General features: G+C 49.7%; 39 protein-coding genes, 2 tRNA genes and 1 pseudogene. 34 read left to right on the forward strand and 8 right to left on the reverse strand.

What is annotated here, in order from left to right; genetic code table 11:
• Positions 1-150: 150 nt before the first annotated feature.
• Positions 151-1713 (reverse strand): oligosaccharide flippase family protein, encoded by a 1563-nt coding sequence (locus tag DW757_RS14405; protein ID WP_118752067.1) that lies wholly within the window; start codon positions 1711-1713, stop codon positions 151-153.
• 151 nt (positions 1714-1864) lie between these two features.
• Between DW757_RS14405 and nifS the strand changes: the two genes are divergently transcribed.
• The 5 genes from nifS to DW757_RS14430 all read left to right on the forward strand — a co-directional run bounded on the left by nifS (position 1865) and on the right by DW757_RS14430 (position 6481).
• Positions 1865-3046 (forward strand): cysteine desulfurase NifS, encoded by a 1182-nt coding sequence (gene nifS, locus DW757_RS14410; protein WP_015545017.1) that lies wholly within the window; start codon positions 1865-1867, stop codon positions 3044-3046.
• A 186-nt stretch (positions 3047-3232) separates the two neighbouring features.
• Positions 3233-3670, forward strand: a complete 438-nt coding sequence (nifU, locus tag DW757_RS14415) for a Fe-S cluster assembly scaffold protein NifU (RefSeq protein ID WP_008395429.1) — start codon at positions 3233-3235, stop codon at positions 3668-3670.
• A 5-nt stretch (positions 3671-3675) separates the two neighbouring features.
• Positions 3676-4755, forward strand: coding sequence for a tRNA 2-thiouridine(34) synthase MnmA (mnmA, locus tag DW757_RS14420; RefSeq protein ID WP_118752068.1), 1080 nt, complete (start codon positions 3676-3678; stop codon positions 4753-4755).
• Positions 4752-6287 carry an N-acetylmuramoyl-L-alanine amidase gene (locus DW757_RS14425; protein WP_118752069.1) on the forward strand — a complete coding sequence of 512 codons (1536 nt, stop codon included), beginning with the start codon at positions 4752-4754 and terminating at the stop codon, positions 6285-6287. Before mnmA ends, DW757_RS14425 begins: the two co-directional genes overlap by 4 nt.
• 104 nt (positions 6288-6391) lie before the next feature.
• Positions 6392-6481 (forward strand) — tRNA-Ser (locus DW757_RS14430).
• 298 nt (positions 6482-6779) lie between these two features.
• On the opposite strand, the gene DW757_RS17455 is transcribed toward DW757_RS14430, so the two are convergent.
• Entirely contained in the window at positions 6780-6953 is a 174-nt protein-coding gene (locus DW757_RS17455) for a hypothetical protein (RefSeq protein WP_021966503.1), read from the reverse strand.
• 502 nt (positions 6954-7455) lie between these two features.
• Here DW757_RS17455 and DW757_RS14435 point away from each other — a divergent pair.
• The 13 genes and pseudogenes from DW757_RS14435 to DW757_RS14505 all read left to right on the forward strand — a co-directional run bounded on the left by DW757_RS14435 (position 7456) and on the right by DW757_RS14505 (position 20813).
• Positions 7456-7917 (forward strand): VanZ family protein, encoded by a 462-nt coding sequence (locus tag DW757_RS14435; protein WP_118752070.1) that lies wholly within the window; start codon positions 7456-7458, stop codon positions 7915-7917.
• 87 nt (positions 7918-8004) lie between these two features.
• On the forward strand, positions 8005-8832 hold the full coding sequence (gene truA, locus DW757_RS14440) for a tRNA pseudouridine(38-40) synthase TruA (RefSeq protein ID WP_008395421.1): 828 nt from the start codon (positions 8005-8007) through the stop codon (positions 8830-8832).
• A gap of 45 nt (positions 8833-8877) precedes the next feature.
• Positions 8878-9462: an RNA polymerase sigma factor gene (locus tag DW757_RS14445; RefSeq protein ID WP_008395420.1), complete on the forward strand. Its 585-nt coding sequence runs from the start codon at positions 8878-8880 to the stop codon at positions 9460-9462.
• A gap of 2 nt (positions 9463-9464) precedes the next feature.
• Positions 9465-10955 carry a hypothetical protein gene (locus DW757_RS14450; protein WP_118752071.1) on the forward strand — a complete coding sequence of 497 codons (1491 nt, stop codon included), beginning with the start codon at positions 9465-9467 and terminating at the stop codon, positions 10953-10955.
• Positions 10956-11514: 559 nt separating this feature from the next.
• On the forward strand, positions 11515-11787 hold the full coding sequence (locus tag DW757_RS14455) for a type II toxin-antitoxin system HicB family antitoxin (RefSeq protein WP_021966506.1): 273 nt from the start codon (positions 11515-11517) through the stop codon (positions 11785-11787).
• A gap of 93 nt (positions 11788-11880) precedes the next feature.
• A tRNA-Gln gene (locus tag DW757_RS14460) sits at positions 11881-11952 on the forward strand.
• A gap of 582 nt (positions 11953-12534) precedes the next feature.
• Positions 12535-13644, forward strand: a complete 1110-nt coding sequence (locus DW757_RS14470; protein ID WP_008395415.1) for an ABC transporter ATP-binding protein — start codon at positions 12535-12537, stop codon at positions 13642-13644.
• Between the two features lie 296 nt (positions 13645-13940).
• Complete coding sequence (locus DW757_RS14475) at positions 13941-15029, forward strand: helix-turn-helix domain-containing protein (protein ID WP_015573612.1); 1089 nt, start codon at positions 13941-13943, stop codon at positions 15027-15029.
• A 318-nt stretch (positions 15030-15347) separates the two neighbouring features.
• A pseudogene (ftsE, locus tag DW757_RS14485) lies at positions 15348-16004 on the forward strand (cell division ATP-binding protein FtsE); the annotation flags it as partial.
• 311 nt (positions 16005-16315) lie between these two features.
• Positions 16316-17224, forward strand: a complete 909-nt coding sequence (gene ftsX / locus DW757_RS14490) for a permease-like cell division protein FtsX (protein ID WP_015544147.1) — start codon at positions 16316-16318, stop codon at positions 17222-17224.
• Positions 17225-17236: 12 nt separating this feature from the next.
• A complete protein-coding gene (locus DW757_RS14495; RefSeq protein WP_015573614.1) occupies positions 17237-18436 on the forward strand; it encodes a M23 family metallopeptidase in 1200 nt (399 codons plus the stop codon).
• Positions 18437-18546: 110 nt separating this feature from the next.
• Positions 18547-19857, forward strand: coding sequence for a S41 family peptidase (locus DW757_RS14500; RefSeq protein WP_008395408.1), 1311 nt, complete (start codon positions 18547-18549; stop codon positions 19855-19857).
• Positions 19858-20336: 479 nt separating this feature from the next.
• Positions 20337-20813 carry a hypothetical protein gene (locus DW757_RS14505; protein ID WP_118752074.1) on the forward strand — a complete coding sequence of 159 codons (477 nt, stop codon included), beginning with the start codon at positions 20337-20339 and terminating at the stop codon, positions 20811-20813.
• Positions 20814-21004: 191 nt separating this feature from the next.
• Here DW757_RS14505 and DW757_RS14510 read toward each other — a convergent pair whose 3' ends face one another.
• Entirely contained in the window at positions 21005-22072 is a 1068-nt protein-coding gene (locus tag DW757_RS14510; protein WP_118752075.1) for an aminotransferase class I/II-fold pyridoxal phosphate-dependent enzyme, read from the reverse strand.
• Between the two features lie 157 nt (positions 22073-22229).
• On the opposite strand from DW757_RS14510, the gene DW757_RS14515 reads away from it, so the two are divergent.
• The 9 genes from DW757_RS14515 to DW757_RS14555 all read left to right on the forward strand — a co-directional run bounded on the left by DW757_RS14515 (position 22230) and on the right by DW757_RS14555 (position 30487).
• Positions 22230-22457 carry a hypothetical protein gene (locus tag DW757_RS14515; protein WP_118752076.1) on the forward strand — a complete coding sequence of 76 codons (228 nt, stop codon included), beginning with the start codon at positions 22230-22232 and terminating at the stop codon, positions 22455-22457.
• A gap of 693 nt (positions 22458-23150) precedes the next feature.
• On the forward strand, positions 23151-23810 hold the full coding sequence (locus DW757_RS14520; RefSeq protein WP_243033722.1) for a DUF3990 domain-containing protein: 660 nt from the start codon (positions 23151-23153) through the stop codon (positions 23808-23810).
• 10 nt (positions 23811-23820) lie between these two features.
• Positions 23821-24267 (forward strand): hypothetical protein, encoded by a 447-nt coding sequence (locus tag DW757_RS14525; RefSeq protein ID WP_008395399.1) that lies wholly within the window; start codon positions 23821-23823, stop codon positions 24265-24267.
• Between the two features lie 18 nt (positions 24268-24285).
• The gene (locus DW757_RS14530; RefSeq protein WP_118752078.1) at positions 24286-24780 is read left to right on the forward strand and encodes an NADAR family protein; all 495 of its coding nucleotides are present in this window, start codon (positions 24286-24288) and stop codon (positions 24778-24780) included.
• A 26-nt stretch (positions 24781-24806) separates the two neighbouring features.
• Positions 24807-26798 (forward strand): excinuclease ABC subunit UvrB, encoded by a 1992-nt coding sequence (gene uvrB / locus DW757_RS14535; protein WP_118752079.1) that lies wholly within the window; start codon positions 24807-24809, stop codon positions 26796-26798.
• Between the two features lie 146 nt (positions 26799-26944).
• Positions 26945-27190 (forward strand): FeoA family protein, encoded by a 246-nt coding sequence (locus tag DW757_RS14540; RefSeq protein ID WP_118752088.1) that lies wholly within the window; start codon positions 26945-26947, stop codon positions 27188-27190.
• On the forward strand, positions 27187-29190 hold the full coding sequence (gene feoB / locus DW757_RS14545) for a ferrous iron transport protein B (protein WP_087384773.1): 2004 nt from the start codon (positions 27187-27189) through the stop codon (positions 29188-29190). The genes DW757_RS14540 and feoB overlap by 4 nt, the downstream gene beginning before the upstream one ends.
• A 107-nt stretch (positions 29191-29297) precedes the next feature.
• Positions 29298-30068 carry a threonine/serine exporter family protein gene (locus tag DW757_RS14550; protein WP_008395392.1) on the forward strand — a complete coding sequence of 257 codons (771 nt, stop codon included), beginning with the start codon at positions 29298-29300 and terminating at the stop codon, positions 30066-30068.
• The gene (locus DW757_RS14555) at positions 30068-30487 is read left to right on the forward strand and encodes a threonine/serine exporter family protein (protein WP_008395389.1); all 420 of its coding nucleotides are present in this window, start codon (positions 30068-30070) and stop codon (positions 30485-30487) included. Before DW757_RS14550 ends, DW757_RS14555 begins: the two co-directional genes overlap by 1 nt.
• Here the strand turns inward: DW757_RS14555 and DW757_RS14560 are convergent.
• Positions 30447-31406 carry a DUF5688 family protein gene (locus tag DW757_RS14560; protein ID WP_008395388.1) on the reverse strand — a complete coding sequence of 320 codons (960 nt, stop codon included), beginning with the start codon at positions 31404-31406 and terminating at the stop codon, positions 30447-30449. The genes DW757_RS14555 and DW757_RS14560 overlap by 41 nt on opposite strands.
• Before the next feature lie 1139 nt (positions 31407-32545).
• Positions 32546-33511 carry a radical SAM protein gene (locus DW757_RS14570; protein ID WP_118752081.1) on the reverse strand — a complete coding sequence of 322 codons (966 nt, stop codon included), beginning with the start codon at positions 33509-33511 and terminating at the stop codon, positions 32546-32548.
• Positions 33512-33659: 148 nt separating this feature from the next.
• On the opposite strand from DW757_RS14570, the gene DW757_RS14575 reads away from it, so the two are divergent.
• Positions 33660-34409 carry an AzlC family ABC transporter permease gene (locus tag DW757_RS14575; protein ID WP_118752089.1) on the forward strand — a complete coding sequence of 250 codons (750 nt, stop codon included), beginning with the start codon at positions 33660-33662 and terminating at the stop codon, positions 34407-34409.
• The gene (locus tag DW757_RS14580; protein ID WP_118752082.1) at positions 34399-34725 is read left to right on the forward strand and encodes a branched-chain amino acid transporter permease; all 327 of its coding nucleotides are present in this window, start codon (positions 34399-34401) and stop codon (positions 34723-34725) included. Before DW757_RS14575 ends, DW757_RS14580 begins: the two co-directional genes overlap by 11 nt.
• A gap of 100 nt (positions 34726-34825) precedes the next feature.
• Here the strand turns inward: DW757_RS14580 and DW757_RS14585 are convergent, their stop codons facing one another.
• Positions 34826-35131, reverse strand: coding sequence for a Fis family transcriptional regulator (locus tag DW757_RS14585; RefSeq protein WP_118752083.1), 306 nt, complete (start codon positions 35129-35131; stop codon positions 34826-34828).
• 54 nt (positions 35132-35185) lie between these two features.
• Positions 35186-35683 carry a DNA-deoxyinosine glycosylase gene (locus tag DW757_RS14590; protein WP_015573624.1) on the reverse strand — a complete coding sequence of 166 codons (498 nt, stop codon included), beginning with the start codon at positions 35681-35683 and terminating at the stop codon, positions 35186-35188.
• Between the two features lie 193 nt (positions 35684-35876).
• Here DW757_RS14590 and ftsH point away from each other — a divergent pair, with 193 nt between their 5' ends.
• Entirely contained in the window at positions 35877-37976 is a 2100-nt protein-coding gene (gene ftsH, locus DW757_RS14595; RefSeq protein ID WP_118752084.1) for an ATP-dependent zinc metalloprotease FtsH, read from the forward strand.
• Between the two features lie 162 nt (positions 37977-38138).
• Here ftsH and DW757_RS14600 read toward each other — a convergent pair whose 3' ends face one another.
• Positions 38139-39620 carry a DUF1846 domain-containing protein gene (locus DW757_RS14600; protein WP_015545120.1) on the reverse strand — a complete coding sequence of 494 codons (1482 nt, stop codon included), beginning with the start codon at positions 39618-39620 and terminating at the stop codon, positions 38139-38141.
• Positions 39621-39890: 270 nt separating this feature from the next.
• On the opposite strand from DW757_RS14600, the gene DW757_RS14605 reads away from it, so the two are divergent.
• The 4 genes from DW757_RS14605 (at position 39891) to hprK (ending at position 45059) form a co-directional block, all read left to right on the forward strand.
• Positions 39891-41201: a putative glycoside hydrolase gene (locus DW757_RS14605; protein WP_118752085.1), complete on the forward strand. Its 1311-nt coding sequence runs from the start codon at positions 39891-39893 to the stop codon at positions 41199-41201.
• 15 nt (positions 41202-41216) lie between these two features.
• Positions 41217-42056 (forward strand): DUF1653 domain-containing protein, encoded by an 840-nt coding sequence (locus DW757_RS18065; protein WP_347559999.1) that lies wholly within the window; start codon positions 41217-41219, stop codon positions 42054-42056.
• Between the two features lie 86 nt (positions 42057-42142).
• Complete coding sequence (gene uvrC / locus DW757_RS14615) at positions 42143-44008, forward strand: excinuclease ABC subunit UvrC (RefSeq protein ID WP_118752087.1); 1866 nt, start codon at positions 42143-42145, stop codon at positions 44006-44008.
• A gap of 121 nt (positions 44009-44129) precedes the next feature.
• On the forward strand, positions 44130-45059 hold the full coding sequence (gene hprK / locus DW757_RS14620; RefSeq protein WP_021966411.1) for an HPr(Ser) kinase/phosphatase: 930 nt from the start codon (positions 44130-44132) through the stop codon (positions 45057-45059).
• Positions 45060-45205 lie beyond the last annotated feature (146 nt).

Raw genomic sequence — 45205 nt, forward strand, 5'->3', positions numbered from 1 at the left:
CATGGTTTTATAGCCTCCTTTGATAGATTTGGTTGTGGTGACTTAATTTTACCAAACGGTTATAGACCATGTCTATTTTTATGAAATTGATTTTGAGAAATTAATTATACGTCATCCGCGGGGATCGCACTGCGGCGAAAAGGACTCCTTTTACCCTTTCTCTCTTTTTCCCTCATGCACCACCCAGAGCATCCCTCCGTATGCTGCACAGATCACGCCTCCCTTTGCTGCCAGCTGCACGAACCCGTTCATCTCCGAGGCTTTCATCCAGGCAGTCACAGGCTCCAGAGCATACAAAATTCCCACCGCCACGGCCAGGCACAGGCAGGGCTTTACAATCATCTCGCCGGCTCTCATGGGAACTCTCACCTCGCCGTTCAGGCACACAATGTGCAGAAGGGCCAGCAGAAGCTCGCTGAGCAGGAGTCCATAGAAGTAAGCCCTCATTCCCATATGGGGAATTCCAAACACCACGAAGGACAGGTTGAGAAGCATGGAAACTGCGTTGTGAACGAAGACGGAGGAGGTTTTTCCGAGGCCGTTTAAGATACTGCCCATGGTGGTGGAGATGTACATGAACGGGCAGAGCCAGGCCAGAATGCGGATATAGTCCCCGGCAGCGGTGTTCTGGAATACGGTCATTCCAAGCTCCGGCCCGAAGAGGACGAAAAGTCCTACACAGAGAATTCCCATGTACAGGCTGTAGCGCAGAGCCATATAAATTGTTTTTTCAATCCGGGCCGTGTTTTCCTGAGCCTGGGCTTCGGCTACAGTGGGGAGCAGGACGACGGAAAGAGAGTTGGTGATGGCAGAGGGAAAATAAATAAAGGGGAGAGCCATTCCTGTCAGAACGCCGTACATACTCAGGGCATCTGAGTGGTTCAGCCCAAATTCAATCAGTCTGTTTGGGACAAAGATTGCTTCCAGGCTCTGAAGGCAGTTTAAAATCAGCCGGTTTCCCATGAGAGGCACTGCCATGGCCATGAGGGGGACCGCTGTGGCGAGAAAACCGGCTGAGGGGACAAAAGAGGAAGATTCGCTTTTATGGCGCCTTCTCTTTGCATGTTTCTGAGCCTGCGGCCGTCTGCCGTTATTCCTGTCTTTCACTGCATAAACCAGATAGCTGTACACAGCCGATCCAGCTTCGCCGATAAACATGCCCCAGACCGCCACAGACACCGTTACAGGCTCTCCGTTTGCCGTCAGGACCTGTACCATCAGAAAGACGGCGCTCATGCGGATGACCTGCTCGAACATCTGGGAGAGTGCCGGAACGGCAGTGCGCTTCATACCATAATAGTAGCCGCAGATGCAGGCGTGGATGGAGGAAAAGGGAATGGACAGGGCCATGACCGGCAAAAGCGGCTCGCAGGCCGGCTCTAAGAGGACAAAGCGGGCGATAAACGGAGCGAACTGCCAGATAAGTCCCGCAAGAAGCCCTGATAAAGACAGGGAAATGATAAGTCCTGTCCGGAGAGAAGCCTTTCCGGAGCCGGCATCCCTGGCCACCAGACGGGAGATTGAGGTCTGGATAGCCCCGCAGCACAGGGCAAATGCAACCGAATGGACAGGAAATACCATCTGATAAATGCCGAGTCCCTCGGCCCCTACGGCCCGTGAGAGAAAGATCCGGTAGAAAAAGCCGAGAATCCGGCTTAAAAAGCCGGCAGCCGTCAGCAGGAGAGTGCCGGCAATCAGTGGATTTTTTTTCATAAAAGCTCCGAACCTGGGGAATTAATAGTATTATATTTTTATAAACAAGAATTATTACTACTTGTGTTTCGCAAAATTTCCTTTATAATAGTAAACGTAGATGAAGCTTTTACCTTTATTCCTACAAAATAAGACGAAAGGCGGATTTAAAATGAAACAGTTGATTTATCTCGACAATGCGGCCACCACAAAGACCAGGCCGGAGGTAGTGGAGGCTATGCTTCCCTATTTTACAGAGCAGTATGGAAATCCATCCTCTGTCTATGATTTTTCCTCGGGCCCTAAGAAGGCGATTGCCCACGCAAGGGAGACTATCGCGAAGGCTCTGGGCGCAAAGACGAACGAGATTTATTTTACAGCAGGGGGAACCGAGTCCGACAACTGGGCGTTAGTGGCTACGGCCGAGGCCTACCGGGCGAAGGGAAACCACATTATTACTTCAAAGATTGAGCATCACGCCATTCTCCACACCTGTGAGTACCTGGAAAAGCGCGGCTTTGAGGTGACATACCTGGACGTGGATGAGAACGGCGTTGTAAAGTTAGAGGAGCTTAAAAAGGCAATTCGGCCGGAAACTATTTTAATCTCCATCATGTTTGCGAACAATGAGATCGGAACCATTGAGCCTGTCCGCCAGATAGGCGCCATTGCCAAGGAACACGGAATTCTGTTCCACACAGATGCTGTCCAGGCTTTCGGCCATGTTCCGATTGATGTGGACGAGTGCGGCATAGATATGCTGAGCGCCAGCGGACACAAATTTAACGGGCCGAAGGGAATCGGATTTTTATATATCAGAACCGGCGTGAAATCGCGCTCTTTCATTCACGGAGGAGCACAGGAGAGAAAGCGCCGCGGAGGCACAGAGAACACACCCGGAATTGTGGGACTGGGAAAGGCCTGCGAGCTTGCCATGGCTTCCATGGAAGAGCGCACCAAAAAGGAGAAGGAGATGAGGGACTACCTGATCGCCAGAGTGATGAAGGAAATCCCCTACACAAGGCTTAACGGGCATCCTACAGAGCGCCTCTCCAACAATGCGAATTTTGCCTTCCAGTTTATTGAGGGAGAATCTCTTCTGATTATGCTGGATATGGATGGGATCTGCGGCTCCAGCGGCTCCGCCTGCACCTCAGGCTCCCTGGATCCGTCTCACGTGCTTCTCGCCATCGGCCTGCCTCACGAGATTGCCCACGGCTCTCTGAGGCTCACCTTAAACGACGAGATCACAAAGGACCAGATTGACTATACCGTGGAGAGCATCAAAAAGATTGTGGAGAGACTGCGCTCCATGTCCCCGCTCTACGAGGACTTTGTCAAGCATCAGAGATAGCGGCGGTAGAAACAGGCAGCCGGGAAACCGGCCTGTCAGGCACGGTCTGGCCAAGCTGCTTTGGCCTTAGAAAAATTTCAGCCTGCTGCAGCACAGCCTGACAGAGAAGGACGGCAGACTGCAGCAGGAACGTGAGCGTATGCAGAAACACGAAAACAGTATGACAGAAAAGACAGGAGAAATACTATGTATTCAGAGAAAGTTATGGACCACTTTCAGAATCCCAGAAATGTGGGAGAGATAGAGAACCCCAGCGGAATGGGAACCGTTGGAAACGCCAAGTGCGGAGACATTATGAGAATTTACCTGGACATTGACGAGAACCAGATTATCCGGGATGTGAAGTTTAAGACCTTCGGCTGCGGAGCAGCCGTTGCCACCAGCAGTATGGCCACAGAGCTTGTGAAGGGCAAGAGTATTAAAGAGGCCATGCAGGTGACAAACAAGGCCGTTATGGAGGCGCTTGACGGGCTTCCGCCGGTGAAGGTTCACTGCTCCCTGCTGGCAGAGGAGGCTATTCACGCTGCACTCTGGGACTATGCTGAGAAGAACGGAATCAAGATCGAAGGCCTTGAGAAGCCAAAGTCTGATATCGGTGAAGAAGAAGAGGAAGAAGAGTACTAATCACCATGGAGAAAAAGAAGGTAGTGGTAGGCATGTCAGGAGGAGTTGACTCCTCCGTGGCTGCCTGGCTTTTGAAAAAACAGGGGTATGACGTGATCGGCGTGACCATGCAGATCTGGCAGGATGAGGAACCGGAAGCTGTGGAAGAGAACGGCGGCTGCTGCGGACTCAGCGCGGTGGACGACGCCAGAAGGGTGGCGGAGGATCTCGCCATCCCCTATTATGTGATGAACTTTAAAAAAGAGTTCAGGGAGAACGTCATGGATTACTTTGTGGCTGAGTACTTAAGAGGCCGCACTCCAAATCCCTGCATTGCCTGCAACCGGTTTGTGAAATGGGAGTCCCTCTTAAAACGGAGTCTGGAAATAGGAGCGGACTACATTGCCACAGGCCACTATGCCAGGATTGAGAAGCTGCCAAATGGCCGCTATGCCCTGAAAAAATCTGCCACAGCAGCCAAGGATCAGACCTACGCCCTCTATAATCTCACCCAGGAGCAGCTCGCCCACACACTCATGCCTGTGGGCGAGTACACGAAGGACGAGATTCGGAAGATGGCGCAGGAGCTGAACCTGAGAGTGGCCCACAAACCCGACAGCCAGGAGATCTGTTTTATCCCTGACAATGATTATGCCAAATTTATCATGGAGGACATAGGAAAGGAGCTTCCGGAAGGAAATTTTGTGGATCTGCAGGGAAATGTTTTAGGACGCCACAAAGGGATCACTCACTACACGGTGGGCCAGAGAAAGGGCTTAAACCTTTCCATGGGCCATCCTGTTTTCGTGGTCGAAATCCGTCCGGAGACCAACGAGGTGGTGATCGGGGAGAACAGTGATGTATTTTCCAGAACGCTGCGGTTTAACCGGATCAACTGGATGGCAGTGGACGGGCTTCACGGAGAGGAGCACCGCTTCATCGCCAAAATCCGTTATGGCCACAAGGGAGCACCCTGCACAGTGAGGGAAATAGGCAGTGACCTGGCGGAATGTGTATTTGACGAGCCTCAGAGAGCCATCACGCCGGGACAGGCCGTTGTGCTGTACGACGGGGAATATGTGGCTGGAGGAGGTACCATCCTATGATTCAGAATCAGAGTGAAAAGCAGAGAGGAAGATCCCGCCGCAATGTAAAAAATGCAGAGAGGAAAAAAGGAGGCGCCAGATTCCCTGTACAGAAGCTGGAAGCCCTCCGCAGCCTTATTTCTGACAGGAAGTCAGGACTGGGAAGCAGGCCTTCAAAGAGTCTGAGCCTTGGCCGGTCGGCCGCTGCAGGGCGGACGGCGAACCAGGGGCGTAAGGTTAAAATTATGCAGGGGGCAAGGCCCGGACGAGGCAAAAGACCCAAAAGAGATTTGGCATATGGCCTGGCAGCAGCAGCTCTGCTTGCTGTCTGTCTCTGCGCCGGAGGGTTTTATTTGGGAGAGGGCTTCAGGATTTTTTCAGATAAGACGGCGGTACTGAAGGAGGCACAGGCAGAGACTACTGCAGAACTTATGGCAGCCGAGGCTGCAGAAGGGCAGGAAAAAGAAGGAGAGAAGCAGGAGCTTTATCTGAGCGACGCAGTTGCGGGCGGAGCCGGCAGCCAGGCAGAGGGTCAGGCTGTTTCCGGGGATGGCAAGCCGCAGATTGATCAGCTGGACAGCGCCCTGACTACCTCCAATGGTTTTGCGGATACAGAGGATCTGGTGACCGTTCAGGAAAACGGAGTTAATCTGAGGGCGGAAAGCCAGACGGGAAGCCGTATCATTACGCAGCTTCAGGCAGGAGAGGTGCTTGAAAGGACCGGAAAAAATGAAGAGTGGAGCCGTGTACTCTATGACGGAAGAACCTGCTATGTGGCGTCCCAGTATGTGAAGGTTCAGGAGCCGGAAAAAATCGTACAGGAGCCTGTGCCGGAGGCTGATGCGCCGCAGGGAAGAGCTGTGCCGGCCGACGCGGCAGTTATGGCGGCCTCTGACGGGACGGTGATCCCAGTCTCCAATGGGCGGATTGTTGTGCTGGACGCAGGCCATCAGGGAAAGGAAAATACCTCAAAGGAGCCGGCAGGGCCGGATTCTTTCTCCCAGAGGCAGAAAATGCCGGCCGGAGCTGTGGGAAATTCTCTGGGACTCAGAGAGTGTGATGTGACGCTGTCGATCGCCAGGAAGGCGAAGCAGATTCTCACAGAGAGAGGTTATACAGTCATTATGACCAGAGAGAGCAATGACATCAACCTGAGCTGCGCGGAGAGGGCGGAGATAGCCAACCGAAGCGGTGCAGGAGCCCTTGTCCACATCCATACTCACAGCCAGGAGAGTACATCCGTATCAGGTATCCTTGCCACCTGTCAGTCATCGGGAAATCCCTACAACAGCGGCATATACGGCAGAAGCTACGCTCTTTCCAGAAGCATCTCGGGCAGCGTCAGCCAGGCTACAGGAGCCAGAAACCGCGGTGTACAGCAGACAGATACACTCAGCGAAATAAACTGGAGCCAGGTTCCGGTTACGGTTCTGGAGGTTGGATTTCTGAGCAACCAGCAGGAGGAGCTGCTTTTATCTCAGGAGGAGTACCAGGACAGAATCGCTCTGGGAATTGCCGACGGCCTTGATCAGTTTTTCAGCTCCGGAGAGTAGAGAAGACAGAAGAAAAAGGCAAAAAAGCTGTAAAACCAGGTGACAAACCGGGAAAAATTTTGTATAATACAAAAGATGCCGCTGGAAGGCCAGCGGTACAGACTGGAGATGTAGCGAAGAGGCCGTAACGCGGCGCACTCGAAATGCGTTTGTCGGTTCATCCCGGCACGTGGGTTCGAATCCCACCGTCTCCGCTTGAAACCCTTGATTTTTCAGGGGTTTTTCTTGTATTATAGGAAATTCCTCCGAATTTCCTATAATACAAAAAGCCCTGCCGGGCGGGATGCGCACGCCGCGCAGAGGAAAAGGCTGCTTAAAGCAGCCGCGCGGTTCTATTATTGTATTCCCAATAAGCAGAACTGGCGGCGGGAAGATAGAACCGGGAGAAAAGAAAATACCGCAGCCAGAACCAGGCTGCATGCAGGCCCGGTACTGGCTGCGGTATTCTGAGCGGAAACAGTTTAAAACAGGAAGCGGTTTCACGCCTGTCTTTTATTTATTTTCCAGGTTGTAGAGCAGGGAGATGTCTGTCAGTTCTCTCTCTAAGGTATCCTCAGCCGGGTGTGCGTGTGCATCCTCTTCCTTTTTTGTATCTGTATTAAAGCTGTAAAGAGAAGCAGCTACGTTTACCTCATGAACTAAATCCTTTTTCTCATTGTTGGACATGATAATCATCCTTTCGCTTTTAATATTATGCTGTTTTTGCAGAGGGAACCCCTCAGCTTTTCTAAGTTTTATCAAAGGCACGTTCCCTTTGATTGCCCTCAGTATAGCACCCTAAAATAAATTGTCAATAACGGAAATCGTATTTTTTGTACCTTTTCAAAAACAATTTTTCGTCTATAAACAGGGGATAATACGATGTTTCATCGGGTGTTTATGAGCTCCGTCAAAAGGACGAAATGAGGCTGAAAAAAGAAAAGAAATTTGTGAGAGAAGACGATTTGACATTTTTGAGCAAATAAACGGAATTTGATCAAAAGATAAGAACGGCTGAAGAATAGAATATCCAGAAAATGGGGCATATAGTAAAATAAAATTAAGAGGAAGCGGGAAGGAGCAGCTCCACAGATTCTTTACAATCGAAAGTGCCTGTACTATAATGAAATTTTAAGATAAGAGTATCCGCACAGCCAGAAGCAGGCGGAGAGAAGGGAAGAACGATGACATGAAGAAAACTCGTATCTGGCACATAGTCCTTGTATGCTATGTGCTGTTTATATATTCCAATTCCATGACCCCGGCTGCTATTTCATCTCAGGAGAGCGGTTTTGTCCTGGAGCTGGTTCACGGCCTGCTGGACAGTGCGGGGATCAGCGCTTTGTGGCTGACAGACCATATTATCAGAAAATGTGCTCATTTCTGTGAGTACACAGTCCTGGGAGTTCTTTTGACACAGAGCCTGAACCAGGTGCAGAGCTTTGGAAGATGCCGGGTTCTGCTTCAGCTTTTCCTCAGCGTGTTTCTGCCGTTTGTGGACGAGACAATCCAGCTTTTCACACCGGGGCGCTCCGGCCAGATCAGCGATGTGTGGCTGGATATGAGCGGTGTGCTGTTTGGAACTGCCGCCGCCGTCTGCTTTTTCAGGGCAGCGGCATATCTCATGAAAAAGGGAGAAAGAGAAGGCTGAGGATAATTTGGAAAATACAGGGAAACATAACAACAGGCGTCAGGCAGCCTTAAAAGAGGGCTCCGGCGCAGGCAGGGAGAAACGGCAGTGTACAGAAATATAAAAATCGTTCTTCAGTATGACGGAAGCCGATATGACGGCTGGCAGAAGCAGGGCAATACAAAAAATACCATCCAGGGAAAGCTGGAAGCAGTTCTGGAGAAACTGGCAGGCGAACCTGTGGAGATTCACGGTTCAGGGCGCACAGACGCAGGCGTTCATGCTCTGGGACAGGTAGCCAACTTCCGGTTAGAGGAACGCTGTCTGGAAGAACTTGTGGATAAAACACCGGAAAAGAAAGAAAATGGAGGAAAAGCATCAAGCGTATCCGCCGCAGTGATGGACTATCTGAACCGTTATCTGCCGGAGGATATTGCAGTCATCAGTGCCATGGAGGTTCCGGAGCGGTTTCACAGCCGCCTGAACGCAGTGGAAAAGACGTATCTCTACCAGATCGAAACGGCCGGCCGGAAAAATGTGTTTGAGAGAAAGTATATCTATGGCCTGGGAGAGGAGCTTGATCTTTTGGCAATGAAAGAGGCAGCGAAGCTCCTTCTGGGAAGCCATGATTTCAGGGCGTTCAGTTCGGCAAAGAGGATGAAGAAGTCCACAGTCCGGGAACTTCGAAAAATCGAGATTCACAGGGACGGAAGCCGTGTGCTTCTGGAGTTTACGGGAAACGGCTTTCTCTATAATATGGTGAGGATTCTGACGGGAACGCTGATAGAGATCGGACTTCACAGGAGAACTGTCGATTCCGTGAGGAAGGCGCTTGAATCGCAAGACAGGGAAAACGCCGGTTTTACGGCTCCGGCGGAGGGACTGCTGTTAAAAAGCGTGAGATATGATGAAAAAAGTTTACAGCTCATGCAATAATAAACGGTTCTGGTGCATTAAACTAATAGAAAGGAAACAAAATCCATGTTTTTGATGGGGATGTTTGCCGCCCTGGAGGGGCCTGACGATTATGGGAGGCTGAGTGACGAGAAGCTTCTTTTAAAGATTGCCGGAGGCGATCAGGAGGCATTCCGCCAGTTATATCAGAATACGGATAAGTCCATGTACAGCTTTATTCTTTCTGTTGTGAGAAATCCTCAGGACGCGGAGGAGATCATGCAGGAAGCCTATCTGAAGGTGTGGACCTCAGCGGGCAGCTACCAGTCCCAGGGAAAACCCCTGGCCTGGATGTTTACGATAGCCAGAAATCTCTGCTATATGAGATTCAGGGATCAGAAGCATGAGTCGGACATGGGGCTTTCTGATCTTTCAGAGATGGAGACAGGTGAATTCTGTCCTCAGATAGAAGATGCCGCCGATAAGCTGGTGCTCTACGGGGCCCTGAAAATCCTGAAGGAAGAGGAGCGGCAGATTGTACTGCTACATACGACAGCAGGATTGAAGCACAGGGAGATCGCGGCAGATTTGGGTATGCCGTTAGCCACTGTGCTGTCAAAGTACAGCCGCGCCATGAAGAAATTGAAAAATTATTTGAGAGAGGAGGGATAACATTGGCCGATGCACATGAAAAATGGAATAATGATGAGATTGCCAGCCATTTGAAATCGGCGGTGGAAGCCCTGACTCCCAATGTATTAGACAGGATCGATCTGGACACCCCGCAGCTTCGGTATATAGAGCAGCCAAAACGTCTGAAGATATACAGGAAGATGAGAAGAGCGGTTACGGCGGCTGCAGCCTGTCTCTGTGTGGCAGCCCTGTACGGCGGCGTGATGCATTATCAGAATACACGGGTGGATTCGGTTATCGGGCTGGATGTAAATCCAAGCATTGAAATTTCAGTAAACCGTAAGGACAAGATACTCGAGACAGAGGCACTGAATGAGGATGCCGTCACAGTTCTGGCGGACATGGACTTGGAAGGGGTTGACCTGAATATAGGAGTCAATGCCATTATCGGTTCGATGGTTCGATGCGGCTACCTGGACGAGCTGGACAACGCGATTCTGGTTACCGTTACCAATGAGGATACGGAGAAGGCCTCCGTGCTCAGGAAGGATGTGGTGACTGACATTGAGACCTCCCTGGAGGCCCATAAGGTCAATGCGGTGGTCTATGATCAGCAGGCGACGGATACCCAGGAGATTGGCGAGATTGCAGATCAGTACAATATTTCCTATGGAAAGGCATGCTTCCTGTATGAGCTGGTAGAAGAAAACGGATTGTCTGAAGCGGAGCTGGAGGCTTTTGCAGGAATGACCATGGAGGAGATTGCCAGGGAAATTGCGGAGCGTTCCTATCAGATAGGCGGCACTGCAGAAACGGAGGAAGCATCTTCACAGAACACAACCTCTGCAGCCGAGACAGAAACTTCACAGATACAGACAGAAAGCTCTGAGGAGAGTCAGAGTACAGAAAGTGTGAGCACCTCTCAGCCAACTGCGACGGCTCCCCCTGTCTCTACAGCCGGAACTCCTGAAACAGAGGAGCAGGAGGAAGAGGCAGAAAGCGGAAAGAAGGCCAGAATCGACTATGTAGATTACTACGAGGGCATTTTAGATGTGACCTTTAAAGAACGGGTGAGATGGAAAAATCCGACTATTTCTGTGCAGGACTCAAACGGCGGAAGCTATTCAGCCAAGATCACAGATACGGGTCCTGACTCCTGCGCCATCGAGATAGAAGGCCTGGAAGGAGGAGAATCCTATGTCTTTATCTTAAGCGGCGTAAAGCCCAGAGAGGGAGGCTCCTACGGAACGGTGAAGGGCTATTTTGATACTCCTGACATCAGCGACGGCGCCATGGGCAATGGAGACGAAGAAAGCCCGGATGACCCGGACGAAGATGACGGAGATACAGAGGAGGAGACTGAGGAGAGCGAAGGAGAGCAGGGCAGCCAGGAAAACGAAGGATCAAAGGGTGAAAGCCAGGAGGGCACAGAAACCTCGGATGCAGCCGCAGCAGAACTGCCTGCGCTGACTGAGCCTGCAGAATCCAGGTCTGTTCCGCCTAAGGAGCAGGGAACGGAAATACAGGTCTGATGTTAAGTGCGCGTGTGACTTTTCGGACAGTGCGAAAGAGGCGAGCGGCATGCCAGTCACTCTGCCCGCCCCAAGCGGAGAGTGGAGACCGGGTGAGGAGACAGAATACTGCATGGACAAAAGCGGGCGGGACGGAAGCTGTTGATAAAGACACAGAAAACAGACAGAGATTAAAACAAACGGAATTTTAATAAAAGAAAACCAGACAAAGCGAATCTGCACAGAAAAGAGGAGAGAAATCTTTGGGAGGCAGATCCGCTTTGTCTGTTTTACGAAACGGCGTTTCCTGTTTGCCACGCAGCTGTTTTTATGATATAATAGCGAGAAAAATGCATGCCATGCTTGCATGAGCATGCATTTGACTAACGTCCCGATGGGACCCGAAGGGAGCCAAAACACCACTGCGGCGAGTGCGCATCCCCCGGAGAGAGTAGCATATCCAGAGGATATGGCATTATGTTTGGGCTGGCAGTGATGCCTGCATTCCCGGATCATGCTGGAGCTGAAGCACCGACATGCCATCGGGAAGGGAAACTAACTAAAGGCAGGAGGAATGATCATGAAATTTGCATATCCGGCAATTTTTATTCTGGATGAGAATGGAAGATATAAAGTTGTATTCCCTGATTTGGAGGGATGCGTGGCTGAGGGAGATAACTTTGAAGAGGCCCTTGAGAGAGCCAAGGAGGCTGAGGAGGCATGGATTCGTGTGGAGCTGGAGGACAGCTGGGAGCTTCCTGGAATCAGCCATGAGGCAGATTTGGAACTTCCGGAGGGCGGTTTTATCAACACAGTGGCTGTCCGCATTAAGCTGGTAGATGACTATGATTGATACTGAAGAAAAAGCTGATTTGGCAGAAAAATAAAAAAAATTAAAAAAACTATTGACGGACACGAAACCATATAGTATAATGACATTCGTTGTTGGGGTATCGCCAAATGGTAAGGCAACGGACTCTGACTCCGTCATTTCAAGGTTCGAATCCTTGTACCCCAGTTATAAACTGGAGAGAGCATCAGTTATCTGCGAGAGCAGAAGCTGGTGCTTTTTTTCTGCAGAATTTTTCTGTTTTCAGAAAAAGACGTGTTACATAGACTTACATTCTGTTTGCCTCCTCTGCTTAGAATTCTCTGACATTTATGCAAAACACTCTCACATTACCCGAAAAGAGGCGGTACCTATTGTGAACTTTTCACAGAAATATTCGGCACTTTCGAAGCAACATGGGATTCGTAATGATTTTATATGGAATTGGGAGAAAAGAGAGTGTAATATTTGGCAAATTGAACAGTTTTTTTCCGACTTATTACAACATATACAAAAAATAAGGCTTTTTTTGGCAGTTGAGACGATAGTTCAGCGTGGATGTTTCAAGGTATAATGACTGCAAAGCGGTCATTATACCTGCGCATGCCGGTTTCAGCATGCACTGCTGAAAGCCGGGCGCTAAATTCCGCCGGAGGCTGCCGTATCCGGAGGATATGGTATAATGACTGCAAAGGCTGGCGATGAAATTTGTCTGGTTCCGTATCAAGATATGATACATATAAACGAAAGGGTTATCTAGGAGGAGAAGAAATGGCTGGATTGTCACTGAAGAACATCACAAAATACTATCAGAACGGACATGTAGTTGTAAAGGATTTCAATCTTGAGATAGAAGATCATGATTTTGTTGTGCTTGTGGGGCCGGAAGGCTGCGGACGATCCACTGTGCTGCGTATGATAGCAGGACTGGAGGATATTTCTTCGGGGGAGCTTCTGATAGACGGACAGAGGGCAAATGAGGCAGGACCCAGAGAGCGGGAGATTGCCATGATTTTTCAAAACTGTACTCTCTATCCCCAGATGTCTGTCTATGAAAATATGGCTTTCGGACTTAAACTGAAACATCTTCCGCAGAAGGAGATTGACTGCCTGGTGAGAGAGACAGCAGAGATTCTGGATCTGGCAGAGGTGCTTGACTGTATGCCGGAAAAGCTGACAGAGGCCCAGAGACAGCTGGTGGCAGTGGGGCGTGCCATTGCCAGGAGGCCCGGAATTTTTCTGATGGACAAACCCTTTTCCAGTCGGGATGAAAAGACCAGGGAGGATATGCAGAACGAGCTGCTGAAGCTGTATGAGAGAATGCAGACCACGGCGATCTATGCGACAGGCGATCCCATGGAGGCTCTCAAGATGGGAAAAACGGTCGTTGTAATGAAGGATGGCACCATTCAGCAGGCAGATTCGCCGAGAAATATCTACTGCTGTCCGGTCAACCGCTTTGTGGCGGAATTTGTGGGTAATCCTGGCATGAACATGATGGACGGCACTGCAGTCAGCGAAGGCCCTCAGGTATATGTGGAATTAGAGAAAGGCCGCATCCTGCTTCCAAAGGAGCTGGGAAGAAAGATAAAGGAGCTGGGGTACGACGGAAAGGAAATCACCGTAGGAATCCGTCCGGAGGATGCCTGTCTCGGGGCAGACCGGGAGCATCCTGAGAATGAGGTGTTCACGGTTCCGGCAGAGGCGTGTGAACTGTCCGGGGACGGGAAGCTGTTGTCCATGAACAGGGAGGAGGGGGCCTTTGTGCTCCGCCTTGCAGAGCCTCTGGGAGAACTTTCGAAGGAAACAGTATCCTTCCATGTGAAAAAGGAGAATATGTGTGTGTTTGACAAGGAGAGCGGACGCAATATCCTCAGATAGCTTTCAGATAAGCATTCAGATGGTCTTCAGAGCGGAGGTCTTAAGACCTTTGTCTGCAGCTTAAAAAGTTTCCCGATTGGCAGGCTGTTTTCGCACAGTCTGCCTTTTTTGCGCTGCAGGAAAGACCTTGCTGCCTTGGCAGTGACTGGGAATTTTTAACAGCTTCCTGTCGGAATCGAATCAGAATCGAAAAAAATTTGCGTTTTTTTGTGAAGAATTAATAATTACTCTTTCATTTTTCGGCGTTTTGCATTAATATAGTAATCAGGGAAAATTTTTGAAAAGGAGAGAAGGCTATGATATCAAATCAGATACTCCAGACAAATATTGAGGGGTTAAAAGGGATTACAAGAGTTGATCTGTGTATCTGCGATACAGAGGGAAAGATTCTGGCCTCCACTTTTTCCGGTGCGGAAGAGTACGAAAATGCAATTCTGGCATTTGTGGAGTCACCGGCTGACAGCCAGGTGCTTCAGGGGCATCAGTTCTTTAAGGTATTCGATGAGCATCAGCTGGAGTACGTTCTGCTGGCAAGAGGCGGAAGCGATGATGTATATATGGTTGGCAAGATGGCGGCGTTTCAGATGCAGAATCTGTTGGTTGCCTATAAGGAGAGGTTTGACAAGGACAACTTTATCAAGAATCTTCTGCTCGACAACCTGCTTTTAGTAGATATATACAACCGCGCAAAGAAGCTCCACATTGAGACCAATGTGAAGCGTGTGGTATTCATTATCGAGACACAGATGGAGAAGGACGGAAACGCCCTGGAAACTGTGAGAAGCCTGTTTTCCACAAAGACGAAGGACTTCATTACGGCAGTAGACGAGAAAAATATTATTCTTGTCAAGGAGGTAAAGCCGGGTGAGACCTACAGCGATCTGGAAAAGACGGCGAACATGATTCTCGACATGCTGAACACGGAGGCTCTGTCGAAGGTCAATGTGGCATTCGGAACCATTGTCAATGAGATCAAGGATGTATCCCGCTCCTACAAGGAGGCCAGGATGGCCCTGGATGTGGGAAAGATTTTCTACAGCACAAAGAACGTAGTGGCCTACAGCAACCTGGGAATCGGACGTCTGATCTACCAGCTTCCGCTGCCCCTGTGCCGTATGTTTATCAAGGAAATCTTCGATGGAAAGTCACCGGATGACTTTGACGAGGAGACCCTGACCACGATCAACAAGTTCTTTGAGAACAGTTTAAACGTATCAGAAACGTCCAGACAGCTCTATATTCACAGAAACACTCTGGTTTACCGCCTGGATAAGCTCCAGAAGAGCACAGGTCTCGATCTGCGGGTGTTTGAGGACGCGATTACCTTTAAGATTGCGCTCATGGTTGTAAAATATATGAAGTATATGGAAAATCTTGACTATTAATCCCGATGGCAGGGCGATAAATTTTCTGGCGGCTTCGCAGCCGATTCAGAGAAAAGCGGGGAGCGCTGCCCGGGGAAGGTTTTTGAGGAATACTGTCCGGGGAGTTTTGGGGAATGCTGCCCGGGAAAGCTTTAAGAAATCAGAACTGGTGTGCACGGCTGAAAATAGTGAGTGCCTGCGGCGGTACTATTCAGGACCGCCGGGCCAGTGTGAAAAGAAATATAAGCAGAAAGCGGACTGCTGCAATATGTGGGGGAGCAATTGTGCAGAAATGGGGCCCATGTGTTGCAGCAGTTTACATAATCTGAGGAGAAGAGCATGATAGAGATCATCAATCTCAATAAGACATATGACAATAAGAATAAGGCTCTGAAAAATATTAACATACGCATCGAGGAGGGAGAGTTTGTTTTTATCATGGGACGCAGCGGTTCCGGCAAATCTACCCTGATGAAGATTCTTTTAAAGGAAGTGGAGCCGACATCCGGAAAAGTCATTGTAAATGACATGGAGCTGGGAAAGATGCCCCGGCGCTATGTGCCGAAATACAGAAAAATGCTGGGAGTCGTGTTTCAGGATTTTCGTCTGCTGAAAGACATGACCGTATACGAGAATGTGGCCTTTGCCCAGCGGGTTCTCGGAATACCCACAAGGAAGATAAAGGAAAATGTTCCCGCCATCCTGCGGCAGGTGGGACTTTCCTCAAAATATAAGTCCTATCCGAACCAGCTCTCAGGAGGAGAACAGCAGAGAGTGGCCATCGCAAGGGCGCTGATCAACAATCCGGCGGTTCTTCTGGCCGATGAGCCCACAGGAAACCTGGACGCTCATAATTCCATGGAGATCATGGGACTTCTGGAGCAGATCAACCGGCGGGGGACTACGGTGGTGGTCGTTACCCACAGCCATGAGATTGTGGAAAAAATGGGAAAACGGGTGATTACCATTGACAGAGGCTGTGTCGTCAGTGATGAGGTTATGGAGCCGTGGGATTACGGGGAGCTGCAGGTGGAAGAGATTCATTCCAGGCGGGGACCTGTCGTAAAAGAGTCGGAGAGCACAAAAAGAGCAGTCAGGGATGAAAGAGAAAAGTATGAGAGAAGCGTCCGCAGTCAGGCAGAGAGCCGGAGCGGCCGCGGCTTGGGCCGTGAGGAATATGGTTCTGGCGCAAAGAGTTATGGAGGAGCCATGGAAGTGCCTGTGGACAGCCAGTCTGCGGACAAAACTGTATCCTTCAGCCAGGTAAGAGAGCAGAGAGGACGGGACAGAGGAAGAGGAAAACAGATATGAGAGTAGGCACATTTTGGTACTGCCTGAAGGAAGGCATAAAAAATATAGGAAAAAATATTTGGTTTTCGCTGGCCTCTGTGGCTGTTGTTTCCGCCTGTATCTTTTTGTTCTGCATTTTTTTCTCCCTTGTGGCGAATGTGCGCTACATGGTGAAAAATGTGGAAACTACGGTGGGAATCACAGTTTTCTTTGATGAAAACCTGACACAGGAGGAGATTCAGGCTATTGGAGCTGAGATAGTAAAACAGCCGAATGTGAAGGAATGCGTCTACACCTCGCCGGAGGAGGCCTGGGAATCGTTTAAGGCGGACTATTTTGCGGGTATGGAGGATTTGGCAGAGGGGTTTGAACAGGATAATCCCCTGGCAGACTCTGCTTCTTATGAAATTTTCCTGACGGATCTGACGAGCCAGGAACATATGGTGTCGTGGCTTCAGTCCCTTGACGGAGTGCGGAGAGTCAACTACTCCAAGGATGTAGCTGCAGGGATGACGGATTTTAACAAAATACTGGGGCTTGTGTCCCTCGGGATCATTATTCTTCTGCTGGCCGTGTCTATTTTCCTGATCAGCAATACCATCAGGACAGCGGCTGCCTTCAGGAAGAATGAGAACAGAATTATGAGGCTGATCGGCGCCACAAATTTTATGATCCGATCCCCGTTCGTGGTGGAGGGAATTATTATCGGTCTGGTGGGAGCTGCCATTCCTCTGGGGCTGATCTATATGGTTTACAGACAGGTGATATCCTATCTGGGAGAGCATTTTGAGATGCTTTCCAATATTGTTGTGTTCATTCCGCTCCACGTTATTTTCCCGTATATGGTGGGAGTGGCCATGTTGCTGGGAGTAGGGATTGGCTTTGTGGGAAGCTTTTTTACAATCCGCAGGCACCTTAAGGTTTAGGAGATGAGGCACATGGGAAAACGCAGTATAAAAACTGGATTGATTGCGCTGGCTGCGGTTCTGGCCGTTATACCGGTTCAGGCGGCGGGAAAGGGTGATATTGACAGCGCAAAGGACAAAATATCTTCTCTGGAGGAGGAGAAGAAAAAGACGGAGGAAACGATACAGGAGCTGGAGAAGCTGAAGGCAGATACGGAGAGTTATGTGAAGGAGCTGGACGGGGAACTGGCCCGGTTAGATGACGAGCTCTCTTCCCTGGACAGCCGGATTACAGACAAGGAAGCCGACATTGAGGAGACGAAGGCTCAGCTTGAGGAGGCTAAAAAGACGGAGGAAGAGCAGTATGCCTCCATGAAGCTGAGGATAAAATATATGTATGAAAAAGGGGATACGAGCTATCTCGATCTGCTTTTGGAATCCGGCTCTATGTCTGAGATGCTGAACAGGGCAGAGTATATCCAGCAGATTTCATCCTATGACAGAAAAAAGCTCACCGAATACGGAGAGATAAAGGAGAAGATAGCTGACGATGAAGAGAAGCTGGAAGCAGAACATGAAGAGCTTCTGACCCTGCAGGAGCAGACAAAGGCCAAGCAGGACTCTGTGGAGAAGTTGGTGGGAGAAAAGTCGAGGGAGCTGCAGAAATACCAGAATCAGATTGCAGCCAATGAATCGCAGCTTGCCTCCTATCAGGCAGATATAGAGGCCCAGGAAAACAGAATTCAGCAGATAGAGGCAGAGCTGAAACGCCAGGAAGAGGAGGCAAGGAAGAAGGCCCAGGAGAAGGGAGAGGAGTATAAAACGGTAAGTATTGGGAATATTAGCTTTATATGGCCGTGCCCTTCCAGCAGCCGTATCACCTCCGGGTTTGGCGGGAGAAGCTCACCGACGGAGGGAGCTTCCAGCAACCACAAGGGAATCGATATAGGGGCATCGTCGGGAAGTGATATTGTCGCAGCTGCCGACGGAACAGTCACTATCTCTACATACAGCTACTCGGCCGGAAACTACATTATGATAAACCATGGAGGCGGGGTATCCACTGTATACATGCACTGTTCCAAGCTTCTGGTATCTGTGGGTGAGACAGTTAAGAAGGGGCAGGTTATAGCCAAGGTTGGCTCTACCGGATATTCAACGGGGCCGCACCTTCATTTCGGAGTCAGAGTGAATGGGGCATACGTCAACCCTTCACAGTATGTGAGCCCATAGAAGGCTGAAGTAAAAACTGGCATAAAATACCGCATAATAGAGAGTTCGGCTCCATTTTCTGCAAACAGGCAGGGGGCAGATTTGCTCTGCGGCTGGTGAGGAGGCTAATTATGGACAATAAAAATAAATTTTGGAAGGGTGTTATGGTGGGCGTGTTCGCCACAGCATTTGTCTGCCTGGTGACGGTGGGGGCTTCCATTGGAATCTATATGTTCGGACGTCAGATTCTGCTGAGAGCAGGAAGCGGCCAGGGCGGCTCCGGGCAGGAGGCAAGCTCGGACGAAGCAGCTTCCCTTGATATGAACCAGGTCACCGGGAAACTGGGAGTCATTCTGGATTTGATTAATGAGGTCTACCTGTTTGACACGGATCCGGCCATTGAGGAGGCGGGAATCTACAAGGGGCTTATGTACAGCCTGGGAGATCTCTACGCCGACTACTATACCCCGGAGGAGATGACCGCCATGATGGAGGAAACAAACGGGGAATACTGCGGAATCGGTGCCATGATCTCCCAGGACAGGATGACAAATGTTTCCACAATTATCAAGGTTTACAAGGATTCGCCGGCTGAGGAGGGAGGACTTCTTCCGGGCGATATTCTCTACAAGGTAGACGGGCTTGATGTGAGCGGCATGGATCTCGACACCGTTGTTAGCCAGTATGTGAGGGGAGAAGAGAATACTTCTGTAACGCTCACGGTTTACCGCGACGGGGAAGAAGTAGAGGTTACTATGAACCGCCGTAAGCTGGAGGTTCAGACAGTAGAGTACCAGATGATGGACGATGGTAAGACAGGATACCTGCTGGTGACAGAATTTGACACCGTGACGGCAGAGCAGTTTAAGTCCGGAATCGACGGGCTTCTCAGTCAGGGAATGGAACAGCTCATTCTGGATTTCAGAAATAATCCGGGAGGTGAGCTGAACGCCGCTGTGTCCATGGTTGACTACCTGCTCCCGGACGGACAGACAATTGTTTCCATTGCAGATCGAAATGGAGTGGGGGAAACCTACACATCAGAGGATGGACATGAGCTGGATATTCCCACAGCAATTCTCGTAAACGGAAATTCCGCCAGCGCTTCCGAGGTATTTACAGGAGCCATGAAGGATCATGACAGGGCAACGATCGTCGGAACTACCACATTCGGAAAGGGAATTGTGCAGTCTCTGTACACTCTGCAGGACGGAAGCGGAGTCAAGCTCACAACGGAGCATTACTATACGCCGGACGGAACAGATCTCCACGGAACGGGAATAGAGCCGGATGTGACGGTGGAGCTGAACGAAGATCTGGCGACGATGATAGAAATACCCAAGGATCAGGACAATCAGCTCACCGCTGCTCTCAATGTGCTGAATGGGGAAGAGGCCAATACCCAGGAAGACAGTACTGAGGCAGGAGATGAGGCAGCCTGATAAGAGAACCTGAAATAAAAAATACGTCTTGCTGAAGAGTTTTTCTCTAATGCAAGGCGTATTTTTGTGCAGTTTTTCAGCAGGCGGTTTCAGAAGCCCCAGAAAAGTACCCTGGCGAGACAGAATTTGAATATCCTGAATGTATTTTATCGCTTTCTGCTATGCTCCAAAGGCTGTCTCCCAGAAACAAAGAGTTTAAACAGCAAATAAAGGGTGTGGATAGAAAACAAAGAGTTTGGATAGCAAATGAAGGGTGTGAATAGAAAATGAAGAATGTGAATAGAAAATAGAGAGTTTGAATATAAAATAGAAAGTTTGAACAGAAAATAGCGAGATGAATAAAAAGACAGAAATAAAAATATAAGGATGCGATAAAAACTAAAAAAACAAATGAAATATTGAAATACACTGATTTAATTGGTAGAATAAAAGATAACAGGAATTTCACTGGTTCAAAAGAGAAAGGAAAGGGTATGGGTATGGAAGAAATGAAAAAAGTCAAAACAGGTTCGATTATTGTGCTTGTCCTCAGCATTATCACCATTGTTGTGATGCTTATAGGCATGGCTGCCGTCGGTCTGGTCGTAAGCGGTATGGCAGGAGCAGCGGGGGCAAGCGGAGCGGTAATTGGCGGGGTGATGGCTGCGGCCACGGTTATTGCTCTGGTGATGAACGGAGGGATTCAATTCCTGTTTAGTCTTCTGATTCTGATCAAGAGCAAAAATCAGGAAAAAGCGGGTCTGTGCTTTGGATTTGGGATTGTGATCCTGATCATTTCCGGCTTCTGGTGCCTGACCAGCCTTACATCCTTTAATTTTATGACAGTAGTAATGGCCGGAGAGGTAATTGCCGCTGTGTTTATCATTGTCAATGCCAATAAGGCCAGGAAGGAACTGGCCGTGCAGAGAGGGGACAGCGGAACAGAGGATGATGGAGCGGAGAAGATGGACAGCTAATAATGAACAGCTAAAAACGAACAGATGAAAACAGATTATCACCCCCTGGCAGGTCTGCATTTCTGCGCCCTGTCAGGGGGTGTTTTATGCCAGATATGCCGGACAGAATAAAAGCAGAGCAGAAGCTCCAGCCAGAAGCTCAGGCCGAAATGTTCAAGACGGCTGGGCAGTGCTGCATGGGCATACGGAAGCTATACCATCGCTTTCAGCTCCCGGACAAACTCCTGGGCAGCTTCCCGGGGAGTTGCCCAGGATGTGACAAAACGGATGGCCGTATGCGTGTCATCTGTCTTTTTCTCTGCGTTGGCTCCGTACAGTCTCATCAGCTTTTCAGCCAGGCTGTCATCGACGATGGGGAAGAGCTGGTTTGAGGCAGAAGAAGATAAGAAGGGAATCTGGCAGTCCTCAAATCCCTTTCTCATGATTTGTGCAAGTTCATTGGCGTGGGCAGCCATTTCATAGAAAAGTCCGTCTGTAAAGAGTGTTTCAAACTGGATTCCCAAAAGCCATCCCTTTGCCAGCATAGCGCCGTTCTGCTTGATCATATAGCGAAAATCTTTCTTGATGGAATCGTTGCGGATGACAAGGGCCTCGCCAAACAGGGCGCCGTTTTTCGTTCCTCCGATATAGAAGGCATCTGTCAGGTCAGCCAGATCCGCCATGGTCAGATCATTGATGGGACTCGTGAGGGCGGAGCCGAGTCTTGCGCCGTCGAGGAAGAGATAGAGTCCTTTTAAACGGCAGAGACGGCTGAGTTCTTCCAGCTCTTTTTTTGTATACTGTGTTCCCAGCTCTGTGGTATTGGAGATGTAGACCATTTTCGGCTGAACCATGTGCTCATCCCTGTGGGCGGAGAGCACCTTTTCAACGGCGCTGGCTGTCAGTTTTCCGTCCTCACCCGGAACAGCAATCACCTTGTGGCCGGAGGCCTCAACAGCTCCTGTTTCATGGACATTGATGTGACCGGTGGAGACGGCGATCACAGCCTGGTATGGCCGGAGAGCCGTGTCGATGACAATCCGGTTGGTCTGTGTCCCGCCCACAAGGAAGTGAATATCCAGATCTGTTCGTATGGTTGGATGACTGTCTGCGCCAGAGGCTATGTGACTGCACTCGCGGCAGATCAGCTCTGCCGCCTTCTGGCAGTGTTCATCCATCCCATAACCGGTGTGCTGAGTAAGGTTTGTATTCATGAGAGCTTCCAGAATCCGTGGATGGGCCCCTTCGCTGTAGTCGTTTGTAAATCTGTGATGCTGCATGGTTCAATCCTCCTGTTTTGTAAGTGATGTGCAGAGCAGACGCGTTTCTGCATACCGGCCGCCCTCGCAGCCGGCTCTGGGACGGGCTTCTGTTCTGGCTTTAAATTTGTCTGATTTGTTTCTATTTTGATGGATTGGCAGGGAGTTGTCAAGGAAAATGAGAAGAAGGGAAGAGGGCATTCTCACCGTTATGCCCTTTACGCTGCTTCTATTTGGAATATTGGATGGTTTTAGTCTGGAGGCAGCCTTTCTGCTCCTGTGTTCTCTGAATTATTTCAGAGATTATTTTTATCGGCTTCTTGAATTTTTCGTCCAAAGTGAGGAAGCAGATGGAAGAAAGGATAAAAGAGCGGATAAAAAGAGGATGAAGGCTTTGGAGCGATAGGAGAAATTTTGGTGTTATAAGGCTGGAAAATCAACTGCGGGAAAGGCAAAAATTAGCCCTGCATAGTCAAAATCCCTGAGCGCAGGGAAAGGTATACCCTCAGGACATCCTGGAATCCAAATTCCTTCGGGGCTGGCGCGCTCTGTACGAAAAAGTACAGCAAAAAAGAACGGATGTTCTGTTTGCTGGCTATACTTTTTTTACTATTCATGCTATAATTTGTCTGACTGGCAGAAAAGCAGGTATGCTTAAAGGGAGCATTAACTATTGCCGATCTGGCAGCAAAGAGCCGAGGTTCTGAGGCTTACAGAATCTGCGATGTGAATTCTGAGATGTTTGATGCTGTTTATGCACCAGAATCGTGTACTATATGACTGTATGGGCAGATAAAACAGGTGGCTTAGGTAAAACAGGTGACCTTCATTCGCAAAGATACATACAAGGAAGAAAGAAGCAAACGAGACATTATAGCAGAGAGAGAGCTTTGTGCCTGCTTCAAGTATTCCCCGAAATTTTATCATTGCTGGCAAAGGCAAGGGAGAAACTTGTCAATATACTGGAAGAATCAGAAAATGATGGTATGTCTTTATGAAGAGTAGCAGCGAGACAGATGACAGCTCCTCAAGAGATTAGGACACTGATGACGAAAAGCGATATAAGAAGAACCTATGAAATTTGAATGGGGTATATAAAGTGGAGAACAATAAAAAGGAAATTATTTTATATCACGGAAGTCCGAACAAAGAGGTTGTTCCTACATACGGATTGGGAAACGATAAGCACGATTACGGCAGAGGATTTTATCTGACGGAAAGCCCGGCATTGGCATCCGAGTGGTCTGTCTGCAATCCGGTAGAAAAGAATGGTTGGGTGCATAAATTCATATTAGACACCAGTGATTTAAAAATACTGGATTTTGAAAAACGTGATATTTTGTCATGGTTGGCGGAACTAATGAAGCATCGCGATGCTGATACGGGACGAAGATACAAAGTGCTGGCACCGAGGTTTATTGAAAAGTACCAGATCTCTACAGAGGACTATGATGTAATTAAGGGATGGCGTGCAAATGCATCTTATTTTTATATTGCAAAATGTTTTGTCAGAGATGAAGTGGATATCAGTATTCTTCCAGATTTATTAAAACTGGGTGATCTGGGGATTCAGTATTGCTTAAAATCAGAAAAAGCGTTTCAGGCCTTAAAAGAAGAGCATTCGGCTTTGAAGGAGGTTGAATTTTCAAAAGCAAATCCTCAATATATTCAGCGTGACAGAACGGCGAGAGAGGCCATGTATGCTTTGATTAACTCCGATGAAAATAAGATAGACAAGGTATTCAGCAAATTGATATAAGAGGTAGAAAATGGACGTGTTCAGCAAAAGTTATTTAGAAGAAGTAGTTGAAAATCAGGGAAAGCTGTTTGAATATGCACAGGATAATTACCCGGAGATGGACATCGAAAATTTTATTGAAACATATATGAAAAGTCATACCCGGGCAATGATTGATAAAGGACAGGCTTATGTATGTACCATGGATGCGGAATCGCTGTTTCATTATTTTCTTTCAAATGATCACTATGAAATCAAAAGAGGAGAGTCTAACGGCGGATTTGCACCTAACTGGATCGGGCAGTTCTATGCGCTGTTTCAATGGACTTACCAGCTTACCAGTAAAGATGTAGTGGAGTTAATTCCGGTTCATTTTATGTTTGAAGGTTATCCAGGACTGCATGATCTTGATCTTCAGACAGCCGTCTACAAAGTTGGAAATCAATGCGGTTTGAAAGAGCCAAAAGAGGACAGATGATTTTGGGAGGGAAAACCATTGATATGTTTTCATAATCCGGAAGAACAAAACGGGTATTTGAGTAATTGGTACCGTTCCGCGTTTACGGTTGATGAAATCACGTTTTCATCAATGGAACAGTATATGATGTTTAAAAAGGCAATTCTGTTTCAGGATCAGAGGACAGCGGAAAAGATTTTGGAGACGGGTGATGTGGCCGAGATAAAGGTTTTGGGCAGAATGGTGCAGCATTTTGATGAAAAAATCTGGAGGGAGAAGAGAGAAGCAATCGTCCATAAAGGGGTACTCCAGAAATTTCTTCAAAATCCTGAACTGGCTGAAAAACTTCTGGAGACAGGAGAGAAGATGATTGCAGAATGTGCTGTGAAGGATCGAATCTGGGGAATTGGCCTTTCTATGCAGGATGAGGAACGATTTTGTGCGGATAAATGGAAGGGTCAGAACCTTCTGGGGAAAATTTTGATGCAGGTGAGGGCAGAAATATCTGTGCAGAACCAGAATACAGAAAAATAGTATAATTGTGATTGAAGGAGTAAATTATGGACCATTTCGAACTAGTATCCGAATACGCCCCCACCGGCGACCAGCCCCAGGCCATCGCCGAACTGGTTAAGGGCTTTAAAGAAGGAAATCAATTTGAAACGCTGCTTGGCGTTACCGGCTCCGGCAAGACATTCACCATGGCAAACGTCATCCAGGCCTTAAACAAGCCTACGCTGATCATTGCCCACAATAAGACACTGGCGGCCCAGCTCTACAGTGAATTTAAGGAATTTTTTCCCAACAATGCCGTGGAGTATTTTGTCTCCTACTACGACTACTACCAGCCCGAAGCTTACGTCCCGTCCACGGACACCTATATTGAAAAGGACTCATCCATCAATGACGAGATCGATAAGCTTCGCCACTCGGCTACCGCAGCCCTCTCCGAGAGAAGCGATGTCATTATCGTGGCTTCTGTCTCCTGCATCTACGGTCTGGGAAGCCCTATCGACTATAAGGAGATGGTGATCTCCCTGCGCCCCGGCATGATCAAGGACAGGGATGAGGTGATACACAAGCTCATCGACATCCAGTACACGAGAAACGACATGGATTTCAAGCGCGGTTCTTTCCGTGTCCGCGGCGATGTGCTGGAAATCTATCCCGCCTATTCCGGCGGCGATGCCTACCGGATAGAATTCTTCGGGGATGAGGTGGACCGGATTACAGAGATCGATACCCTGACCGGGGAGATCAAGGCGCAGCTGGGACATGTGGCTATTTTCCCCGCGTCCCACTATGTCATTCCAAAGGAGAAGATGGAGCTGGCAGCTAAAAACATTCTGGAAGAGCTCAAGGAGCAGGTGGCCTGGTTCAAGAGCGAGGACAAGCTCCTTGAGGCGCAGCGCATCTTGGAGAGAACCAACTTCGATGTGGAGATGATGCGGGAAACAGGATTCTGCTCGGGAATTGAAAACTACTCCCGCCACCTGACGGGCTCTGCGCCGGGGGAGCCGCCCTGCACCCTCATCGACTATTTCCCGGAGGATTTCCTTATTATAATAGACGAGTCCCATATTACCCTGCCCCAGATCAGGGGAATGTACGCCGGCGACCGATCCAGAAAAAAGACCCTGGTGGAGTACGGCTTTCGCCTCCCGTCAGCTCTCGATAACCGTCCTCTGAATTTTGAGGAGTTCGAGTCGAAAATCGATCAGATGCTCTTTGTCTCTGCCACTCCTTCTGACTATGAGGAGGCCCACGAAATGCTCCGGGCAGAGCAGATCATCCGTCCCACCGGCCTTCTCGATCCGCCCATTGATGTGCGCCCGGTGGAGGGGCAGATTGATGATCTGGTCAGCGAGGTCAATCGGGAAATCGAGAAGAAGGGAAAGGTGCTCATCACCACTCTGACGAAGCGGATGGCTGAGGATCTGACGGATTATATGAGGGATGCGGGCATCCGCGTGAAATATCTGCACTCCGATATTGACACGCTGGAAAGGGCAGAGATCATCCGGGATATGCGCCTTGACGTATTCGACGTTCTGGTGGGCATCAACCTTCTGAGAGAGGGACTGGATATTCCCGAGATCTCCCTGGTGGCGATTCTCGATGCAGACAAGGAAGGCTTCCTGCGCTCAGAGACCTCTCTGATCCAGACTGTGGGAAGGGCAGCGCGAAATTCCGAGGGTCACGTAATCATGTATGCCGACACGATCACAGATTCTATGCGCGTCGCCATCGAAGAGACGAAGAGGAGGAGGCAGATCCAGCAGGCCTATAATGAGGAGCACCATATTACGCCGACGACGATCAAAAAGGCAGTGCGGGATCTGATCAGCATTTCCCAGGCGGCAGAGGGCGTGACCAACGAGGTGACAAAGGATCCGGAATCCATGGATGAGAAGGAGCTTAAGAAACTGGTGAAGGAGCTGACAAAGAAGATGCACCAGGCAGCCGCAGAGCTGAACTTTGAGGAGGCGGCCATCCTCCGTGACCGGATGGTGGAGATCAAAAAAATACTTCTGGAGCTGGAAGAAGATTAGGGCAGACTGCGGAAGATCATGGCAGATACCAGACATTGACAATGAATGCGTATTCTATTAGAATAAACGTGCAGTTCAGAATGAGGAGGAGACGGCTCGGAAGGCTGCCTCTGGAAATTAATGTCTGGACGAGGACGGAGAGAGATATGAAACTACATGAAGGAATAAAAGGAGAGAGCTACCTTGTCAGAGAGGTGATGGTAGCCGACCGTCTGACCAGGCGTCTGGAAGCCCTTGGCGTCAATGAAAAGACAAAAATTACCATTATGAATAAAAAAAAGAGCGGAACCCTGATTGTGAAGGTGAGAGGCACCCGGCTGGCTCTCGGGCGCAGCATTGCAGAGGGAATTGAAATCCAGCCCTTGGACGGAAGGGAGGGAACGGCACAGTGAGCGGACAGAATCAGGAGAAACAGATAACCGTTGGCTTTGTGGGAAATCCAAACTGCGGAAAGACCACGCTGTTCAACGCATTTACAGGAGCAAAGCTCAAGGTGGCCAACTGGCCAGGCGTGACAGTCGAGCGGGTGGAAGGGGAGACAAGCTACAAGGGGCGCCCCATCCGGGTCATCGACCTGCCGGGAATCTACAGCCTGACCTCCTATACCATCGAGGAGCGGGTCACGAGAAAATGCATTGAGGAGAATGAGGTGGATGTCATCATCAATGTTGTGGACGCCTCATCTCTGGAGAGAAATCTCTATCTGACCCTGCAGCTTCTGGAGCTTAAAAAGCCGGTCATCCTGGCCTTAAATATGATGGACATTGTGGAGGAGAGGGGAATGGAGATCGATCTCCACCGCCTTCCCGAGATGCTTGGCGGCATCCCGTGTATCCCTGTATCGGCCAGAAGAAGAACAGGTCTTGATGTGCTGATGCATGCAGTGGTTCACCACTACGAGGAGGAGCCCCATGGAATTGTCGTCCGCTATCAGGAGCCTATCGAGAGGCTTATCGAAAAGACGGAGGTGGTCCTGAGAGCCAGGTTCGGCGAGATGGAAAACCTTCGCTGGCATGCGATAAAAATGCTGGAATACGATGAAACCGTGTGTCAGGAGCACCCGGTGGATCTGAGCAATATTATCGACAGGAGCTATGAAAAGGACATTATCAATGAGAAATATGACTACATAGAGGAGATTATCTCCGAGTGCCTGGTCAACAAGGAGAGCAAGTCAGAGCGAACCGATCAGATTGACCGGCTTCTGACCCATCCGGTTCTGGGAATTCCGGTTTTCCTCGGAATTATGGCGCTGGTATTTTTCTTTACCTTTACCGTAGGCGATTTTCTGAAAGGCTATTTTGAGGCAGGGCTGGACTGGTTCTCTGCCTCCGCTCAGGCGTTTTTGACGAGTATTCACGTGGCCGGCTGGATGGAGTCCTTGATTGTCGACGGCATTATTGCGGGAGTAGGCGGTATTTTGACCTTCCTCCCCAACATTTTCATCCTGTTTCTTGCGCTGGCCTTTTTGGAGGACAGCGGCTACATGTCCCGTGTGGCCTACGTTATGAACGAAACCATGGGAATGGTGGGCCTGTCGGGAAAGGCCTTTCTCCCCATGCTTCTGGGATTTGGATGTACGGTTCCGGCGATTATGGCGACCAGGGCACTGGAAAGCCAGAAGGACAGGCGGCGCACCATTCTTGTGACCCCCTTTATGTCCTGCTCCGCCAGACTTCCGATTTACGTTCTGTTTGCAGAACTGTTCTTCCCGGATCATGCCCTTCTGGTAGCTTATTCCCTCTACCTGATCGGCCTTGCAGTGGCGATTCTGGTGGCATTTATCGTATACCGTTCCTCAAAGGAGGAGTATGAGAATATACTCCTGATTGAGCTTCCGGAGTACAAGACGCCCAATGGGCGTACGGTGGCGATCTATGTCTGGGACAAGGTGAAGGATTACCTGACAAAGGCGGGAACCACCATTTTTGTGGCTTCCATCATTCTCTGGTTTATCTTAAATCTGGGGCCGTCTGGTCTGGTGACAGATGTATCGGACAGCTTTGCCGCAATGATTGGCCATTATATTTCCTTCCTCTTAGTTCCGGCAGGACTTGGAAGCTGGCAGATTGTCGTTGCCCTCATCTCAGGGATCTCGGCAAAGGAGGTTGTGGTTTCCAGCTTTTCCGTGCTCTACGGAATCGGAAACATCAACTCGGCAGGAGGCATGGCACAGCTTGGCACAGCGCTGTCGGCCTCTGGCTTCGGACCGGTCAATGCTTATGCGCTGATGATTTTCTGTCTGCTCTATACCCCATGCGCGGCCACGATTGCCACGATCAAGCGGGAAACCCATTCCTGGAAGTGGACCTGCGGCATGATGGCATTCCAGCTGATCGTGGCCTGGGTAGCTGCCGTGGCGGTCTACCAGGTGGGAAGCCGGCTTTTCTGACAGGACAGAAATCAGAGAGCGATGCTGAAACAGTTCTGCAGAGCGGATGAAAGATATTCCCCGCAATCCGAAATTTGCGGCCTGGAGGAGTTAAAGGAGTACGACGAATGAAAGACAGAGTGCTGGTAGATATGGCGGCGCTGGCAGGTGAGATTATGCTGGTCAGCGGAGCGGAAATTTACCGGGTGGAAGATACAATTATCCGTATTCTCCGATATTCGGGAGCAGCGGAGACAGAGGTGGTTGTAATGGCCACCGGTATTTTCATTACTTTAGCGTCCGCTGAGGGGGAACCTCTCAGCGTGGTGCGCAGAGTCAGGAAGCGGGCGACGAATATGAACCGTGTTTACCGGGTAAACGATGTATCGAGAAGGTTCTGCAGGGGAACGCTTTCCCTGGAGGATTCTGGAAAACAGCTGAGGGAGATTGCAGGGGAAATCCAATATGGCAGAAAGCTGCGCATCCTCGGCTATACGCTCACGCCGGCCGCCTTCGCCATTATGTTCGGCGGCGGCTGGCTGGAGGTTCTGGCAGCCGGGGCCTTCGGTATGGTGATGGCTCTCCTTGAGATTCTGATTGGACGGGTGCGGCTGAATGATTTCTGTTCCAGCGCCTCGGAGGCTTTTATCGCGGCGTTTCTCTCCCTGGCTGTCCAGGCTGCTTTTCTGCCCTCTCTCAATATCGATGCAGTGATTATCAGCGACCTGATGCCGCTTGTGCCGGGGGTAACCTTTACCTCGGCTATCAGAGATACTTTAAATGGAGATTACACATCTGGAATAGCGAGGATCCTTGAAGCCATTGTGGTTGCCCTGGCGGTGGCTTCCGGCACAGGAGCGGCCATGATGCTTGGCGGAATGTTGGGAGGTGCGGTGTAATGGCGGCTCAGGCAGTAGCTTCGTTTATCGCGATTGTGGGCTTTGGAATTCTTTTGGAAGTGCCGGCGAGGCATGTGATCCATGCAGGGATTGCAGGTGCTGTCTGCTGGCTTTCCTATCTTCTGGTGCAGGAGATGGGCTATTCCCTTATTGCTGCGGCATTCTGGTCAAGCATACTGGTGGCTCTGCTGAGCCATATTTTTGCCAGGGTGTTTAAGGCGCCTGTTACAGTGTTCCTTGTATCGGGAATTCTCCCGACTGTACCGGGGGCTTCCATTTACCGCTGTGTCTATTACATGATACAGGGGGATCCGGCTCTGTCCAATTCCTATTTCATAGAAACTCTTCAGATTTCAGGTGCAATGGCTATGGCGATTTTTATTGTGGATTCCATTTTCCGTCTGATGCAGAAACAGTAAGGGGCAGGGAAATCCGATCACAGGAGGCCTGATAATAATAGACATGATCAGACAGCTGCTCTTCGGCAGAAACCTCAAGCCGGTTGATCTCGCAGATCATCTGATTAGTTTCTTCAACTGTGAGGCTCTTGTTCACAGGGCTTAAGAGGACTTCGTGGATGCTTGATGGGAGGATGAACAGATCATCCCCTGTAAGCGCTGCGAAGTCTTTTAATATGTCCGGATAAAACATACAGGCAGCGCCGTAAAGTCCTGCTGAATTTGTCAGAATATAGAGGTTTACAGGCGAAGCCTCCTCAAAAAGACAGGTGAGCGCTTCCTTGTCGAGAACCTGTGTGAGAGTATTTTTGGGAACAGAGAAGAGAAAATTTTCGATGGGCTCGATTTTGGCAGGAAGGAGGCGGGGAGTGTTTTGTTCTGCCAGGCGATAAAGCTCTCTGGAGTCCGTGCCCCACAGGCTTGCATGTTCGTTGCGGATCAGAACGGTCATCTGTCCGTCCTCCTTCTGTTCCAGGATCAGATAAAAAATCAGAGCCAGATCCAGAAAACGGATATGTGGTACAGAAGAGAGAAGAGCTTCATTCTTCCGGCTGGAAACGAGACGGAAAGCTACTTTTTCTGACACCTGTGAGAAATCGTAAATCCATGTGTCAAGCTCTGGGCTAAAGGCTCTCCTGTCTGCAGATGCCTCCAGAATCGAAGAGGCTATCTCAGAGACAGGGGTGCCCTTCAGAGCTTCCTCATAGTAGGACTCAAGATAGACTGCCGGGGCAAAGGGGGAATCCTTTTCCCGGATGCACAGCCCGTCCATCTCGATTCCGTTGTTTTTCAGGACTTTCTGGATACTGACGGACACTTCCGGGCCGGCCTGTGCCTTCACAGCTAAAAGAATTGCAGATAGAAAATTTTCGTATGTCATAGAATCTCTCCTTCAGATTAAGAAAATGTGTAAAAGTGGAAAAATTTCAGGGATAATCAGAAAAGGCGCAGGCGCCGTTCAGAATTATCAATGAGATTAAAAGAAATTAAAAGAAATCAAAAAGTTTAAGAATGTTAAGAGCAGCTTCAGAGGCGAAGGCTTACAGCCAGACGGGAGCAAACAGATAGGAAGATATCTCAGGCTGCCGGTCAGAGCAGAAAAATAGAGTGCGTAAGAGCTGAAACCGGTACAGAAGGCAGATGGAAATAAGCTGCAGACCAGAAAACAGAACTTAAACGATAGAGAAAAACAGAAGAGAAACAGAATCTGGAAAGATGGAAATATTATACCGAAACAGAGAGGAAATTACAAGGACTTTTCAGAAGAATTGCAGAAGATTCCCTAAAAGAATGAAAAATCTGTCCTTAAGTAGGAGCATAAGTAAGAGCAGGATTGGGGGGACCGCCGGTGCCGGAGCCGGAAGAAAGCAGACCGTCCCCTGAAAGAGGAACAAAAAAGACTGAAATTAAATATATAATACAAAAAATATCTATAAATATTAAAATATAAACATTGATAACAAAATAAAATGAGATAAAGTCCTGTATAAAATAAATAACAATAAAAAACAACAAAAAAGTATTGACAAAATCAATTTTAATGTATATAATAAAGACAACAAAACAAAAGAACTTAACCACTAATCCAAAGGAATTTTCCAAAAGGAAAAAGTCCAAAGGAAATCTCAGATAAGGAGGTACAGACCACCAGGAGAATCAATTTAGTCTGATACATTTCAAATAAATGAATCAGACAGAGGAACCCCCTAAAACCTTTATAGAAGAGGAGGCCGAAAAAATATCTATTAAAATTCGAAAGAGTCGGCTTAGTAATATGACGAGAAAGTATTATTAGGAAGAACGGTTCGCAGCGAAATAGGTAAAGGAGTGAACGAAAAAGATTCGGCAGAGAAAAATAAAGGAAAGGGGAAAAGAAAACTTCATATAGATAAACTAATGAAACGAGGTACAAACCCATGGATGAGATAGTTTAAAGCGGGTATTGATGAATAAAATAACATCAATACCCGCTTTTTCTGCGGTAAAATCCTGGCTCGGCTGAAGGAGCAGGTGACCGGTTTAAATTCCCTGCAGCTCAAACGGCGGCGTATACTCTTCCTTTGCGCTGCTTTTTTCCTGCATAAAACCGCTGTCAAGCCCGAGAGCTATGGCATGGTCGACTACTTTCTCATATTCATAGGTGGTGATGCGGCGGTTTATTTCAGGATAGACCTGGCTTTTATAGAAGGGGGTGTACTGGCTCATCAGGCTGATGAGAAACTGTTCTCTGGGAAGAGACCGGCTGATCCAGTCCAGCAGCCGTATAGAATCTTCCTTCTGGCCGGGCAGAACCATATGGCGGATAATGGTGCCTCTTTTCATCAGGCGGCAGGTCTGCTGGCCGTCGGAAAAATCCTCGAAGACAAGAGGGCCGGTCTGACGGATCATGAGTTTGACAGCCTCAGATGCAGCCTCAAAATAGTCAGGGGCCGCAGAGTAGCGCCGGGAAAGGGAGCTGTCCATGTATTTCAGATCCGGCAGCCAGATGTCTATATACGGCTCAAGGGTGCGGATGGTTTCCAGACTTTCATATCCGCCGCAGTTGTAGACGACCGGGATGGTGAGCCGCCCTTTGACGCGGTCAAGGGCCTGTATGACAGAGGGCACATACTGAGTGGCTGTGACCAGGTTGATATTGTGCGCGCCCTGCTCCTGCAGTTCCAGAAAGATATCGGCAAGACGGGAGAGGCTGATTTCCCGCCCAAATCCCTCACTGCTGATTTTATAATTCTGACAGAAACAGCAGCGCAGAGTACACCCGGAGAAAAAGACGGTGCCGCTTCCGTTTATGCCGCTGATGCAGGGCTCTTCCCACTGGTGCAGAGCAGCCCGGGCTGCTTTTGCGACAGGGCCGCAGCCACAGAAGCCAGATTCCCTGTACCTGTCGACGCCGCAGCTGCGAGGACAGAGGCGGCAGGACTTGTAGGCGTCCATAAAGGATAAACTGTTATAATCTGAAGTTATATCTGATGTCTGATAATTCATATCTCCCCCGATTGACATGGCTGACAGAAGCCTTTAAAATAATTCAACATATCAGTCTGCCGCAGGGCAGTTTTCTGTGACTGCTGCCGGCCCGGAAAACTCCTCTGCAGACAGATTCGACAATAAGTATAGCAGGAGCAGGGGAAAAATGGCAAGAAAAAAACAGACGGACAGCCCTTTTATGCAGGCATTTCCCAAAACAGTACCCGTGATGGTAGGCTATCTGTTTTTAGGGATCGCTTATGGAATTCTGATGAGTGTGAATGGTTTTGGCGCCATATGGGCTGTGCTGATGAGCATTATCGTGTATGCCGGAAGTCTGCAGTACGTGGGCATTAATCTTCTGACAGCAGCCGTGAGCCCGGCAGCTGCTTTTCTGATGGCTCTGATGATCAATGCACGCCATCTTTTCTATGGAATTTCCATGTTGGGAAAATATTCCGAAATGGGAAAATGGAAGCCCTATCTGATTTTCGGACTGTCAGACGAAACCTTTTCCGTCGTCTGCGCTGAGCCCCGGCCTGAAAACCAGACAGAGAAGAGAAAATTTTTCTGGATCACATTTCTTGACCAGTGCTACTGGGTGGCAGGAACCCTTTTAGGCTCTGCTGCCGGAGAAGTGATTTCTTTCAATACGGAAGGGCTGGATTTTGCCCTGACTGCGCTTTTTGTAGTAATTTTTACAGAACAGTGGCTGTCGGCTGACAGTCACGTTCCGGCGCTGACGGGAGTGATCTGTTCTGTCGTCAGTCTGGCCCTGTTCGGAGCAGACCGGTTTATCATTCCGGCTATGCTCCTGATCCTGGCTGCGGTCTCGGCCGGTTACAGGAAGAATGAGTCAAAATTACAGGGGAAAGGGATAACAAAAGAGAAGGGAGAAGAGTTTAATGGACAATAGATATATGCTTATGATTCTGGCAGCCCTGACAACGGGGACGGTGATAACCAGGTTTCTGCCCTTTCTTCTGTTTCCCCAGGGCAGGAAAATGCCCAGATACGTGGAGTATCTGGGCGGGACGCTTCCCTATGCCACCATGGGGCTTTTAGTTGTCTACTGCCTGAAGGGAGTGGATATCCTTCAGGCTCCCTTTGGGATTCCGGAGATTTTGTCCTGCGCAGCTGTGGCGCTGCTCCATGTGCTGAAAAGAAATTCTCTTTTGAGCATCGGGGCGGGGACTGTGCTCTATATGGTTCTGGTGCAGGCCGCATTTTAGGCGGGCACCTGGAACAGGGAACAGAAGGCAGAGCAGAGTCCTTCTCTGACCGGACATAAACTGATCAGCCAGAGGGAAATTAGTCCCTGCATACTGCGACTTAAGGGGTGTCCGTGGCGGAAGGAATTTTGGGAAGCATGTGGTGAATATCATCATATGCTTCCCTTTCTGCTTCCGACTGGGGAAGGGAGGGAATCAGTCCGGTGCAGTCCGTGGCGGAGCAGGTATCCAGATCCGATATATCTGAAAAGCGGGGAGGATTCCTGTCCATAGCCCGCAGCTCTTTTTCATACCGTCTCCGCAGTTCATCCACGGTCATTTTCCGGATGGGAGGATTTTTTTCCGGATGCATCCTCTCCCCGTTTCTGCTGTAATTGCTGTCATCACTTTCATGGATAGATTTCATATGATCACCTCATCCTATAATGTGTTCCGCAGATGAAAAAATATGCGCTTGCGTTTACGCATCCTGCAGAGCAGTTCTGACAGCATTCCAGGCTGTGACAAGGCGGTCGAGAGACCAGGCGGCATTGGCAGGGCTTGTGGAAGGAAGGCAGAGGGCAGGTCTGCCGGTATCGTTCAGACAGTATTTGTCGTAGAGCCTGCCGGCGGTTCTGCCGTTTGTAAAAATCTGGCACACAGGGGCGGCGCAAAGGATGCGGTTCAGGTTATTTGGAACTGCATTCCGGATGGAACTGTCGCTGGACCCCGTTATCTCGCAGCTTTCTATGACGTCCCACAAAGCGATATGGTTTCTCAGCAGAAATTCCTTTTTTTCAGCAATGTCTGACGGAAGCGGCTGGCCGGTTACGGCTGCCAGTACACGCCAGAAACGATTCTGGGGATGGCCGTAAAAAAACTGGCTTTCCCTTGATTTGACGGAGGGAAAGGAACCCAGAATCAAAATTTTGGAATGGCTGTCAAAAACAGGGGGAATCGTGTGTATTTCTCTTGACATAAGTGCTCTCCTTCGCAGATTTTTTCAAGCGTACCACAAAAGAGACGGGTGCGCAACCCGCCCCAGGGGGAGAAGGGACGGCTGATCTTTATAACATTTTAATATTTTCAGTTCTTGATTTATGGGGAGATGGACACTATAATGGTATAGAATAGGTGGAGCATAATCTATTCAGAATGGAGAACTTACATTTATGGATAACAACAGTAAGAATGGCAACAATCAGAAAGAGCCGAAGAGAGGGAACATTACGGTTTTTGTCATTACCATGATCTTTACATTAATCTGTGTCATGGGCATGAACTCACTGCTGAACCGGACGAATACGGAAAAGCTGCCGTACAGCGAGTTTAACGACATGCTGGAAAATGGTGAGGTAGAATCGGTAGTCATTAACGGAAATAAGATTACGATTATTCCAAATGAGAAATCTGACAAGTACACAGCCAGCAGAGATAGATGGGGAAACCTGATTGGAAAGGAGTATTATACAGTACCGATCTACGATCCGGATCTGTTGAATAAGCTGGAACAGGCGGGAGTGGAGAGATACGAGGAGGCTGAAGCTGATGCCAGCGCCCAGGTTATGGCTTTCCTCATGAGCTGGATTCTGCCGGTTGCGCTACTGTTCCTGCTTTTTAACTTTATGATGAAAAGGATGGGCGGCGGAAACGGAATCATGGGTGTTGGAAAGAGCAACGCCAAGGTCTATGTCCAGAAGGAAACAGGCATTACCTTCAAGGACGTGGCAGGTGAGGACGAGGCCAAGGAGTCGCTGAAGGAGATTGTGGATTTTCTTCACAACCCCGGAAAGTACACGAAGATTGGCGCAAAGCTGCCCAAGGGCGCGCTGCTGGTAGGCCCTCCGGGAACCGGAAAGACACTGCTTGCCAAGGCTGTGGCAGGAGAGGCGAAGGTGCCGTTCTTCTCCCTGTCTGGTTCTGATTTTGTGGAGATGTTTGTGGGCGTGGGAGCCTCCCGTGTCCGCGACCTGTTTAAGCAGGCTCAGGAGTCTGCGCCGTGTATTATTTTCATTGACGAGGTGGACGCCATCGGAAAAAGCCGTGATTCCCGTCTGGGAGGGAATGATGAGAGGGAGCAGACCTTAAACCAGCTTCTCTCGGAGATGGATGGTTTTGATTCCTCCAAGGGACTTCTCGTTATGGCTGCCACTAACCGTCCGGAGATTCTGGATCCGGCTCTTCTGCGCCCCGGCCGTTTTGACAGACGGGTGATTGTAGATAAACCGGACTTAAAGGGAAGAATCAATATCTTAAAGGTTCACTCAAAGGATGTAAAGCTGGATGAAACCGTAAACTTTGAGGAGATTGCGCTGGCTACCTCCGGCGCCGTAGGCGCGGATCTGGCCAATATGATGAATGAGGCCGCCATCACAGCCGTCAAGCACGGCCGCAGTGCCGTTTCACAGAAGGATCTGTTTGAGGCGGTGGAGGTTGTTCTGGTAGGAAAAGAGAAAAAGGACAGGATTCTCAGCAAAGAGGAGCGCAGGATTGTATCCTACCACGAGGTAGGCCATGCGCTGGTAAATGCCCTTCAGAAGGATGCAGAGCCGGTTCAGAAGATTACCATTGTTCCGAGAACGATGGGTGCTCTGGGCTACGTGATGCAGGTTCCTGAGGAGGAAAAATACTTAAATACAAAGAAAGAAATCCATGCCATGCTGGTAGGCTTTCTGGCCGGCCGCGCGGCAGAGGAGATTGTCTTTGACACGGTAACCACAGGAGCAGCCAACGATATTGAACAGGCCACAAGAATTGCCAGAGCTATGGTGACCCAGTACGGAATGTCTGATAAGTTCGGACTGATGGGGCTTGCCACCAGAGAGGATCAGTACCTGAGCGGACGAACCGTGTTAAACTGCAGCGACGAGACAGCGGCAGACATTGACAAAGAGGTCATGATGATTCTCAAGGAGGCTTACGACGAGGCGAAGCAGATGCTGTCAGAGAACAGGGATGCTCTTGATGCCATAGCGGCCTTCCTGATTGAGAAGGAAACGATTACCGGCAAGGAGTTTATGAAGATCCTTCGCGAGATCAAGGGGCTGCCTGAGCCGGAGGAGGGCAGCAGGGAAAGCCGTCTGGAGGAAAAGAAAGAATCGCCAGACAGAGGCGCCCTGCAGGAGACTGAAAGCTCCGCTGCTGAGGCGGCGGAAGAATCTGAGGCTGACTGTTTGCTCTCCGGTGCACCGGCAGATTCAGACACAGGGGACAGCGGGAATGTGACTGTGAAAGAAAACGGAGCGGATAAAAAAACGGACTCTGAAGAATAGGAACACCCTAAGAAACTGAGAAAACAAATAGAAAAGCAGGCCGCTTCGGCGGCAGCAAAAAACGCCTGTGCAGATGGAAAGTATACATGAATGTATCTTTCTCCTCTGCACAGGCGTTTTTTAACAGTTTTTCCGGGGCCGTTTCTGCGGCTCCCGAAACGTCTAGTGGTAGAGCTTTTTATGCTCGTAAACGGGTTCACAGGTCAGCTCCACGCCGAGCTTCTTGAACACCTTAATGTCCACATCGGAGAGCATAACAGAGGTGTGAACCTGGCAGCCTTTCAGCTTTGGAAGCTGCTTCATAGCCTTCTGTGCAACCTCGTCGGAGGCTGCGCAGGCGGAGAGAGCGATGAGGATTTCATCTGTATGGAGGCGAGGATTGACACCGCCCAGGTAATCCACCTTCAGCTTCTGGATTGGCTCAATAGAGGCCGGGGAGATCAGATGGCGCTCATGGGGGATCTCTCCCAGAACCTTTACTGCGTTGAGCAGGAGGGCGGCAGATGCACCCAGCAGGTTGCTGGTCTTTCCTGTGACGATAGTTCCGTCCGGCAGTTCAAGGGCAGCAGCCGGTGCGCCTTCTTTTTCAGCCAGCTCATTGGCGGCAGGAACGACGGCTCTCATGTCTGTGGAAATTTTGGCCTGTTTCATCAGGATCTCAATCTTGTAGACCTCGTTCTTAGCACCTGGCTGCTCCTTGACTACACGGCTTAATGCCTGATAATAGCGGCGGATAATCTCCTGTCTGGAGGCCTCACAGCAGGCTTCGTCATCACAGATGCAGTTGCCGGCCATGTTTACGCCCATATCGGTGGGAGACTTGTAGGGGCAGCTTCCGTAAATGCCCTCGAAGATAGCATTGAGAACAGGGAAAATTTCAATATCCCGGTTGTAGTTGACAGTAGTTACGCCGTATGCCTCCAAGTGGAAGGGATCGATCATATTTACATCATTCAGATCTGCCGTGGCTGCCTCATAGGCCAGGTTGACCGGATGCTTGAGCGGAATATTCCAGATAGGGAAGGTTTCAAACTTGGCGTAGCCGGCCTTGATCCCTCTCTTATTTTCGTGGTAGAGCTGGGACAGGCAGGTAGCCATCTTTCCGCTGCCGGGGCCTGGAGCAGTCACGATCACCAGCGGCTTTGTAGTTTCAATGTACTCATTCTTTCCATATCCCTCGTCGCTGACGATAAGGGATACATTGGATGGATACCCCTCAATGATATAGTGGCGGTAAACCTTGATTCCGAGATTCTCCAGCTTCTTTTTAAAGAGATCAGCGCTGGACTGTCCTGAATAGTGAGTAATCACAACGCTTCCCACGTAAAGACCCTTATCCGTGTAGGTCTGAATCAGGCGGAGAACATCCACGTCATAGGTAATTCCGAGATCGGAACGGACTTTGTTTTTCTCAATGTCTGCCGCGTTGATGGCGATGACGATTTCAGCCTGATCTGCAAGCTGAAGAAGCATGCGCAGCTTACTGTCAGGTGCAAAGCCCGGGAGCACCCTTGAAGCATGGTAGTCGTCAAACAGCTTCCCGCCGAATTCCAGATAAAGCTTGTCACCGAACTGTCCGATTCTCTCGCGGATGTGATCGGACTGCATTTTCAGATACTTGTCATTATCGAATCCTGTTCTCATATTTTACCGTCCTTATCTAATCTGTAAATTTTGTACCACTGTAAATTTTCCTATCTATTATGCTACAAAAAATGGATTTTGAGTAGAGGGAAAATCAATTTTTTTGGAAAAACTTTCTCTGAGGCGGTGAAACGGAGGATGCAGAAGGGTCAGGAGAGAAAATCAGAGCTGCTATTTTTCTGCAGGTGAAGAGGGATTTTGACTGGCACAGGCGGGTGGAAAATGATATAATAGCCAGGATAAGAAGGGATAAAAGAAAAGAGAAAAGTTATGTTTGAAAATAGAGGAAAGAAGAGAGCGCTGCTTGCTGCGCTTTTGCTTGCCGCAGCTTTGCCCCTGGCAGGCTGCACAAGATATACGCCTCCGGAAATGGAGAGCGGGGAGGCTGTACCGGAGAGTGGGAGGGCTGTCCAGAAAACAGCGGAAACTGATGAAGGCCAAGCGGCGGCCGAAGGAACAGCTTCCGGCAAATCGGGAGAAGATGAGAGCACTGTGAGGGCAGAGGCTGCCGGGCCTGTGATTGAAATTTACGACGATGCCTGGAGCACAGACAGCCCCAGGGAACCCGTAAAAGTAAAAGGGATCTATATCTCGGCTTATGCAGCGGGAAGCAGGGAGAGGATGGCCCGGATTATCGAGGAGATCGACAGGACAGAGCTGAACGCTGTGGTGATTGATTTTAAGGATGACAACGGAAATATCACGGCAGAGGTGGAAAGCCCGATGCTTCAGGAGCTGGGGGTCTGCAGGCCCTATATCAGTGATCTGCCCGGACTCCTTTCGGAGCTCAGGGAACATGGCATTTACACCATTGCCAGAGTAGTCTCTCTTCGGGATCCGAAGATGGGTGAGACAAGGCCCCAGTGGTGTTTTCAGTCAGAGAGCGGAGAGGTTCTGAGAGACAGTGATAAAATGGCCTGGCTGGATCCGTACAATGAGGAGGTACGGGAGTACCTGGCGGAAGTCGGAAGGCAGGCGGCACTGGCAGGGTTTGACGAGGTGCAGTTTGACTATATCCGTTTTTCCACAAATAACAGTCTGCAGAAGGCAGCCGTGAAAGCAGCGGGAGAAAGCTCAAAAACAGACATTATCACGGAGCTTGCAGGATATATATATGATGAGCTGAGCAGTGAGGGAGTGTATGTATCGGCGGATGTATTTGGAGCGATTATCTCCAGCAGCGGCGATGCCCAGGCAGTGGGGCAGGACTATGCCGCTCTGGCCTCCAGCCTGGACTATATCTGTCCTATGATTTATCCGTCCCACTATGGAGATGGAAATTTTGGACTGGACCATCCGGATCTGCATCCCTATGAAACGATTATGGGGGCCCTGGCGGACTCAAAGACGGCTCTTGACACGGCAGGAGCTGAAACGATACAGAAAACGGCGGTGGTGCGGCCGTGGCTTCAGGATTTTACGGCTTCCTGGCTGAAAAATCATATTGCCTACGGCGACGAGGAGATCCGAAGCCAGATCCAGGCGGTTTATGATGCAGGCTATGAGGAATGGATCCTGTGGAGCGCATCGAACAAATACCATTACGGCGCATTGGAATCAGAGGAAGAGCAGCAGAATTAAAGGACGGAGGCAGATATGATGGACAGAATCCCAAAACCGGGAGAATTTTACCGGCATTTTAAAAATAACATGTATCAGGTACTGGCAGTTGCAGAACACTCAGAAACAGGGGAGCAGCTTGTGATCTACCAGGCACTTTACGGTACGTTTGGAATCTATGCCCGCCCCCTGAGCAGCTTTGTGAGCCCGGTGGACAGAGAAAAATACCCCGATGCGGCCCAGCACTACCGCTTTGAGCGGGTAGAGCTCAGAAAACCGGGAGCAGTCACAGCTGCCGTCTCACCTGCTTCTCAGCCGGCGCCGTCCGGACAGGAGGAAAAGGCGGGAGAAGGGCCAGGCGCAGACAGCCGGTCAGAAAAGCTGCAGGGCCTGCAGGAACCGGGAAGAGGCAGCCGGAACGGGGAGGCGCAGCCCGGGGAGGAAACAGGGGAGAAGAATTCAGAAGCTCCGACAGAGGAGGAGCGCTCCCGCATTTATGAGAGGGCAGCCTATGAGAGGGAGACTTATGGGAGAGACAGCGGTCTTGCAGGACGGGGGATTGTATCGTCCCAGAGAGCCGGAGGCTACGGCTTTTCTCCGATTGAGCCGGTTCCGGATCAGCCAAATCCCTTTCTGATTGAATTTCTCGATGCCGAGGACATAGAGGATCAGCTGGCCATACTCCGCAAGATGGAGGGCTGTGTGGGAAAGAGGGAGCTGGACAGCATCTGCGTGTACCTGGATATCAGCACCCGCTATGGCAGCCTTGAGGAGCAGATAGAAGGAATCCGAAAGTACCTGAAAATGCAGCTGAAGTATGACGCATCACGGCTGCGCAGGGGTTATCAGGAGCCGATGGGGAGAGGCCGGGACTAGGACAGACCGGGGGAGGCAGCGAACCGGGGACAGGGCAGACAAGATGAAAAAAGCGTGAGAACAGCAGAAGGTGGAGAATCAGCCCAATGTTTAATATAGAAGAGGAACTGAAGAAGCTCCCGGCCCAGCCGGGGGTTTACATTATGCATGACGACAAGGATGAGATAATCTATGTGGGAAAGGCCATCAGCCTGAAAAACAGGGTGCGCCAGTATTTCCAGAGCAGCAGGAACAAGACGGCGAAGATTGAAAAGATGGTTTCCCGGATCGCCAGATTTGAGTACATCCTGACGGACTCGGAGCTGGAGGCTCTTGTGCTGGAATGCAATCTGATCAAGGAGCACAGGCCGAAATACAATACCATGCTCAAGGACGACAAGACGTATCCTTACATTAAAGTGACGGTCTCCGAGGCTTTTCCCAGAATCCTGTTTTCCAGGACAATGAAAAAGGATAAAAACAAGTATTTCGGCCCCTTTACCAGCTCCGGGGCAGTGAAGGATATGATTGACCTGCTCCATAAGATTTACCGGATCAGAACGTGTTCCAGAAACCTGCCGAGGGACATCGGAAAGGACAGGCCCTGTCTTTACTACCATATCAGGCAGTGCGACGGGCCCTGCCAGGGATATATCTCACAGGAGGATTACCAGAAGCAGATTAAAGAGGTTCTGGATTTCCTGAGCGGAAAATACGATCCGGTGACAAAGCTCCTGACAGACAGGATGTACGCGGCCTCAGAGGAGATGGAGTTTGAGAAGGCGGCGGAATACAGGGACCTGCTAAAGAGTGTGCGCCAGATTGCCCAGAAGCAGAAGATCACGAGCCAGAGCATGGATGACCGGGATATTATCGCTATGGCCAAGGATGAGAGGGATGTGGTGGTACAGGTATTCTTTGTCAGGGACGGAAGACTGATCGGCAGAGAGCATTTCCATGTGGAGGCTGGGACGGCGGAGACAAACAGCCAGATTTTAAACGGTTTTGTCAAGCAGTTCTATGCGGGGACGCCCTTCATCCCCCATGAGATCTGGTGCCAGGAGGAGCTGGAGGATGCAGAGGTAATATCCAGCTTTTTAAGCGGCAGAAGAGGGCAGAAGGTGAAAATCCTCGTTCCCAAGAAGGGGGAGAAGGAGAAGCTGGTAGAGCTTGCCAAGAAGAATGCCAAGATGGTGCTTGACCAGGACAAGGAGAAAATCAAGAGGGAGGAGCTGCGCACGACAGGCGCCATGAACCAGATAGGAGGACTTATCGGGCTTTCCAGGGTGAGGCGGATTGAGGCCTATGATATTTCCAATATCAGCGGCTTTGAGTCAGTAGGCTCCATGATTGTCTATGAGGATGGAAGGCCAAAGAGGAACGACTACAGAAAATTCCGTATAAAGACGGTCCAGGGACCCAACGACTACGCATCCATGAGGGAGGTTCTCACCAGGAGATTTTCCCACGGGCTTGCGGAGCGGGAGGAGATCCTGGAGGGAGGCGGGGATCTCTCCATGGGGAGCTTTACCCGTTTTCCGGACCTGATTATGATGGACGGCGGCAGAGGCCAGGTCAATATTGCCCTGGAGGTGCTTGAAGAGCTTGGAATCGCCATCCCCGTCTGCGGAATGGTGAAGGATGACAGCCACAGAACCAGGGGACTTTACTACAACAACGAGGAGGTTCCTATTGACAGGTTTTCAGAAGGGTTTAAGCTCATCACAAGGATTCAGGATGAAGCCCACCGGTTTGCCATAGAATATCACAGAAGCCTCAGGGGAAAGACGCAGGTGCGCTCGGTGCTGGATGACATCAGGGGGATTGGCCCTGCCAGAAGGAAGGCGCTTATGCGCTATTTTAAGACCATCGAGGCGGTCAGAGAGGCAGGCGTGGAGGAGCTTCTTGAGGTCCCCCAGATGAATCAGGCAGCGGCGGAGGCCGTTTACAGCTTCTTTCACAGTCAGGGGTGACAAATAGCAAAAAAGATGGTACGATCAGAAAATATGAAGACACAGGACGCGGAAGGAACGAACAGAGGGAAAAACCGCGTGAAACGTGAAAAAAGAAAACGCAGAAAAGGAGAAACATGCCATGTATGGAGTAACGATCAAAGAGCTGATTGAGAAGATGGATCTGAAAAATATGACGCCAGAGCTGGATACGGAGAAAACAGTGCTGGTTCACCCGGATGTAAACCGTCCGGCTCTGCAGCTTACCGGCTTTTTCGATCACTTTGACAAGGAGAGGGTTCAGATCATCGGGTATGTGGAGCAGGCCTATCTGGATACGCTCACCAGCGAAAGACGGCGTCAGGTCTACGACAAGCTGATTTCCAGCAAGATTCCGTGTCTGCTTTACAGCCGCGGGATGCAGCCGGACGAGTGCGTGCTGGAGCTGTGCAATTATTACGGAGTTCCCTGCATGGTGTCTAAAAAGCCTACGTCCAATCTGATGGCAGAGGTGATCCGCTGGCTGAATGTAAAGCTGGCCCCTATGATCAGCATTCACGGTGTTCTGGTCGATGTGTTCGGCGAGGGCGTGCTGATTATGGGAGAGAGCGGAATCGGAAAAAGCGAGGCTGCCCTGGAGCTGATTAAGAGGGGACACAGGCTGGTCAGCGACGATGTGGTAGAGCTCAGGAGAGTCAGTGACGACACTCTGATCGGCTCCGCACCTGATATTACCCGCCATTTTATCGAGCTTCGGGGAATCGGGATCATCGATGTGAAGACGCTGTTCGGTGTGGAGAGCGTGAAGGATACCCAGTCCATCGACATGGTAATCAAGCTGGAAGAGTGGGATAAGGACAGAGAGTACGATCGCCTGGGAATGGAAGATCAGTATATCGAGTTTTTGGGAAATAAGGTAGTGTGCCACTCCATTCCCATCCGTCCAGGCAGAAACCTGGCGATTATTGTAGAATCCGCCGCCGTCAATTACAGACAGAAGAAAATGGGCTACAATGCGGCAAAGGAGCTCTACAACCGTGTTCAGGCCAATCTGGCTGTAAAAAACGATTAAGGGACTGAGAACAGTTTTTTGCCGGAAGAACGCTCCGCCTGCAGAAAGGCGCACTTGGCCTGCTCAGGACGGGAGCGGTGGAAAAATGGAAAGACTAACTATTAAAAGTCAAGTCTAAAATGAAGATTTTTGAATGAATTGCGGGA

It is taken from the genome of Clostridium sp. AM29-11AC (genome assembly GCF_003480545.1).
Taxonomy (GTDB): Bacteria; Bacillota; Clostridia; order Lachnospirales; family Lachnospiraceae; genus Otoolea; species Otoolea saccharolyticum_A.

What these genes read in the sequence shown, in the direction of transcription:
- DW757_RS14445 (WP_008395420.1), top strand. Translation starts at nt 8,878, where the DNA reads ATGTTTTTGATGGGGATGTTTGCCGCCCTGGAGGGGCCTGACGATTAT.
- DW757_RS14600 (WP_015545120.1), bottom strand. Translation starts at nt 39,620, where the DNA reads ATGAGAACAGGATTCGATAATGACAAGTATCTGAAAATGCAGTCCGAT.
- DW757_RS14495 (WP_015573614.1), top strand. Translation starts at nt 17,237, where the DNA reads ATGGGAAAACGCAGTATAAAAACTGGATTGATTGCGCTGGCTGCGGTT.
- DW757_RS14605 (WP_118752085.1), top strand. Translation starts at nt 39,891, where the DNA reads ATGTTTGAAAATAGAGGAAAGAAGAGAGCGCTGCTTGCTGCGCTTTTG.
- DW757_RS14590 (WP_015573624.1), bottom strand. Translation starts at nt 35,683, where the DNA reads ATGTCAAGAGAAATACACACGATTCCCCCTGTTTTTGACAGCCATTCC.
- DW757_RS14455 (WP_021966506.1), top strand. Translation starts at nt 11,515, where the DNA reads ATGAAATTTGCATATCCGGCAATTTTTATTCTGGATGAGAATGGAAGA.
- DW757_RS18065 (WP_347559999.1), top strand. Translation starts at nt 41,217, where the DNA reads ATGATGGACAGAATCCCAAAACCGGGAGAATTTTACCGGCATTTTAAA.
- DW757_RS14435 (WP_118752070.1), top strand. Translation starts at nt 7,456, where the DNA reads ATGAAGAAAACTCGTATCTGGCACATAGTCCTTGTATGCTATGTGCTG.
- DW757_RS14405 (WP_118752067.1), bottom strand. Translation starts at nt 1,713, where the DNA reads ATGAAAAAAAATCCACTGATTGCCGGCACTCTCCTGCTGACGGCTGCC.
- DW757_RS14540 (WP_118752088.1), top strand. Translation starts at nt 26,945, where the DNA reads ATGAAACTACATGAAGGAATAAAAGGAGAGAGCTACCTTGTCAGAGAG.
- DW757_RS14550 (WP_008395392.1), top strand. Translation starts at nt 29,298, where the DNA reads ATGAAAGACAGAGTGCTGGTAGATATGGCGGCGCTGGCAGGTGAGATT.
- uvrC (WP_118752087.1), top strand. Translation starts at nt 42,143, where the DNA reads ATGTTTAATATAGAAGAGGAACTGAAGAAGCTCCCGGCCCAGCCGGGG.
- DW757_RS17455 (WP_021966503.1), bottom strand. Translation starts at nt 6,953, where the DNA reads ATGTCCAACAATGAGAAAAAGGATTTAGTTCATGAGGTAAACGTAGCT.
- DW757_RS14570 (WP_118752081.1), bottom strand. Translation starts at nt 33,511, where the DNA reads ATGAATTATCAGACATCAGATATAACTTCAGATTATAACAGTTTATCC.
- nifU (WP_008395429.1), top strand. Translation starts at nt 3,233, where the DNA reads ATGTATTCAGAGAAAGTTATGGACCACTTTCAGAATCCCAGAAATGTG.
- DW757_RS14500 (WP_008395408.1), top strand. Translation starts at nt 18,547, where the DNA reads ATGGACAATAAAAATAAATTTTGGAAGGGTGTTATGGTGGGCGTGTTC.
- DW757_RS14515 (WP_118752076.1), top strand. Translation starts at nt 22,230, where the DNA reads ATGAGAAGAAGGGAAGAGGGCATTCTCACCGTTATGCCCTTTACGCTG.
- nifS (WP_015545017.1), top strand. Translation starts at nt 1,865, where the DNA reads ATGAAACAGTTGATTTATCTCGACAATGCGGCCACCACAAAGACCAGG.
- ftsX (WP_015544147.1), top strand. Translation starts at nt 16,316, where the DNA reads ATGAGAGTAGGCACATTTTGGTACTGCCTGAAGGAAGGCATAAAAAAT.
- DW757_RS14425 (WP_118752069.1), top strand. Translation starts at nt 4,752, where the DNA reads ATGATTCAGAATCAGAGTGAAAAGCAGAGAGGAAGATCCCGCCGCAAT.
- DW757_RS14525 (WP_008395399.1), top strand. Translation starts at nt 23,821, where the DNA reads ATGGACGTGTTCAGCAAAAGTTATTTAGAAGAAGTAGTTGAAAATCAG.
- DW757_RS14510 (WP_118752075.1), bottom strand. Translation starts at nt 22,072, where the DNA reads ATGCAGCATCACAGATTTACAAACGACTACAGCGAAGGGGCCCATCCA.
- DW757_RS14585 (WP_118752083.1), bottom strand. Translation starts at nt 35,131, where the DNA reads ATGAAATCTATCCATGAAAGTGATGACAGCAATTACAGCAGAAACGGG.
- DW757_RS14560 (WP_008395388.1), bottom strand. Translation starts at nt 31,406, where the DNA reads ATGACATACGAAAATTTTCTATCTGCAATTCTTTTAGCTGTGAAGGCA.
- DW757_RS14555 (WP_008395389.1), top strand. Translation starts at nt 30,068, where the DNA reads ATGGCGGCTCAGGCAGTAGCTTCGTTTATCGCGATTGTGGGCTTTGGA.
- mnmA (WP_118752068.1), top strand. Translation starts at nt 3,676, where the DNA reads ATGGAGAAAAAGAAGGTAGTGGTAGGCATGTCAGGAGGAGTTGACTCC.
- hprK (WP_021966411.1), top strand. Translation starts at nt 44,130, where the DNA reads ATGTATGGAGTAACGATCAAAGAGCTGATTGAGAAGATGGATCTGAAA.
- DW757_RS14580 (WP_118752082.1), top strand. Translation starts at nt 34,399, where the DNA reads ATGGACAATAGATATATGCTTATGATTCTGGCAGCCCTGACAACGGGG.
- DW757_RS14505 (WP_118752074.1), top strand. Translation starts at nt 20,337, where the DNA reads ATGGAAGAAATGAAAAAAGTCAAAACAGGTTCGATTATTGTGCTTGTC.
- DW757_RS14575 (WP_118752089.1), top strand. Translation starts at nt 33,660, where the DNA reads ATGGCAAGAAAAAAACAGACGGACAGCCCTTTTATGCAGGCATTTCCC.
- uvrB (WP_118752079.1), top strand. Translation starts at nt 24,807, where the DNA reads ATGGACCATTTCGAACTAGTATCCGAATACGCCCCCACCGGCGACCAG.
- DW757_RS14475 (WP_015573612.1), top strand. Translation starts at nt 13,941, where the DNA reads ATGATATCAAATCAGATACTCCAGACAAATATTGAGGGGTTAAAAGGG.
- DW757_RS14470 (WP_008395415.1), top strand. Translation starts at nt 12,535, where the DNA reads ATGGCTGGATTGTCACTGAAGAACATCACAAAATACTATCAGAACGGA.
- ftsH (WP_118752084.1), top strand. Translation starts at nt 35,877, where the DNA reads ATGGATAACAACAGTAAGAATGGCAACAATCAGAAAGAGCCGAAGAGA.